Annotated in this window: 52 protein-coding genes and 2 tRNA genes (1 of these 54 running past the window's edge); 24 read left to right on the top strand and 30 right to left on the bottom strand. The window is 66.0% G+C overall.

The annotated features are described in order from the left end of the window. The 4 genes from KF785_15505 to KF785_15490 form a co-directional block, all read left to right on the top strand. Nucleotides 1-1,017: the 3' portion of an efflux RND transporter periplasmic adaptor subunit gene (locus KF785_15505; protein MBX3148169.1), read on the top strand. The gene continues 102 nt to the left of window position 1, outside the view; only the last 1,017 of its 1,119 coding nucleotides appear in the window; its start codon lies beyond the left edge, outside the window; the stop codon is at nt 1,015-1,017. Nucleotides 1,018-1,020: 3 nt separating this feature from the next. Next, a complete protein-coding gene (locus KF785_15500; protein MBX3148168.1) occupies nt 1,021-4,110 on the top strand; it encodes an efflux RND transporter permease subunit in 3,090 nt (1,029 codons plus the stop codon). Between the two features lie 79 nt (nt 4,111-4,189). Continuing rightward, nucleotides 4,190-4,819: a peroxiredoxin gene (locus tag KF785_15495; GenBank protein ID MBX3148167.1), complete on the top strand. Its 630-nt coding sequence runs from the start codon at nt 4,190-4,192 to the stop codon at nt 4,817-4,819. Nucleotides 4,820-4,942: 123 nt separating this feature from the next. Further along, complete coding sequence (locus KF785_15490) at nt 4,943-5,809, top strand: class I SAM-dependent methyltransferase (protein MBX3148166.1); 867 nt, start codon at nt 4,943-4,945, stop codon at nt 5,807-5,809. Here the strand turns inward: KF785_15490 and KF785_15485 are convergent. The 12 genes from KF785_15485 to KF785_15430 all read right to left on the bottom strand — a co-directional run bounded on the left by KF785_15485 (nt 5,754) and on the right by KF785_15430 (nt 15,876). Further along, nucleotides 5,754-7,124 carry an MFS transporter gene (locus KF785_15485; GenBank protein ID MBX3148165.1) on the bottom strand — a complete coding sequence of 457 codons (1,371 nt, stop codon included), beginning with the start codon at nt 7,122-7,124 and terminating at the stop codon, nt 5,754-5,756. The two genes, KF785_15490 and KF785_15485, sit on opposite strands and share 56 nt — an antisense overlap. Further along, nucleotides 7,100-8,224 carry an epimerase gene (locus KF785_15480; GenBank protein MBX3148164.1) on the bottom strand — a complete coding sequence of 375 codons (1,125 nt, stop codon included), beginning with the start codon at nt 8,222-8,224 and terminating at the stop codon, nt 7,100-7,102. The genes KF785_15485 and KF785_15480 overlap by 25 nt, the downstream gene beginning before the upstream one ends. 108 nt (nt 8,225-8,332) lie before the next feature. Then, the gene (locus KF785_15475) at nt 8,333-9,079 is read right to left on the bottom strand and encodes a phosphatase PAP2 family protein (protein MBX3148163.1); all 747 of its coding nucleotides are present in this window, start codon (nt 9,077-9,079) and stop codon (nt 8,333-8,335) included. Beyond that, nucleotides 9,063-9,794 carry a hypothetical protein gene (locus KF785_15470; protein MBX3148162.1) on the bottom strand — a complete coding sequence of 244 codons (732 nt, stop codon included), beginning with the start codon at nt 9,792-9,794 and terminating at the stop codon, nt 9,063-9,065. The genes KF785_15475 and KF785_15470 overlap by 17 nt, the downstream gene beginning before the upstream one ends. Before the next feature lie 34 nt (nt 9,795-9,828). Then, the gene (locus tag KF785_15465) at nt 9,829-10,299 is read right to left on the bottom strand and encodes an META domain-containing protein (GenBank protein MBX3148161.1); all 471 of its coding nucleotides are present in this window, start codon (nt 10,297-10,299) and stop codon (nt 9,829-9,831) included. A 54-nt stretch (nt 10,300-10,353) separates the two neighbouring features. Next, nucleotides 10,354-10,767, bottom strand: coding sequence for a hypothetical protein (locus tag KF785_15460; GenBank protein ID MBX3148160.1), 414 nt, complete (start codon nt 10,765-10,767; stop codon nt 10,354-10,356). Nucleotides 10,768-10,777: 10 nt separating this feature from the next. Next, nucleotides 10,778-11,095 carry a multidrug efflux SMR transporter gene (locus KF785_15455; protein ID MBX3148159.1) on the bottom strand — a complete coding sequence of 106 codons (318 nt, stop codon included), beginning with the start codon at nt 11,093-11,095 and terminating at the stop codon, nt 10,778-10,780. Nucleotides 11,096-11,173: 78 nt separating this feature from the next. After that, nucleotides 11,174-11,797, bottom strand: a complete 624-nt coding sequence (locus KF785_15450) for a hypothetical protein (GenBank protein MBX3148158.1) — start codon at nt 11,795-11,797, stop codon at nt 11,174-11,176. Nucleotides 11,798-11,812: 15 nt separating this feature from the next. Then, entirely contained in the window at nt 11,813-12,286 is a 474-nt protein-coding gene (locus tag KF785_15445) for a hypothetical protein (GenBank protein ID MBX3148157.1), read from the bottom strand. Further along, the gene (locus KF785_15440; protein MBX3148156.1) at nt 12,283-12,600 is read right to left on the bottom strand and encodes an antibiotic biosynthesis monooxygenase; all 318 of its coding nucleotides are present in this window, start codon (nt 12,598-12,600) and stop codon (nt 12,283-12,285) included. Before KF785_15440 ends, KF785_15445 begins: the two co-directional genes overlap by 4 nt. Nucleotides 12,601-12,658: 58 nt before the next feature. Then, nucleotides 12,659-13,837, bottom strand: a complete 1,179-nt coding sequence (locus KF785_15435; protein MBX3148155.1) for a 6-bladed beta-propeller — start codon at nt 13,835-13,837, stop codon at nt 12,659-12,661. After that, a complete protein-coding gene (locus KF785_15430; protein MBX3148154.1) occupies nt 13,834-15,876 on the bottom strand; it encodes a S9 family peptidase in 2,043 nt (680 codons plus the stop codon). The genes KF785_15435 and KF785_15430 overlap by 4 nt, the downstream gene beginning before the upstream one ends. A gap of 168 nt (nt 15,877-16,044) precedes the next feature. Here KF785_15430 and KF785_15425 point away from each other — a divergent pair, with 168 nt between their 5' ends. From KF785_15425 to KF785_15395, 7 genes are all read left to right on the top strand, one after another. Continuing rightward, the gene (locus KF785_15425) at nt 16,045-16,926 is read left to right on the top strand and encodes a MurR/RpiR family transcriptional regulator (GenBank protein MBX3148153.1); all 882 of its coding nucleotides are present in this window, start codon (nt 16,045-16,047) and stop codon (nt 16,924-16,926) included. A 3-nt stretch (nt 16,927-16,929) separates the two neighbouring features. Next, entirely contained in the window at nt 16,930-17,595 is a 666-nt protein-coding gene (locus KF785_15420; protein MBX3148152.1) for a cysteine hydrolase, read from the top strand. A gap of 27 nt (nt 17,596-17,622) precedes the next feature. Beyond that, nucleotides 17,623-18,978 (top strand): glutamine synthetase, encoded by a 1,356-nt coding sequence (locus KF785_15415; protein ID MBX3148151.1) that lies wholly within the window; start codon nt 17,623-17,625, stop codon nt 18,976-18,978. Between the two features lie 78 nt (nt 18,979-19,056). Next, nucleotides 19,057-19,767: an N-formylglutamate amidohydrolase gene (locus KF785_15410; GenBank protein MBX3148150.1), complete on the top strand. Its 711-nt coding sequence runs from the start codon at nt 19,057-19,059 to the stop codon at nt 19,765-19,767. Beyond that, complete coding sequence (locus tag KF785_15405) at nt 19,757-21,109, top strand: APC family permease (GenBank protein MBX3148149.1); 1,353 nt, start codon at nt 19,757-19,759, stop codon at nt 21,107-21,109. The genes KF785_15410 and KF785_15405 overlap by 11 nt, the downstream gene beginning before the upstream one ends. Next, nucleotides 21,102-22,394, top strand: a complete 1,293-nt coding sequence (locus tag KF785_15400; protein ID MBX3148148.1) for an aminotransferase class III-fold pyridoxal phosphate-dependent enzyme — start codon at nt 21,102-21,104, stop codon at nt 22,392-22,394. Before KF785_15405 ends, KF785_15400 begins: the two co-directional genes overlap by 8 nt. Before the next feature lie 66 nt (nt 22,395-22,460). Next, on the top strand, nt 22,461-23,918 hold the full coding sequence (locus KF785_15395) for an amidohydrolase family protein (GenBank protein ID MBX3148147.1): 1,458 nt from the start codon (nt 22,461-22,463) through the stop codon (nt 23,916-23,918). Nucleotides 23,919-23,923: 5 nt separating this feature from the next. Here the strand turns inward: KF785_15395 and KF785_15390 are convergent, their stop codons facing one another. The 12 genes from KF785_15390 to KF785_15335 all read right to left on the bottom strand — a co-directional run bounded on the left by KF785_15390 (nt 23,924) and on the right by KF785_15335 (nt 36,223). Next, on the bottom strand, nt 23,924-24,970 hold the full coding sequence (locus KF785_15390; GenBank protein ID MBX3148146.1) for a Fic family protein: 1,047 nt from the start codon (nt 24,968-24,970) through the stop codon (nt 23,924-23,926). A 187-nt stretch (nt 24,971-25,157) separates the two neighbouring features. Continuing rightward, complete coding sequence (gene speB, locus KF785_15385; GenBank protein ID MBX3148145.1) at nt 25,158-25,967, bottom strand: agmatinase; 810 nt, start codon at nt 25,965-25,967, stop codon at nt 25,158-25,160. Between the two features lie 64 nt (nt 25,968-26,031). Then, a complete protein-coding gene (gene ychF / locus KF785_15380) occupies nt 26,032-27,129 on the bottom strand; it encodes a redox-regulated ATPase YchF (GenBank protein ID MBX3148144.1) in 1,098 nt (365 codons plus the stop codon). Between the two features lie 21 nt (nt 27,130-27,150). Then, nucleotides 27,151-29,205, bottom strand: a complete 2,055-nt coding sequence (locus tag KF785_15375; protein MBX3148143.1) for a sodium-translocating pyrophosphatase — start codon at nt 29,203-29,205, stop codon at nt 27,151-27,153. A 69-nt stretch (nt 29,206-29,274) separates the two neighbouring features. Next, entirely contained in the window at nt 29,275-29,862 is a 588-nt protein-coding gene (pth, locus tag KF785_15370; protein MBX3148142.1) for an aminoacyl-tRNA hydrolase, read from the bottom strand. 3 nt (nt 29,863-29,865) lie between these two features. Next, nucleotides 29,866-30,519 (bottom strand): 50S ribosomal protein L25, encoded by a 654-nt coding sequence (locus tag KF785_15365; GenBank protein ID MBX3148141.1) that lies wholly within the window; start codon nt 30,517-30,519, stop codon nt 29,866-29,868. Nucleotides 30,520-30,540: 21 nt separating this feature from the next. Next, nucleotides 30,541-31,500, bottom strand: a complete 960-nt coding sequence (locus KF785_15360) for a ribose-phosphate pyrophosphokinase (GenBank protein ID MBX3148140.1) — start codon at nt 31,498-31,500, stop codon at nt 30,541-30,543. A gap of 124 nt (nt 31,501-31,624) precedes the next feature. Continuing rightward, nucleotides 31,625-31,695, bottom strand: a tRNA-Gln gene (locus KF785_15355). A 186-nt stretch (nt 31,696-31,881) separates the two neighbouring features. Then, on the bottom strand, nt 31,882-32,745 hold the full coding sequence (gene ispE, locus KF785_15350; protein MBX3148139.1) for a 4-(cytidine 5'-diphospho)-2-C-methyl-D-erythritol kinase: 864 nt from the start codon (nt 32,743-32,745) through the stop codon (nt 31,882-31,884). After that, entirely contained in the window at nt 32,729-33,769 is a 1,041-nt protein-coding gene (locus KF785_15345; protein ID MBX3148138.1) for a flippase-like domain-containing protein, read from the bottom strand. Before KF785_15345 ends, ispE begins: the two co-directional genes overlap by 17 nt. Continuing rightward, complete coding sequence (locus tag KF785_15340; GenBank protein ID MBX3148137.1) at nt 33,759-35,453, bottom strand: Hpt domain-containing protein; 1,695 nt, start codon at nt 35,451-35,453, stop codon at nt 33,759-33,761. The genes KF785_15345 and KF785_15340 overlap by 11 nt, the downstream gene beginning before the upstream one ends. A gap of 32 nt (nt 35,454-35,485) precedes the next feature. Continuing rightward, nucleotides 35,486-36,223 (bottom strand): pyridoxine 5'-phosphate synthase, encoded by a 738-nt coding sequence (locus tag KF785_15335; GenBank protein ID MBX3148136.1) that lies wholly within the window; start codon nt 36,221-36,223, stop codon nt 35,486-35,488. Nucleotides 36,224-36,277: 54 nt separating this feature from the next. Here KF785_15335 and KF785_15330 point away from each other — a divergent pair, with 54 nt between their 5' ends. Beyond that, entirely contained in the window at nt 36,278-36,742 is a 465-nt protein-coding gene (locus KF785_15330; GenBank protein MBX3148135.1) for a hypothetical protein, read from the top strand. Here KF785_15330 and mce read toward each other — a convergent pair. Continuing rightward, the gene (mce, locus tag KF785_15325) at nt 36,732-37,145 is read right to left on the bottom strand and encodes a methylmalonyl-CoA epimerase (GenBank protein MBX3148134.1); all 414 of its coding nucleotides are present in this window, start codon (nt 37,143-37,145) and stop codon (nt 36,732-36,734) included. The genes KF785_15330 and mce overlap by 11 nt on opposite strands. Nucleotides 37,146-37,197: 52 nt before the next feature. Between mce and trxA the strand changes: the two genes are divergently transcribed. From trxA to KF785_15270, 11 genes are all read left to right on the top strand, one after another. After that, nucleotides 37,198-37,536: a thioredoxin gene (trxA, locus tag KF785_15320; GenBank protein ID MBX3148133.1), complete on the top strand. Its 339-nt coding sequence runs from the start codon at nt 37,198-37,200 to the stop codon at nt 37,534-37,536. A gap of 75 nt (nt 37,537-37,611) precedes the next feature. Then, on the top strand, nt 37,612-38,445 hold the full coding sequence (gene rsmI, locus KF785_15315) for a 16S rRNA (cytidine(1402)-2'-O)-methyltransferase (GenBank protein MBX3148132.1): 834 nt from the start codon (nt 37,612-37,614) through the stop codon (nt 38,443-38,445). 35 nt (nt 38,446-38,480) lie between these two features. Beyond that, on the top strand, nt 38,481-39,095 hold the full coding sequence (locus KF785_15310) for a DUF4159 domain-containing protein (GenBank protein ID MBX3148131.1): 615 nt from the start codon (nt 38,481-38,483) through the stop codon (nt 39,093-39,095). Nucleotide 39,096: 1 nt separating this feature from the next. Beyond that, entirely contained in the window at nt 39,097-42,366 is a 3,270-nt protein-coding gene (locus KF785_15305; protein ID MBX3148130.1) for a hypothetical protein, read from the top strand. Continuing rightward, nucleotides 42,363-44,084, top strand: coding sequence for a hypothetical protein (locus tag KF785_15300; protein MBX3148129.1), 1,722 nt, complete (start codon nt 42,363-42,365; stop codon nt 44,082-44,084). Before KF785_15305 ends, KF785_15300 begins: the two co-directional genes overlap by 4 nt. Beyond that, the gene (locus KF785_15295; protein MBX3148128.1) at nt 44,081-45,370 is read left to right on the top strand and encodes a hypothetical protein; all 1,290 of its coding nucleotides are present in this window, start codon (nt 44,081-44,083) and stop codon (nt 45,368-45,370) included. The genes KF785_15300 and KF785_15295 overlap by 4 nt, the downstream gene beginning before the upstream one ends. 63 nt (nt 45,371-45,433) lie before the next feature. Next, entirely contained in the window at nt 45,434-47,947 is a 2,514-nt protein-coding gene (locus KF785_15290; protein MBX3148127.1) for a hypothetical protein, read from the top strand. Nucleotides 47,948-48,121: 174 nt separating this feature from the next. Further along, on the top strand, nt 48,122-48,673 hold the full coding sequence (locus tag KF785_15285) for a fumarylacetoacetate hydrolase family protein (GenBank protein MBX3148126.1): 552 nt from the start codon (nt 48,122-48,124) through the stop codon (nt 48,671-48,673). Continuing rightward, entirely contained in the window at nt 48,670-49,866 is a 1,197-nt protein-coding gene (locus KF785_15280; GenBank protein ID MBX3148125.1) for an aminotransferase class I/II-fold pyridoxal phosphate-dependent enzyme, read from the top strand. Before KF785_15285 ends, KF785_15280 begins: the two co-directional genes overlap by 4 nt. Beyond that, complete coding sequence (locus tag KF785_15275) at nt 49,835-50,758, top strand: hypothetical protein (GenBank protein ID MBX3148124.1); 924 nt, start codon at nt 49,835-49,837, stop codon at nt 50,756-50,758. Before KF785_15280 ends, KF785_15275 begins: the two co-directional genes overlap by 32 nt. Then, complete coding sequence (locus KF785_15270) at nt 50,755-51,192, top strand: hypothetical protein (protein MBX3148123.1); 438 nt, start codon at nt 50,755-50,757, stop codon at nt 51,190-51,192. The genes KF785_15275 and KF785_15270 overlap by 4 nt, the downstream gene beginning before the upstream one ends. An 18-nt stretch (nt 51,193-51,210) precedes the next feature. Here KF785_15270 and KF785_15265 read toward each other — a convergent pair whose 3' ends face one another. The 3 genes from KF785_15265 to KF785_15255 form a co-directional block, all read right to left on the bottom strand. Next, entirely contained in the window at nt 51,211-51,630 is a 420-nt protein-coding gene (locus tag KF785_15265; GenBank protein ID MBX3148122.1) for a hypothetical protein, read from the bottom strand. 18 nt (nt 51,631-51,648) lie between these two features. Next, nucleotides 51,649-53,091, bottom strand: coding sequence for a glutamate--tRNA ligase (locus tag KF785_15260; GenBank protein MBX3148121.1), 1,443 nt, complete (start codon nt 53,089-53,091; stop codon nt 51,649-51,651). 105 nt (nt 53,092-53,196) lie between these two features. After that, nucleotides 53,197-53,287: transfer RNA gene (locus KF785_15255), tRNA-Ser, on the bottom strand. Between the two features lie 361 nt (nt 53,288-53,648). On the opposite strand from KF785_15255, the gene KF785_15250 reads away from it, so the two are divergent. Then, nucleotides 53,649-55,541, top strand: a complete 1,893-nt coding sequence (locus KF785_15250) for a hypothetical protein (GenBank protein MBX3148120.1) — start codon at nt 53,649-53,651, stop codon at nt 55,539-55,541. A gap of 60 nt (nt 55,542-55,601) precedes the next feature. On the opposite strand, the gene KF785_15245 is transcribed toward KF785_15250, so the two are convergent. Then, on the bottom strand, nt 55,602-56,042 hold the full coding sequence (locus tag KF785_15245; GenBank protein ID MBX3148119.1) for a hypothetical protein: 441 nt from the start codon (nt 56,040-56,042) through the stop codon (nt 55,602-55,604). A 211-nt stretch (nt 56,043-56,253) separates the two neighbouring features. Further along, the gene (locus tag KF785_15240; protein MBX3148118.1) at nt 56,254-57,474 is read right to left on the bottom strand and encodes an HDOD domain-containing protein; all 1,221 of its coding nucleotides are present in this window, start codon (nt 57,472-57,474) and stop codon (nt 56,254-56,256) included. Between the last annotated feature and the right edge of the window lie 197 nt (nt 57,475-57,671).

Raw genomic sequence — 57,671 nt, 5'->3', positions numbered from 1 at the left:
CTGCCGCGTGGCGTGGTGGAATTGACGGCGGCGCAAATGGAGGCGACCCGGATCGTCGTCGACACGACCGTGCTGCGACGCGTGACGATTCCCCTGGTGGTCCCGGGCACCGTCACGACCCCGGACACCCGGACCTCACATGTCGGCTCGATTGTCGAGGGCCGTATCGATGACGTCCTGGTACTGCCCGGGGATTGGGTGGCTGCCGGCGCCCCGCTGTTTCACATCCACTCCCACGAAATGGCCGTGGCGCACCGGGACGTGGTCACGGCGCAGGCCGAACTGACCATGGCACGGGCGGCCTATGAGCGATCTCGCACCCTGCTGGAGGCGGAGGCGGTGTCGAAGGAGGAAGTCGAGCGGCGACGGGCGCAGTTCGAGGCGGCCCAGGCCGAGCAGGTCCGCAGCGAGGAGATCATGCGCCACCTGTCGCCCTCGGCGACCGGGGAGGTGGTGGTGCGTGCTCCCCGGGCGGGCACGGTGATCGATGTCAAGGTGAGGCCGGGCGAGGCCGTGCTGGTAGGGTCGCCGCTGGCCACGCTGGGCGATGCCAGCAGACTGTGGGTCATCGGATTCGTTCCGGAGCATGCCGCATTGCAGCTTCGGCCGCGTGACTCGGTTGCGGTGCGGATCGATGCGCTGCCTGACAGTCTGATTCCAGGGCGGGTGGTCCGGGTGTCGGGGGTCGTCGATTCCCTTCGCCGTGCGGTCGATGTGCGGGTCGAGTTGCTCGTCATTCCGACCGGCGTCAGGCCCGGGATGTTCGCTTCGATCCTGCTTCCATCGGCAGATCCGGTCGACCGGGTCGTGCTCCCAGCCCCGGCTGTGCAGCGTACAAGCGAAGGAGATGTCGTCTTCATTGCCGACGGCAACAACCGGTTCCGACAGCGCGTGGTACAGGCTGTTGCGCTGGGCAATGGGCAGATGGCGATTGCGGGGCTTCCGGCTGGGATTCCCGTGGTCACCGTTGGCGCGTTCAGGCTCAAGTCGGCGCTCGAAAACGTCTGGGACGAGTAGTCCGTGCTGTCACTCCTGCTGCGGTTCTCGCTCAATCATCGCTGGCTGGTTGCCGGCGCCACGACCCTCGTGGTCGGCCTGGGACTCTGGGCCTTTCGCACCATTCCTTTCGAGCCGTTCCCCGATATCACGGCCAACGCAGTCAGTGTGATTGCAGAGGTTCCCGGCATCGCGCCGCAGGAAGTCGAGCAACTGGTCACCTTTCCGATCGAGCGGGCATTGCTCGGTCTCCCCGGCGCCACGGCAGTCCGTTCGACCACGAAGTTCGGGCTGGCCCTCACCCAGGTCATCTTCGAGGATCGGGTCGACGGCTACTTTGCGCGGCAGTTGGTTGCGCAGCGGCTCGGTGATGTCGCTGCGGACTTACCTGCCGGGGTGATTCCGGTGCTTGGTCCTGTGTCGACGGCCATGGGCGAGGTCTATCAGTACGTGCTCACCAGCCGGACCAGGGAGTGGGGGCTCGGTCAGCTCAAGGCGCTTCAGGACTACACGCTGGCGCCGATGCTGCGCACGGTGCCGGGCGTGGCGGAGGTCAACAGTTGGGGCGGTGAAACCGAACAATACCACGTGGTCGTCGACCCGCATCGCTTGGCGCTGGCCGGATTGTCGCTCTCGCAAATCGAGGCTGCGCTCGCAGCCAATAACGCCAACTTTGGCGGGGCGCACACCGAGGACCGTGGTGAACGCTTCATTGTGTACGGCCGTGGTCGGCTCACCGGGCCCGCCGACATCGAGCGAGTGCCGGTCGCGACGCGTAGCGGCGCGCCGATCCTGATCCGTGACATCGCACAGGTGACGACCGGCGCGCTGCCTCGGCAGGGTGCGATTACCTGGGATGGCAAGGGCGAGGTCGTGTCGGGCATGGTGATCATGCGCAAGGGCGAGAACGCCCAGCGGGTCATTGCCGGAATCAGAGCTCGGGTGGCGGAGATCGTTCCGAACCTGCCGCCGGGCGTCGAGCTGGTAGCATTCTACGACCAGACCGAACTGGTGGGGCAGACCACGGCCACGATCGGCAAGAACCTGGTCATGGGGGGCATGCTGGTCGTGGTGCTGCTCTGGGTCTTTCTGCGGAACGTCAGGGCGAGTCTGATCGTTGCCGCGGTGATCCCGCTGTCGATGCTCTGGGCATTCGTCGCGATGAAGTGGTTCGGATTCTCCGCCAACCTGATGAGCCTGGGCGCGCTCGACTTCGGACTGCTGGTCGACGGGTCAGTCGTGATGATCGAGAACATGCTGCGCCGGTCGGCGACGGGGCCGGAGTCTGTCGAGGACACGACCAACCGAATGCATCGCGCGGCCCGTGAGGTCGGGCGACCGGTCCTTTTTGGCATTACCATCATCATCGCGGTGTATCTGCCGCTCTTTGCCCTTCAGGGTACCGAACGCAAGATGTTCGTGCCCATGGCGTTTACCGTGGTGGTCGCGGTGCTGGGGTCGCTGGTACTCGCGCTCACGGTGGTCCCGGCAGCTGCGCGCACCTGGCTGGCCAACGTCCACGAACCTCACTCAGCATGGTTCGAACGCCTCAGGCTTCGCTACCGTCGCATGCTCGAGGGCACCCTGGTTCGCCAGACGCCGGTGTTCGCCGCTGCCCTGGTCCTGATCACGCTGGCGGTGATCGGGATCGGCGGCCTGGGACGGGAGTTCATGCCTCGGCTCGATGAAGGGAGCGTCCTGGTTCAGGTTCGTCGTCTGCCGTCGACAGCGCTGGGTGAAGGCGTCGAGTATTCGCTGGCTATCGAGCGTGCGCTCCAGAGCTTACCAGAGGTGCGCACGGTCGTGTCCAAGCTTGGTCGCCCCGATCTGGCCACTGAAGCGATGGGCACCTACGAGTCCGATACCTACATCATCCTCGAACCGCGCAAGACCTGGCGTCGCGGCGGTAAGGATGCGCTGCTCGTCGCCATGGACAGTACGCTGCGAGAGGTGCCTGGCATCAGCTATGCTTTCACGCAGCCGATTCAGATGCGGCTCGATGAGGCGGAGAGCGGCATCACAACCGATGTCGGCGTCAAGATCATCGGCGCTGATCCGAATCGGCTTGCGGCCCTCGCCGCCCGGGTGGAATCGGTGCTGCATGAGGTTCGCGGGGCGGCAGACGTCAAAGCAACCGCAGCGGCACGGGTCCACCAGGTACAGCTCGACCTGGATCGGAATGCGCTGGCGCGGTACGGTATCGGGACCGCGGAGGTTGGCCGCGAGGTCGAACTGGCGCTCGGTGCCTCGGTGGCCACGACGGTGATCGACGGGCCACGCCGAATCGGTGTGGCCGTACGAATGGCCGGGGCGTCGACCCTGAGTCCGGAAGGCTTCACGGAGCTGCCGATTCCGACCCCGGTCGGCGGCCGGGTGCCGCTCGGTACGGTGGCCCGACTTCAGGTCGTCGAGACGCCCGAGGCGTTTGCCCATGAAGGGGCCGAGCGCATGGTCGTGGTGGGTGCCAACATTCGCGGTCGGGATGTTGGCAGCTTCGTTGACGATGCGGCTGCGGCGCTGGCCAAGGCGGTGCCGCTACCGGAAGGCTATCGCTTCGAATGGGGGGGACAGTATCAGCACCAGCAGAGCGCTATGAAGCGGCTCGCGGTCCTGGTGCCGCTGGCCATCCTGGGAATCTTTCTGCTGCTCAGTTGGGCATTTGGCACCGGACGACACGCGGCGCTCATCATGACCAATGTGCCGTTTGCGCTGGTCGGCGGGGTGGCGTCGCTCTGGATTGCCGGCCTCAACTTGAGCATTTCGGCCGCCATCGGCTTCATTGCGCTTTTTGGCATCGCAGTGCTCAACGGCGTCGTGATGGTGAGCTATATCAACGAGCTGCGCGCCGCGGGCTCGACCCTGGAAGAGGCAGTGCTCAACGGCGCCGCGACCCGGCTCCGGCCGGTGCTGATGACGGCGCTGGTGGCAGGGTTCGGCTTCGTGCCGATGGCGCTCTCGACCTCGCCCGGTGCGGAGTTGCAGCGTCCGCTGGCTACGGTCGTCATTGGTGGTCTGGTGACGGCAACCGCCCTGACGCTCGTGGTTCTGCCGACGCTGTACGTCGTGGTGGAACGGTGGGTGGCTCGTCGTGCGGGCGCCGCGGGAGGTGTCTGACTCGGATCTTGCCGGACTGGGGCCACCGACTAGTTTGGAGGTCTGTTTACCCTCTCGCGAAGGATGGTTCGGCATGGCTCTGCAGCTCGGCGACCTGGCCCCGGATTTCACGGCGGATACGACCGCAGGTCCGCTGCGGTTCTATCAGTGGAAGGGCGCCAGTTGGGCGGTGCTCTTTTCCCACCCGAAGGACTTTACGCCAGTTTGTACCACCGAATTGGGCGTCGTAGCCAAGCTCAAGCCGGAGTTCGAGCGGCGGAACACCAAGGTGATCGGTTTGAGCGTCGATCCGGTTGCTTCGCACGTGCAGTGGGAGGGCGACATCGCCGAGGTGACCGGCAATACGGTCAACTTCCCGATGATCGGCGATCCCGACCGCACCGTGGCTGGGCTGTACGGCATGATCCACCCCAATGCCTCCGATACCACGACGGTTCGTTCCGTGTTCGTGATCGGTCCCGACAACAAGATCAAGCTGACGCTGACCTATCCGGCCAGCACGGGGCGGAATTTCGAAGAGATTCTGCGCGTCATCGACTCGCTCCAGCTGACAGCCGATTTCCAGGTGTCGACACCTGCGGACTGGAAGGATGGGGAGGACGTCATCATCGTGCCCGCCGTCTCCGACGAGGACGCCAAGGCCAAATTCCCGAAGGGGTGGGTTGCCAAGAAGCCGTATCTCAGGGTCACGCCCCAGCCTAACCGCTGACCGACTTTCGGCCTCGGCGCCAGTCAACTGGTGCCGGGGCCACTTGCCCCCTCGCCAAACGGACTGACAAACGGTATTCTGTCATTTGGCCATCGTAGTACAACGCCTGACAATCGAATCGCCATGCTGACTGCTTTGCCCGATCGGGCCGCCGAGCTGGCGGCAGCGTTCCGTGCAGCGCATTACCGGGACGAGCGACCCCTCATCTTTGCCGATCCTTTTGCGCTCCGGCTCGCGAGTCCGGGGTGGCGAGCGATCTGCCGCTACGGCCCGGTCCGGCACTTTGTGTTCGAGCGGCTGTACGGAAAGTACCGGCCGCTTCGGGGGCACTTGCTGTACCAGGCCCGGATCGCAGAAGACTGGCTCGAGCAGTTTGTCGATGCCGGGGGACGGCAGTACGTCCTGGTCGGTGCCGGGCTCGATTCGTTTGCGCTCAGACGAACCGACCTGGCAAGCCAGCTCCGGGTCTTCGAGGTCGATCGGCAGGCGGCGCAGCGTGCCAAGCGAGATCGCGTCAGCAGTCTCGGGCTCGAGCCCGAAAATGTCGAATGGATCCCGTTGGACGACGCGCGCGAGTCCCTGCATGACGCCCTCCGCCGCTCCACCTTTCGCTTCCACCGGCCGGCCTTCGTTTCCTGGCTGGGATTCTCGCGCTGCCTCGACGAGCAGCCGCTGGTCGATGTTCTGTACGGTCTGGCGGAGGTTGCTGTGCCCGGCACCCGGGTGGCGGTCGGGTATCTCGTTGCCGAGCAACTGGACGGTGCCGGCGGCAATCGAGTGCTCGATGCCATGACCCGAGAGGGGTACGGAGCGCACCGGGCGCAGCCGACCGAGGCCGCGTTCGTGGAGGCGGTCGAGGCGACCGGATTTCGGGTGTTGGAAACCGTTGGGCCGGCCGAGCAGGACTCCTACTTTGCCGCTCGGACCGACGGGCTCACGGGAATCGCGGCGAGCCGGATGGCGCTGCTGGAGCTCGAGCCGCCTCGCTGACACGTGCCAGCACCGCATGACGTCGTCCCAGCCACAAGGCAATGCCTAACCACACCACAGCGAACGGCGCGGCCAGATAGGACGCGCCGGCAAAACCCACCCCCAGCGCGGTCAGGCCGCGCATGCTCCAGGCGCCAACCTGATCGCCGCCACGATAGACGAACGTATCGATGAAGTGCTTGGCCTTATACTTGTCCTCGCGGTCCAGCACGGTGTAGAGCACTTCGCGAGTTGGTCGGGCAACCGCGTACTCGCCTGCGCGCCGCAGGACCTGAAACACCACGAACACGGCCAGGATCGGAAAGCTGCCCAGCGCCAGGAACCCGATGACGGTGAGGGCCGGCAGCAACGCCAGGGTAACCGAGACCCCCAGCGCCTTGATCAGTCGGCCGGTCAGAAAGGCTTGTGTCAGCAGAGTCAGGATGTTGACGGCAAGGTCGATTCGCGCAAAGAACGCCGTCTGCGCCGCGCGGTCAGAGTACGCCTGCACCACGATCTGCGCCTGCTGGAAGTACAGCACCGTCGAGCCGATGGTGAACAGCAGCATGTACACGCAGATATTGAGCAGGTACGGCGACCGAATCACGTGCTTGATGCCCGCAAGGGTCTGACCCCCGATCAGCGCCTCCCCTGCGGGTGCCCCTGGCCGCGCGGCCGCCGTCGACGCGCTCAACCGGCGCACGCACTGCACCGCAAGCTCGAGCAGCACCGCAGACACGAGAAAGAGGTAAACCGGGCCGATCCTGGGTGCGAGCGTGGCCGTCACGGCGGCGCCGGTGACGCTGCCTAACGTCCCCCCGAACCCGATAAACCCGAAGAGCCGCTTGGCCTGATCGGTTCGGAAGACATCGACCATGAAGGACCAGAACACCGACGTCACGAACAAGCTGAAGACACTGGTCCAGACGAAGAAGACGCGGCCCAGCCAGACCAGTTGGGCCTCCGGCAGCGTTTGGAACAACCCGAAGAAAATCAGGATGTTGGCGAGGAAGAACCGGTTGGCGATGGTGACGAAGGTTCGCCGCGGCAGCCGCGCAACCATCGCGGCGAAGGGTGGATGAACCACCAGGGTCGCGATCAGCGTGCCGGTATAGAGCCAGGGCAGGTTACTGATTCCACCCGCAACGCCGGTCTGCTCCCGAATCGGCCGCATGATGAACCAGGCCGACAGAATGCAGAAAAAGTACCCGCAGGAAAGCAGGAGCGCCCGGACTTCATCCGGGCGCACTTCGACGACACGTTGCAGCAGGCGAGTGACCGGGTCGGTCGACTCGGCCGAGGCGGTAGAGCTCAGGATTTCTTCCTGGCGTGCCATGCCTTGAGAATTTCCGCTTCACGCTCCGGCGTTAGACCGGAGCGCAGCTTGGCCTGGTTTTCAGCGGGACGCGTCAGGTGCCAGGAAAGCGTATCCTGCACCGTCGTGGCAAACGGCCGGAAGGTCAGACCGGCTGCGATCGCCTTCGACACGATGCACTTGTTCCAGTACAGGGTCTCGCCTTCATTGGGCATCCAGACCGGCAGTTCGGCCCAGGGTCGGACCTTGTGTTCCCTGAGGAATGCGAGGTCCGGCGAGGTCAGCGTGATCGTCCGCTGCGTCTCGCTCGGGAGCACCGAACGGATCCCGTTCAGCATCTCACGGTGGGTCGTGGAAAGTCCGGTGGCGTTGTAGATCCCATAGGTTCGTGCCTCGCACATCCGCACCGTCCACTCGGCGAGGTCGCGGCCGTCGATGATCTGGGCGGCGTGATCGAGGGGCGCGGTCAAGACCTCGCCGCCGCGGGCCATTCGGATCGGCCAATAGCTGAACCGATCGGTCTCATCCCGCGGTCCGGAGATGAGCCCGGGCCGGATCACGGTGACCTTGCCGGGGTAGTACTTCTCCGACTCCTGTTCGGAGAGCGCCTTCATCGCGCCATAGTACTGCATACTCTCGACGGTGGGGTCGGGCATGGTCGCGAGCGGCGCGTTCTCGTCCATGTTCGGCTGATCCCACTTGTCGAAAACCGAGATGGTCGAGATGAAGACGTACTGATCGGTCCGCCCCTTGAGAACCTCGCCCGCGCTGCGCACCCACCGGGGAAAGGTCGTCGGGTTGTCGATGATGACGTCCCAGGTCTTGCTGCCCTTCAACGCCTCGAGGTTGTCGTTCCGGTCGCCGATCAGGTGCTCGACACCACTGGGCAGCTCGGTCTGGCGCCGGCCCCGGTTGAACACCGTCACCTTGTGCCCGCGGGCCACGGCGTAGTGAATCTGGAACGGTCCTGTTTGGCCGGTTCCGCCGAGTACCAGGATGTTGAGCGGCTTGCCTTGGCGCGGAAACGCTTCGGCTCTTTCCCAGAGTCCCTTCGGCAGGCCGAAGGACAGCGCACCGCTGGTGGCGGCCAGGGAACGGACGAAGGTGCGACGTGACGTCATGAGCTCTCTCGAGGAGGAGATTGCGGTTGGAACTGCCATGAATCTAACTACGGATCGGCAGGCCGAGTTACGTCAACCCCGGGTGGCCCGTCGGCGGTCAGGCTCCCCTCAGAAGGCGACCGACAAGCCGGCGAACCCAGGCCCAACCAAGGGTCGGGTGTCCTTGAGGCCGGCATTGACCTGCCGGCCCACCAGGTATCCAAGAGCGGCACCCGCCACAACGTCGGAAAACCAGTGCTTGTTGTCGTTGATCCGGGCAAACCCGGTCAGGGCTGCGGTACCGTACAACAGCACGTCAGCCCGCTTGTCCGCCGTCGAATGCGCCAGACTCGTGGCAATGGCGACGGCGAGGGTGGTGTGTCCGGAAGGAAACGCGCTGTGGTCGCTGAACGGCGCGAAACGCTCCGACGAGCCCTGATTGGGCCGCAGCCGTCCGAACCCCCGCTTGAGCACGGTCGCGATGCCGCCCGCAATCAGGCCTGCACCGGTTGCCTGCGCCGCTGCGTCGGAAAGGTGGGATCGTCCGCTGAGCTGGCCAACCACCCACCCGGCGGCCAGGACCGGCCCCGCATACCGCAGGTGACCGGCCGCGTTACCCCACTCCGCAACCTGATTGCTTCCGGCTCCGCGTACCGCCTGGGCCCGGCGCTGCACCGTTCCGTCAAAGGTGGCCGCCAGCAACACCAGGCCCGCGAGCTTGAGCCCCTCCTCGCGGTCGATGATCGGGACTCGACTGAATTCCAAGGTTGGCAGGTCGGGAACGGTGAAGAGCTGCTGCTGTTGTGCGGACAGTGAACCAGGGAGGTGCGATCCGACCAGGGAGAGACCAATGGCGAGCCTAGCGGCCTTCGACATGGAGCACCTTGGTGTACCGTTGGAGTGTGCGCAACAGGCCTGCGACACCGCCAGTGACGACCAGGAGCCCAATCCAGGGACGAGAGAGCGCCAGGCGGCCGGTGTCGACGAACCGGATTCCCACTTCGAGAAGCACGAAGAGTGCCACCGTCGAGAACCACGCGTAGTACTCTTGCCGAAGCACCGTCCGCAGCGAGAATCGCAGCGCCGCAGGCTGCCAGCACGACAGACGGGGTATGAATGCAGGTGTCTGAGCGGCCCAATCGAGGTACTGGGGCCCGAAGGTTCGTCGGAGGAACTCTTCCTCGACGAACATGATACGCTCGTAGTATAGCGCGAACAGGAGCGAAATGAGAACCGGAGCCCACCACACGCCCAGCGCCAGCGCCGGGCCCAGCCAGAGGAGATAGTTGCCCAGGTAGAGCGGGTGGCGCACCAGCGAGTAGGGACCGGTGGTGCTGAGCGAGGCAGCGACCTGCAGTGCCCGGTTCTTGCCCGAGGTTCCCGACGGCGCATGGCCAATGACCCAGGCGCGGAACAGCAGCCCGAGGGCCGCGACCGACAGCCCGACGGCAGTACCGGCCCGCGACAACCCAGCCGGTTCGGACCGGCCCGCCCCGGCAAACACCAGGAGGACGAGGACGACGGGCGGGATCCAGCTCCGATACCGGAACAGCCAGGCTCCGCTTCGCTCCAACTCTTCGCGCAGTGCCATCGGTGCTATCGGCGCACCCGAACACCTGCCCCGCTCAAGGCGCCCGGAACCGCGCCAGCGGACCCGCCGGGCCGGTCAGCGTCAGCGTCGAGTCAGTTGCTGTGTAGGACTGAACTTGCTCGAGCATTTTGAGATAGGCGTCTTCCACATCCATACCGCGATCGCAGGCCATCCTGGTCGAGATCGGAGCCAGGAAGCGAAGGCTGTCGCCGACGAGCGCATATCCGCCGGAGTAACGGTTGCAGCCCGCGAAGCCGGATGCGCGGCCGGCGGCGCCGTCGAATCGCAGTGTCACCGGCTGGTCGCCCGCGCCGCGAGGGTTGACCAGGCTGCCGACCGACGTCAGGTGCCAGTCACGGTCGACGATGCCATGCCCGGAGCCATGGTCCGCATGCGCAGCGGCCGCCTGCGCCGGCGCGGCGTCGTGGTCGGCCGCGGGCTTGGAGCCGCAGCCGGCAAGCGCCGGCAGCAACCAGAGAACGAGGGCAGGGCGAGCGTGCTTCATCAGGGGCCTCCCGGGCAGCAGGTAATGCTCAATGGTTCAGGGCGACAGCGCTACCTACTGCGGAACGTTGCGCCGTTTGAGCAGCGGACGGCCGACCGCGCCGATCAGCAGGAGGAGCAGAATCACCCAGGGCGGAATCGTCCGACCGGTCATCGCGGTCCAGGCGCACAGTCCGGCCGCGGCAAAGAGAATACACCCCATCAGCACATCGCCGCGCGGGTTCGCGCCAGGCAGGTGGGCCGCCTGCTGCGCCAGCCAGAGGTAGATCAGACCGGCAATCCCGAGAATCGCGGCCAGTCCCCAGATGCCAAGCTCGAGCGCGAGCGGCAGCAGGAGCAGCAGCGCCCCCATGGCGTACAGCATCTGTACATGGTCCCGGCGCACCTGTGGATTCTTGCCTAGCTTCCGAGCGTTGACGAGCGCAAAGGTGCCCATGACGAGCGGAATGATGATCAGCGAGAATCGCACCGGACCTCCCTTACTTGACTGAGAACTTGAGGCCCACGATACCGATCACGATCATCAGCAGAAAGACCACCTGGGTGGCGGAGAGAAGCTCCTTGAACAAGATCACGCCCAGCGTGGCCGCGCCCACGGTGCCAATGCCGGTCCAGATCGGGTAGGCAATGCTGACCGGCAGCGTCTTGAGGCTGACGGCCAGCAGCCCCATGCTCGCGATGATGGACAGTATGGTGAGCAGGCTCGGCCCCGGACGACTGAAGCCGTCGGTGTACTTGAGGCCGATGGCCCAGCCTACTTCAAAGAGGCCGGCCACGACCAGAACGACCCATGCCATCACGCGCTCCCTGGTGCTCGGGGGTCGTCCCCCGGGGTGTCACGGTGACCTCGCCCGGTCGTCCGAGCCGGCCATAATCTAGCGTTGCCCGCCGAGCTCCGACAGCGCGGCTGCGAGGTTGCTGCGGGCCCGGGCCTCGAGCTCCTGATGCAGCAGAGCAGTGTGATACAAGGCGGGTCGATCGAGAAATCCGCGGAGGATCATGGCGCGGCGACGCCGGAAGACGAGCCCGGGAACCCAACGGTACTCCGCTCGAATCTGGGCTTCGTACTCCGCGAAGCGAGCGGGAGGCGCGCCGAGTATCGCGAGGTCGATGTCGACCAGCAGGGTCGGGTCGCCGGGTGAGGGCAGCGCGCTGTGGCGGGTGGCCAGGATTAGCTCGGTGACCCGCGCCAGGACAGTCGCGTCCGCACCGGCATGACGGAGCGACGCGACCGCAAGGTCCGCACTCGCCGCTTCGTTGTCGGAGCGATGCGGATCGTAAATGGCATCGTGATACCAGAGCGCCAGCGATACCAGATGGGGCTCGACCGCGTCATGCCGAACCCGGTCGAGCCAGGCAAAACACTCATCCAGGTGCTGGACGGTGTGGTAGGCGCGGTGGGGTTCCCGATACCGGTTCAGAAGCGGCGCGACAGCGTCCGGCGGCTCGAGCTTGGCGTCTGCCCAGTCTCGCCGCCATCGCTCTTGATGGGTCGACATCCGTCCGGTTCGGCCTCAACCGGCCGGCTGGCAGGCGCCGCCGGTGCTTCGGCCGCCAAAGGTGGCGATGGTCCAAATCCGCGCGGAACTGTCCGCTGGGGCAGAGTCGGGCGCGCGGAGAATCAGGTGCAGTACATCGGTACCGATCAACCAGGACAAGTGCTGATTGGCGCAAGGCGTGCCCGGTCCCAGATCGGCCTCGATCCGGCTGCGTGCCGAGTCATAGGCCGACGCTGCCGTTGCGCCAGGCAGGTCCTCATACCGAAGGAAGGTCTCGATGCCGGAGTTAGGGTCGTACATCATCCAGAGACGATGGTGGGTGCGGGTGTATCGGCACTCGAATGCGCCCTGCGCAAACGAATCCCGGCAGATCCGCACCCCGCTCGCCTCGCCGGCAAACTCGATGGCGTGAGTCGGCGTGTGCTTGCATCCCAATCCGAACAGCAGGGCCACACCGGCAATGGCCAGGCGACCCGACCCGTCGATCATCGCGTTACGTCCGAATGCTGGGTCCAGAACGACAGCGCCGGCGGGCCGGTGAAGAGCTCCGGAGCGCGCTCCCGGAATGCCGTGAGATGCGGTGTCTCCAGATGCGGTCCCGTAAACGCGGCCTGATCGGTCCATGCTTCCCAAAGCAGGATGCGGGCGGGGTCCTCGACGTGCTGATGCAGCCGGATCCCGAAACAGTTGGGCTCTTCGCGAACCACGATCTCGATCAGGTCCTGCAGGGCCGCTCGGGCCGCATCGACCCGATCAGCGCGCGCGTGATACTCGATGACGACGATGACGCCGGGTGCCGGCATGCGACAACTCCTTTGGGGACGGCTGATTGTAACCGGTCCCGGGGTCGGCCGCTATCCGCTACCGCACTGCTGCCGTCCACGAGTAGCGGCCAAGGGCAGGCACGTCGAGCGAGTCGAGCACCCACGCCCAGTAGCTCGACCCGTCGGGGCGGACGACGCGGTGCTCGCTTGGTACGAGTACCGTGCCCGCCTGTCGACCGTCCGGGTCGACGATGAGCCATCGCAAGGCCGTGCGCTCGAGTCCCGGCGGATCGAGCGCGAGCCACAGACTGCCGTCATTGTCGGCGAGTGCCCACGATACGGCAGGGAGTCGTCGCGGTCTGTGGATGGCCCCTCCCTCGGCGGACGCGACGTGCGGTGCCATCCGGGTCAGGATCGAATCTGCGACCGAGCGGGTGAGCTCTTCTCCGCGTATCGCCAGGTGCGTCTGGTACCGGACCCGCCCGTCGCTGCCGAACATGGTGATGCTGACCCCCGTATCGCCGGGTTCCACGAAGGCGAAGCGATCGCCTCGTGGCGCGGGCACCAGCGAGGGTCGCGGCGTGAACGGCTGGATCCCGACGATGCTCGTGCCGTTGGGCTGGACGAGTTGAAAGCTCGTCCCAGCCAGGTCTAGCGTACCAATGGGTGTGTATCGACCGGATGAGCTCACGACGCCGAATGGAATGACGCTTGGCCCCGAAGCATCGCCAAGCCGCGAGTGCCCCTGAACCAGCATGCCCCCGCCTTCGAGCAGGGCCGCGATTCGGATCGGACCGCTCCAGCCGGGAAGGGACGGGGACGTTGCGAGCGAGCTTGCGACGCGCCCGGTGGCGAGCGAGAACGTTGTGACGCGCCGAGCGACGTAATCGAAAACCCAGAGCGAGTCGGCTCGGATGCCGAACGACGCCACTGACCGGAACTCGCCCGGGCCTTGACCACGTCTGCCGATTGTGTGCAGCAATCGTCCGCTCTGGTCGAAAACGAGGAGCTGCCCGGCATCTCCCGCATCGACGATGACCTGGGAATCCGGGGTGACGATAGCGCTGCCGGTTCGGGAAAAGAAGACGTTGCCCGTATCGGGCGACTGGATGATCAGCAGGGGCTCGAGTGCCTCTGCTGCAGCTGCCGTATCGGCCGGCGTATCAGGCGCGCAGCCCGGCAGGCCGGTCAGGATGCCCAGCAGCCCAATGTCCCTGCCGATCCGGCGCCAGCCGCGGAGACGGACAGGCGCCAGGTCGGCAGCGGGAGGAGTCACTGCGTGGTCCGCTGCTCTCCTCGAGCGTACTTCTTGAACCACTCGCGGAGGTAGAGCTGTGTCCGCAGGAAGTTCGACGGCTTGGAGCTGGTGCCGTGCCATTCGTCGTTGAAGCGAATCATCGCGGTCGGCACCTTGAGCATCCGGAGCGCCTGGTAGTACTCCTCCGTCTGCGGCATCGGGGTCCTCAGGTCATTGACACCAGTCATCAGCATGGTGGGCGTCTTGACGTTGCCAACGTACATCAGCGGCGACCGGCGGAGATGCTCGCTCGGATCCTCCCAGGGGAACTTTTCGAAGTTCCGGTACCAGGTGGCGCCGTCGGTGGTGCCGACGAAGCTGAGCCAGTTCGTGACCGGACAGTTGGCCGAGGCAGCGGCGAAACGATCGGTCTTGCCGACGATCCAGGAGGTCAGGACTCCGCCGCCGCTGCAGCCGTAGACGAACATGTTCTGCTCGTCGATGTAGCCTTTGGCAATGGTGACGTCGACACCGCGCATCAGATCGTCGTAGTCCTTGCCCGGGTAGGCATTCTTGATCGCATTGCCGAAGGCGCTGCCATAGCCGGTACTGCCCCGCGGGTTGGTGTAGAGCACGACGTAGCCGTTGGCCGCATGCTCCTGCCAGCCGAAGTTGAAAGCCACGCTGTACATCGAATGCGGGCCACCATGGATGACCAGCATCATCGGATACTTGCGTGACGGATCGAAGTCGGGCGGCTTGATGATCCAGCCCTGCACCCGGAAGTCGTCGACCGAGGTGTACCAGATCTCTTCGACCTGGCCGAGGCGCTTGCCGGCCAGGATATCGGCGTTGACGTCCGTCAGCTTCGTGATCGCGTCGGGTGCGCGCAGGTTGAATCGCACGACATCGCCCGGTTCGTGGAACGAACTCAGGGTGCCCAGCACGGTGCCGTCGCGGGCGATGTCCGAGATTGCGAGCATCTGGACGCCCTTGGTGACCTGGCGTGCCGAGCCCCGCAACGGCGCGAACCAGAGATTCTGACTGCCCTCGCTCTGGGCAGTGAAGTAGACGCCACTGCCGTCATGGGCCCAGGTCAGGTTGGCGGGACTGCGATCGATGTCGGCCAGCACGCGCGAACCGCTGCCGTCGGCGTTCATCACGTAGAGCTTCGAGTCGACCCAGGTGTCGGTCGACCAGTCGTAGCCGGTATAGGCGATCTGCTTGCCGTCAGGGGAGGGAACCGGATTGTTGTCCGGGCCCTTGCGCGTCGTCAGCTGCTTGATGGCGCCGGTCTCGACATCGATCGAGAACACGTCCGACTCGCGCCAGGCATACTCGGCGTCCTCGGTTCGAGGACCGGAGGAGAAGGTGATGGTGCGGCCGTCGGGCAGCCAGGCCGGAGCACCGACGCTCCAGGCGCCGCTGCTCACCTGACGCGGTGTGCCGCCATCGGCCGGGACGACGAAGAGCTGCTGGGTGCCGGACCGGATGAAGCCCTGACCATCGCGGCGATAGGAGAGCTGCTCGACCACCCGCGGGGCCTGGGTCCAGGTGGCGCCCCGTGGTCGGAGTGCGCTGACCTGACCTTCGATCTTCCATCCTTCGGTCTCGGGCACCAGCATCCGGAAGGCAATCCATTTGCCATCCGGCGACCACGCCAGGTCCGTTGGGGCCTCGAGCAGGCGGGTGATCTGCGTCGTTGCTCCCTCCGCGTCCATCCAGCGCACCCAGATCTGGCTGCCGCTCGGTTCGCCCCGCGCCACATAGGCAATCCGGGAACCATCCGGCGACCAGCGCGGCGAGCCGCCCGTCACCAGCGCCCGGGGTCGGGATCCATCACTGTTCATCAGGAAGATCGACGACTCCCAGCGGTCGTTCAGCTTGTCCACCCAGCGGCGCCCGTAGATGACCTGGCGGCCGTCGGGCGAAAGCTGAGGCGACTGGACCTGCTCGAAGTCGAGATAGTCGGCGAGCTGCAGACGGTCGGTGCGCGGTGCCTGGGCCGTGAGCAGACCGGTGCCGGCAACGGTCAGCCCGAGCACGAGGCCAAGCCTGAGCGTCGGAATGGGGAGCATACGGTCCTCCTCGGGGGAGCGGGCGATGCCTATGATCTTGGGGACAAGTTTCAAGCTTACCTGACAAAGGGCCGCCCGGCAACGGAAAGAACGACTGTTGATTGGCCTACATTTTTGTTGCCAGGTACGATATTGTTGATACTGCAACATCGATCGAGGCAGTTCCCGATGGCCCGAGCTCGCCAGACCATTCGCCAACTGCTCCGCCAACCGGCCCACGTCTACACCCGGTCCGAGCGGAAGGTGGTTCGGACCCTGTTGGCCGACTACCCGGCTTCGGGGCTCGGGACGGTAGCCTCCCTGGCCGAGCGGGCCGGCGTGAGCGACCCCACCGTGCTGCGGCTGGTCCAGAAGCTTGGTTTCCGGCAGTTCGGAGAGTTTCAGCAGGCGGTGCTGGCCGAGGTGAGCGAGCGAATGAGCTCGCCGCTGACACTGCTTGCCTCGCGGCGGAAGGCCCTGGCCCAGGACGACCTCTATGGGGCGTTTCTCGCCTCGGCGGCGCATGGTCTGGCGGGCGCCCGCGACCTGATTGCGGAGCCGGAATGGGACCGGGCGGTCGAACTGGCCGCCGATCGGCGCCAGCGGATTCACTGTCTGGGCGGCCGGTTCAGTCGCTTCCTGGCGGGATATCTCTGGGAGCACCTGCGGTTGCTGCGGCGTGACTGTGCCTGGCTCGACGGCAGCGGCGCCGTGCTGATCGACAGCCTGATCGACATGACCGCCCGCGATGTGATTGTGGTGTTCGACTATCGACGCTATCAGCCGGATGTGATTGCCTTTGCCGAGCAGGCGGTTGGCTCTGGCGCGCAATTGCTGCTCTTTACCGATGGCTCGGGGTCGCCGCTTGCGCGGCTGGCTGATGCGGTCATTGCAGCGCCGGTCGAAACGATCTCGCCGTTCGACTCACTGGTGCCGGCCTTGGCCCAGGTCGAGGCGTTCGTTGCGGCGGTCACGGCCCGTCTGGGTGACAAGGCGCGCGGCCGGTTGAGCCGGCTCGAGGCGCTTCGTGCCGAGATGACCAACCACGTACTCGTTGAGAAAGCGGATTGATCAATGGGCCGTCGCGTCGAGATTGTTCGGGCTGGCAGCATCATTGCTCGCGATATGCCGTATGCCCCGCACCATGTCACGCTGCTCCTCGTCGACATGCAGCGGATCTGGGTGGAACCTGGTCTCGATCCCGACTATCCCGACGCCTCACCCGACGACTATCTCTATCGCGAACTCCGAGAGCGCGTCATCCCGAATCAACGTCGGTTGCTGGCGGCCGCGCGGGCGGGCGGGGCCCAGGTGGTTCACACGGTCATCGAAAGCCTGACCGAGGACGGGCGGGACCGCTCGCTCGATCACAAGCTCTCGCCGATTCATGTGCCCAAGGGTTCCCCGCTGGGGCGGGTGATTCCGGAACTCGAGCCGATCACCAACGAGATCGTGCTGCCCAAGACCTCGTCCGGGGTCTTCAACTCGACCGCGATCGACTACGTGCTCACCAATCTCGAGACACGATTCCTGATCGTCGCCGGAATGGTCACGGATCAGTGCGTCGACATGGCCGTCCGGGATGCCGCCGATCGCGGCTATCTCGTCACCCTGGTGCACGACGCCTGCGCAGCGGCATCGGTGGAGCGCCATGAATCGGCACTGCGCGCGCTCAGCGGCTACTGCTGGACTGCCGATACCGCCACGGTCGTCGGCCGCCTCGCAGGGCTTGTTCAGTGAGGCCGCGACTCGGCCTGAGCCCTAACCATGGGAGACGGGGTACGGATGGGTAACGCGCGGGATATCGATCCGGGCTGGGGCTCGGAACTCGTCAGCTTCGTGACGACCGACTGGGCAGGCATCACGCGCGGCAGGGCGGTGCCATACGCCGACCTCGACCGCTGGCTTGCCAAGGGCTGCGGTTGGGTGCCCGCCAATGCTGCCATCACTGCATTCGATCCGATCGGTGCCGACAATCCCTGGGGCTCGAGTGGCGACCTGCGACTGCTGCCCGATCCGCAGGCCGGCTTCTCGGTGACGGATCTTCCTGGCGCCACGCCGTTGCACGTCTATCAGTGCGACATCGTCGACACGGACGGGGTGCCGTGGGGTTGCTGCCCGCGCAGCTTCCTCCGCGGGGCGATTCGCGACTTGGAGGCGCTTGGTTTCGGGATCGTCGCGGCCTTCGAACATGAGTTCCAGTTGCTGGGCGAGGGCCCGGTGGCGCCCGCATTCTCGCTCCAGGGTCAGCGGATTGCCGATCCGCTGGGCCCGCTGCTCGTTCGCGCGCTCGATGACGCGGGGGCAGAACCGGAAATGTTCTTTCCCGAGTACGGCCGGCGTCAGTTCGAGGTGACCTGTCGTCCTGCGGGCGCGCTGGCGGCGGCAGATCGCGCCGTGGTAGTTCGGGAGGTTACCCGGGAGGTCGCTCGTCTGCTGGGAAGCCGGGCGAGCTTTGCTCCGCGGACCGCAGCCGAGGGCGTCGGGAACGGCGTCCATGTGCACCTCAGTCTGACCGATCTTGCCGGTCAGCCGGTCGGCTTCGATGCCGCGCGCCCGGGGCGAGTCTCGGAAGTGTCCGGTCGCTTCGCGGCGGGGATCGTCCGGCATCTCCCGGCGTTGTGTGCTTTGACCGCGCCGAGCGTGATCTCGTATGCGCGGCTGGTGCCGCACCACTGGAGTGCCGCCTGGACCTGCTTTGGCGATCGCAATCGGGAGGCGACGCTCCGGATCTGTCCCACGACCACCCTCGCCGGCGGCGACCCCGCTCGCCAGCTGCACTACGAGTACCGGGCCCTCGATGGGTCGGCGTGTCCCCACCTCGCGCTCGGTGCCATCATTCGGGCAGGTATCGAAGGGTTGCGGGCCAACCTGCCGGCCCCGCCGCTGGTCGACGTCGACCCCGGCTTCCTGAGCGACGGCGAGCGTCAGGCGCTGGGAGTGCGGCGCTTGCCCGGGTCGCAGCTCGAGGCGCTGGCAGCGCTGGAAACTGATCCTGTGGTGTCGGGGTGGTTCAGCGAGGAGATGCTGGCCGGGTATCGCGCCATGCGGGCCAAGGAGCGCGAGATCGTCGAGCGGCTTTCGTCGGCAGACCTCGCCGCCAAGTACGCATCGGTGTATTGAGCGGTGTCGCGCGGAGGGAGTGATCGGCCGGACCCACCGGTCGTCGAGAGGGTCAACGAGCAGGGACGCTCGCCTGTAGTGCTGCTCTGCGAGCACGCCTCGCGCTTCATCCCGATCCGTTACGGCAACCTCGGCCTCGCGGAGCCCGAGCTGTCTCGGCATATCGCCTGGGACATTGGCGCGGCCGCCTTGGCGCGGGACCTCGCTGCCCGGCTCGATGCGCCGCTCTTTCTGCACGGCTACTCACGGCTTCTGATCGATCCGAACCGACCGCTTGCCGCGCTGGACAGCATTCCAACCAGCAGCGAGAGCACCATCATTCCGGGCAATGCCGGCATCGATCGGCGGGAGCGGCAGCTTCGGGCGGAGCGCTACTTCACGCCCTATCACGACGCCGTCGCGACTCATCTCGACCATCGGCAGGCGAGCGGACGGCCCACGGTCGTCGTCGGCGTCCACACCTTTACCCCGGTGTTTCGAGGCGTCCGGCGCCCCTGGCATGCTGGCGTGCTGTTCGGCGCGGCTTCCCGCTACGGTCGTGCGCTCGTCGCCGCGCTGGGGGCGCCGGGACTCATCATTGGCGCCAACCAACCCTATTCGATCCACCCCGATGGCGACTACACGGTGCCCGTGCATGGCGATGGCCGAAGGCTGCCCGCAGTGCTGTTCGAAGTCCGGAACGACCTGCTCGATAGCGCAGCCGACGTCGGGGCGTGGGCTGACCGTCTCGCCGCCGTGCTCGAGGCAACGATCCATTACGCCACGGAGGCCACCGTCGATGGCGGATGATAGCACGCTGCAGGACCTGGGATATCAGGAGGAGCTGCACCGGGGACTCTCGACCTGGGACCTGGTGGTCTACGGCCTGGTGTTCATCATGCCGATTGCTCCGATGGGTATCTACGGATACGTGGCAACCGAGTCGCATGGCTTGCCGGTGCTCACCTATTTGATCTGCGCTGTCGGAATTTTCTTTACCGCACTGGCCTACAGCGAAATGGCCAAGGCGGTGCCGACGGCAGGTTCCGTCTATGGTTACGCCTCGCGAGCATTCGGCAGTCGGTTCGGCTTCCTCGCGGGCTGGATGATCCTGATCGACTATCTGCTGATTCCGAGCCTCTGCTACGTTTTTGCCTCGATTGCCCTGGCTGGCATGATTCCAGCCGTGCCGCTCTGGGGCTGGCTGGTTCTCTTTGCGCTGGCCAACACGGGTATCAACTACCGTGGAGTCGTGGTGAGCGCACGGTTCAACCGGGTCGTCCTGGCGCTTCAGATCGTGACGCTGGCCGTCTTCCTCGGTTTCGGCATCCTCGCTGTCAGCACCGGAAGCGCCGGGGAAGGGTGGACCATCAAACCAGTCTTCGACGCCACCAATCTCGACTTTCGGGCCCTGATGACCGCTGCAAGTATTGCCGTGCTCAGCTTTCTCGGGTTCGACGCAATCTCGACGCTTGCCGAGGAAGCACGCGGCGGGGGGCGCAGTGCCGGCCGAGCCACCCTCACGGTGCTGTTTCTGGTGGCCGGATTCTTCATGCTCCTGACCTTCGTTGCGGGAAATCTGCAGCCCGACTGGCAGGCGCTCGCGGCCGATCCGGACAATGGCTTCTACAACGTTGCGGCCATTGCGGGCGGCAAGTGGCTCTATACCCTCTGTGCTGGCATGACGGCGTTCTCCTGGGGCATCACTGCAGCACAGGCTTCCCAGAGCGCCGTTTCGCGGATTCTCTTCAGCATGGCACGCGATCGCCTCCTGCCAGCGCCGCTGGCGCAGGTGCATCCCAGGTTCCGGACGCCGTATGTTGCCCTGCTGGCGGTGGCGGTCATTTCACTCGTCGTCGGCCTGATCTATCAGCGCGACCCGAGCGGGATAACGTACATTGTCAACTTCGGTGCGCTGACCGGGTTTCTCTGTCTTCACGCGAGCGTGGTGGCCCACTATATGATCCGTCACCGCAGCCGGAACTACCTGGTCCATCTGATCTGTCCCCTCCTTGGCGCGATCGTGATCGGCTATGTCTGGTGGGGCCTCGATTCGCAGGCCAAGCTGCTGGGCCTGGGATGGGTTGCCGTTGGCGGGGTGGTCCTTGCAGTGAATTCGGCCCGCGGCATCAGGACCAGGCTCGATGTCTGATCAGAGCCGCGACATCTGGCTGTCCCGCGACCGGGCCGCCATCGGCGAACCCGGTAAGCTGCGTTTTCATCCCATGGTTGCGCTGCGCGGCGAAGGTCCCTATCTGATCGAACCAAGCGGTCGTCGGATCCTCGACTTCTCGGCCGGCTGGGGCGCGGCGTCCTTGGGATATGCCCATCATGCCGTGGTCGATGCCGTCAGTCACAGTGTCCGCACCACGGCAGGGGTAGGCTCGCTCTCGCTCGTCAGTCCGCCAGCCGTGCTGCTCGCCGAGGCGCTGCTCGACAGCATTGCCGACGGGGTTGATCGTCGCGTCTGGTTCGGACACTCGGGCACTGACGCGTGTGACATGGCGCTGCGGTTGGCAACCCGTGCATCGAGAAAGGGTGTCATCAGCTTCAAAGGATCCTATCACGGCGGCTTCGGCGGAGGGATGGACATCTCCGGACACGCTGCGCTTGCCGGGGCGGGCAGCCATGCCAGTCTGACCCAACTCGACTACCCCCGCGATGCCGCCGCCGCCGCTGCGGTGCTCGATAGTCTGGATCAGGTGCTGGCTGCCGGGACGTTCGCGGCCCTCTTTGTCGAGCCGATTCTGTCGGATGGCGGCCTGATCGTTCCGCCGGAAGGATTTCTGGCTGGAGTTGCCGAGCGGTGCAGTAAGCACGGCACGCTGCTGGTTGCCGACGAGGTCAAGGTCGGGATGGGGCGCACCGGTAAGAAGTATGCGCACCAATGGGATGGCATCGTTCCGGACCTGCTCGTGCTGGGCAAGGGGCTCGGCGGTGGGCTCCCGATCTCGGCCGTGATCGGGCCGGCCGACTTGATGGATACGATGCCCTCCGGGGCGATGCTGACCACGCTGGGCAATCCGGTCGCAGCATCCGCCGCGCTGGCCGTCGTAACGGCCATCCGGTCCGACGAAGTTGCCCGGCATGTCGAGCGCGTCGGCGGGGTTCTGCGCCAGCGCCTCGACGAGATGGCGGCGCGGTGTCCGCTCGTTCGTGAGGTGCGGGGGCGTGGTATGATCCTGGGCGTCGAGCTCGGTGCCTCAGAGAGGCACTCTTCTGCCGATCATGCCCGGCTGATCTGCTATCGTGCCTGGGAGCTTGGCCTCTTGTTCTACTATGTCGGGGCAGAGAGCAAGGTGCTCGAGCTGACCCCACCGCTGGTGCTGTCCGAGGGCGAAGCGGAGCGCGGCGTGTCGCTCCTCGAACAGGCGATTGCCGATGTGGCTGCCGGTCGGGTCGACGCGGCCGCTGCGGCGGCATGGAGCGGCTGGTAAGCCCCGGTTATCGTGGCCCGCTGGGCGGGATAAGTATCCGCCTCTCCTTCTCCGCGAAGAGTGCTCATGACGGTCACACCAAGTCGTCGGCAGGTGATTCAACTCGCGGCCGCGAGCTCCCTGGGCTACGCAGCCGGGGGGTATCGTCCGCTGTTTGCGCAGACCCCGGACCTGCTGATCCAGGGCGGGCGAGTCGTCAACGCCGATGGGGTACGCCAGGTCGACGTTCGGATCCGAGGTGAGAAGATCGCGGAGGTTGGTCCGGGGCTCCGCTCGACGGGTGCCACGCGCGTCGTCGACGCCCGGGGCAAGCTCGTCATGCCGGGTGGGGTCGATCCGCATACGCATATCGACGGGTCGTTTGCCGACGACCTGGAAAGCGGCTCCCGCGCCGCCCTCGCCGGCGGCATTACCAGTGTGGGCACCTTTGCCTTTGCGCGCTCGGGCGAAACCGTGCTGGACGCGATTGGTCGGATGCAAGCGCAGGCCGTGACGCAGACTATCGCAGACCTCTTCCTCCACGGCATTGCCTGGCCGCCGACCGCCGAGTTCAGGTCGGGGCTCGACGGGATGGCAGCGGCGGGGCATCCCAGCTCGAAACTCTTCATGCCGATGCCGGATTTCCATGCGCAGCTGAGCGACGTGATCGGCATGCTGGAAGCAGCCAGCGCGGCGGGCGTCGTCTGCATGGCGCATTGCGAAGATCCGGCGTTGCTGGCCGCCGCGGTGCGGAGGCTGACCGCTGCAGGAAGGACCTCGTTGGCGCATTACGCCGAGAGCCGTCCGGAAATCGCGGAGGTGGCCGCAACGGAGCTGGCGGTGGCGCTCTGCGAAAGTACCGGAGCGCCGATTTACGTGGTGCACCTCTCCTCGGCCCGGGCACTTGCCGTCTGCCATGCAGCCCGCCGCCGAGGACTGCCGTTCTATGTCGAGACGCGTCCGCTCTATCTCCACTACACCGCAGACAAGCTGGCGGGACCGGATGGCCCACTCTTCGTCGGGCAGCCGCCGCTCCGGGCCCGGGAGGATTCTGACGCGCTGTGGGCCGGACTTGCCGACGGCACGATCGACGTCCTGGCGACCGATCACGCCCCGTGGACGCGGGCACAGAAGCTCGATCCGGCGCTCTCGATCAGCAACCTGCGACCGGGCATGAGCGACCTCCAGGCCATGCTGCCGATTTACTACTCGGAGGGCGTTCGCAAACGGGGCTTGTCGCTCGAACGATTCGTCGCGACGACCTCGACCAATCCCGCCCGGATATTCGGGCTGTATCCGCAGAAGGGCGTCATTCGCGAGGGCTCCGATGCGGACCTGGCTATCTGGGATCCCGAGGCGCGCTGGACCGTCCGCGCAGCCGACGACCACTCCCGTGCGGACTACTCGGTATACGAAGGCTGGGAGGTTACCGGCAGGCCGGTCATGACGATCCGCCGTGGAGAGGTGGTGGCCGAGGCTGGGCGCGTCGGTGCTGTACCAGGCAGCGGTCGGGTGATCACGCGTCCTCGGTGGCGCAGGAGCTGATAAGGCTATGGCAGCTGGTACCAGACGCCCCGTCCGCGGCCATGACGGAGGAGGCGCGCCTGTTCGACCAGTGTTCGCAAGTGCGATTTGATCGTATCGCGCTTTCCTCCGGTGAGGGTGATGATCTCGCCCATCGTAGCGCGACGTCGCGCCTCGAGCACATCCACGATCTGCAGCGACATCGTCGGTAGCGAGTCGAGCCGTTGTTCCTGCTCGAGCCTTTGACCGAGCCGCCGAGTTTGCTCCGCGAGCGCCTTAAGAAAGAAGTGGAGCCACGGCTGCCAGTCCGGGGTGTCGCTCCATGCGGCGCGCTGAGTGCGCCGCACCACCAGATTGTAGGCGTCTTTGTGATGCTCGACTACGCGTTCCAATGAGCTGTACGGCACATAGCTGTACCCCGCCTGGAGCAGGAGCAACGCCGCCAGAACGCGGCTGACCCTGCCGTTGCCATCCTGAAAGGGATGGATGGCCAGAAACATGCCCAGCCAGAGTCCGATGCGCAGGGGCGGATGCAGCTGTCCGCCTCCCTGGGCATCGGTCAGCCACGCCGTTAGCTCCGTCATGCGCCGAGGGATCTCGAACGGCGGGGCGGTCTCGAACGGGACGTCCAGCCGCTGGCCCTCCGTGTCGAAAGCCGCGATACCGTTCGGCACGGTCCTGTACCGCCCCCGATACCGGGCATCCTGGTCGCTGTGCCGGAGCAGGTCGCGATGCAGCTGCCTGATGTGGTTCTCGGTCAGCGGCATGGCGCTCCAAGAGGAGAACACGAGCTCCAGTACGGCCGCATACCCGGCCACCTCCCGCTGATCGCGGGAGGCAAAAGAGGTCGCTTGGCGGTTGGAGAGAAGGGCTTCGACCTCTCGGTCAGTCAGCGTGGCACCCTCGAGCCGGGTCGACGAAGCGATGCTCTCGATCGTTGCGATGCGCTTGAGCGCAGAGAGCCGCTCGGGAGTCAGCCGTCCCATCACATTCCATGCGCCCTTGAACTCCTCGATCTCGGCGACGAGCCGGATGATTTCAGGGCCAACCTGGACCGATTGCGGTGCGATCATACCCAATGATACGGCAGTTCAACCTATTTGTAACCATTTACAACCAATTCAAACCATTCTACACGACAATATGAATGGATATCAATCCTGAGCGGGTGAATCTTGAAGGATGGACGTGACGGTTGACGGTGGGGGGGTGGTCCTGTTCACACGTCCTGCCGGGCCGGGCTCCGCCGGATCCGGCGGGCTAAGACTGGGGTGAGGCCTCGGACATGATCCGCCCGGCCAGCTCCTTGACGAGCTTGGCGGCGACGACTGCCGTCATACCTCCAAGGTCCTCGCGCGGGTTGTACTCGACGACGTCGGCCCCTACCATCGTGCCCCCGAGCTCGTGAATCAGGGTGATGACCTCGCGAACCGAGAGTCCACCCGGCTCCCGATGTGAGACGCCGGGCGCTGCACCGGGGTCGATACCATCGAGGTCGATCGACCAGTACACCGCACCCTCCGGCCGGGGCCGGACCCCCTCGACCCACCGGTCCATCGTGATGACTTCCACCCCGAATCGCTCGGCCTGCTGCCGCAGGTGCCCCGTCTGGGTTCGGATCCCGATCTGAATCAACCGGCTCGCCAGGCCGGCTTCCATGATCCGGGCGAACGGGCAGGCGTGCGAATACCGGTCGCCCTCGAAATCCTCGTAGAGGTCAGTGTGGGCGTCGATATGCACGATGGTCAGGCCCGGATGGTGCGCGGCTACTGCGCGTACCGCAGGGTAGGTCACGGCATGGTCGCCGCCCAGAGCAATCGGTCGGTTGCCCGCCTCCAGGACGGAGCGGACTCCCGCTTCGATCAGGGCGCGGGCCCGTTCGTCGGGCGGCAGGACGAGGTCACCGGCGTCGGTGAGACCGGTCGGCGCGCTCAGGTCGTGATTCGTCTCGGTCCAGCTGTTGCCGGCGGGGCTGTTGAGTGCGGCGCGGATCAGGGGCGGCGCCTCGGCGGGGCCGCGCAGGAAGGAGGAACTCGCGTCGTAAGGAAGGCCGATCAGGCAGGGGCGCATGGTGTCACCCTTCCAGCAGTCCGTGCGGCGCTGGAGCTCGTGCCCCAGCGCTCGTGCCGGCCGTTCAGACGTTGAAGCGGAACAGAATCACGTCGCCGTCCTGCACGACGTACTCTTTGCCTTCGGAGCGCACCAGGCCCTGTTCGCGCGCGGCCTTCCAGCCGCTGACCCGGACGAAGTCGTCGTAGGCAACCGTTTCCGCGCGGATGAAGCCCTTTTCGAAATCCGTGTGGATGACCGCCGCTGCCTGCGGAGCCTTGTCACCGACCCGAATCGTCCAGGCGCGAACTTCCTTCTCGCCGGCGGTGAAGTAGCTCCGCAGGCCGAGCAGGCTGTAGGCGGCCCGGGCAAGCCGATCGAGACCGGATTCGGTGAGGCCCAGTGCATCGAGGAAGTCCTTTCGGTCCTCCACCGGCAACTCGGCCAACTCCGCCTCGACCTTGGCCGAGAAGAGTATCAGGCCGGCGTCTTCTCCTGACGCCTCGATGGCGTCGGCCAAAGCCCGGGTGTGGGCATTGCCGCTGTCGAGTTCGGTTTCGCTGACATTGGCTGCGTAGAGCACCGGCTTGGACGTCAGTAAGTTGAACTGCCGATAGGTCGGCAACTCTTCGGCCGTGGGGACGACTGCCCGGGCAGGCTTGCCTTCCGAGAGGACGGCCTTGAGCTGCTCCAGCAGGCGCGCCTCGAGCTTGGCCTGCGGATCACCGGATTTGGCGAGACGCACCGTCTTGTCGAGACGCTTCTCAACCGCCGCCAGGTCGGCCAGACCGAGTTCGATGTTGATGATGTCGCGGTCACGGGCCGGGTCGACCGAACCCATCACGTGCTGGATGTCATCGTCTTCGAAACAGCGCACCACCTGCACCACCGCATCGACTTCGCGGATGTTGGCCAGGAACTGGTTGCCCAGTCCTTCGCCCTGGCTGGCGCCTTTGACGAGGCCGGCAATATCGAGGAACTCGACCGTGGCCGGCAGGATGCGCTGCGGATTGACGAAGGCGGCAATGGCCTGGAGCCGAGCGTCCGGGACTTCGACGACCCCGGTGTTGGGCTCGATGGTCGCGAACGGGTAGTTCGCGACCAGGGCCTTGGCAGAGGTCAGAGCGTTGAAGAGCGTGGACTTCCCGACATTGGGAAGTCCCACGATACCGAGTCGGAGCATGGCGCTACCTGCGGATCGAGCTTATGAGTGCAGCTTGGCCAGCCACGGGGCCAGCACCAGCGCGACCACGCAGGTCACCTTGATCAGAATGCTGATCGCGGGGCCGGACGTGTCTTTGTACGGATCGCCGACGGTGTCGCCGACCACGGCAGCCTTGTGCGGCTCGGAGCGCTTGCCGCCATGATTGCCTTTCTCGATGTACTTCTTGGCATTGTCCCAGGCGCCACCGGCGTTGGCCATCATCAGGGCGAGCAGGGCGCCGCACACGGTCACGCCAGCGAGCAGGCCGCCCAGCGATTCGACCCCGAAGACGACCCCCACCAGGAACGGCGTGAAGACGGCCAGGAGCCCGGGCAACAGCATCTCGCGGAGTGCTGCCTTGGTGGCGATATCGACGCACTGAGTGCTGTCGGCTTCCGCCGTGCCAGCGAGGATACCGGGAATCTCGCGGAACTGGCGCCGGACCTCGTGCACGACTTTCTGGGCCGCGCGTCCGACGGCCGTCATGGTCAGTGAGGCCACGAGATACGCCAGCGTCGCGCCGAGGAAGACGCCAATGATGACTTTGGGATCGACCAGGTTGAGGGTGATCGGCTCGGCATTCGGGGCGACCGCGGCGGTGTACGCCGTGAAGAGCGCCAGCGCGGTGAGTACCGCCGAACCGATGGCAAAGCCTTTTCCGATGGCTGCTGTGGTGTTGCCCAGCGCGTCGAGTTCGTCCGTTACGGCGCGAACCTCGGGCCCCATGTGACTCATCTCGGCGATGCCGCCGGCGTTGTCCGCAATCGGGCCGTAGGCATCGACCGTCATCGTCACGCCGACCGTGCCCAGCATGCTGACGGCGGCCAGCGCGATGCCGTAGAACCCGGTCGACTGATAGGCAATCCAGGTGGTGACGCAGATGATCAGAATCGGGATGGCGACCGACTGCTTACCAACCGCGAGGCCGGCGATGATGTTGGTGCCGGGGCCCGAAAGCGATGCCTCGGCAATATCCCGGACCGGCTTGCCTGCAGTGTAGTATTCGGTGATCAGCCCGATTAGAACGCCGGCGAGCGTGCCCGTGACCACGGCGGTGAACGGATTCATCGGTCCGGTCGACTCGATCGGAAGCGCCTGGCAGAGGAAGTACGCCACGGCGAGGAATGCGCCGGCCGCGATGAAGGACACCAGCCGGAGTGCCACAGCCGGGCTGCCCTTCGACAGCGCCCGGATCGCGGCCATCCCGAGCACCGACGCCCCAAAGCCGGCGACGGCGAGCAGCAGAGGCAGCGCCAGCGCGTTGACGCGCGACGCCTGTACGATGGCCGGGCCGACGGCAGCCAGCGCAATCGCGGCGACCACGGCATCGACATAGCTCTCGAAAATGTCCGCCCCCATACCGGCCACGTCGCCGACGTTGTCGCCGACGTTGTCGGCGATGGTGGCGGGATTCCGCGGATCGTCCTCGGGAATCCCGGCCTCGACTTTACCGACGAGGTCGGCGCCGACGTCGGCGGCCTTGGTGTAAATGCCGCCGCCGACCCTCGCAAAGAGGGCAATCGACGAGGCGCCCATGGCAAATCCGGCGGTCACTTCACTGAAGAGCCAGAGCTGATAGGGACTCAACGACGCTTGATCGTTGAAGTTGATCATCACATTGGCAATCAGACCCAGCCCGAGGAGGCCGAGCGCCGCGACCGCGAGCCCCATTACGGAGCCGCCGCCGAAGGCGATGATCAGCGCCTGCTGGCGTCCGGAAACCCGGGCGGCCTCGGCTGTCCGCACGTTGGTCTTGGTGGCGGCCTTCATGCCGAGGTAGCCCGCGACGACCGAAGAGATGCCGCCGAAGACGAAAGCCGCAGCGATCTTCCAGCCGACGGTGGCGCTGAGCGCCGCGGCAACCAGGATGATGACCGGCAGGAGGACGATGTACTGACGGCGGAGGAACGCCATGGCGCCGCGTTCGATCAACGAGCCGATCGCTACCGTCCGGGCTTCACCGGGGGGAGCCTGCGTGATGCGCCAGTAGACGAACAGCGCCATGAGAAGACCGGCCGCGCCGATATATGGGGCGTATTGGACCAAGGAAAGCATGCAGAGACTCTCGTTGCGGGCGTCGGCCGCGGCCGGCCGGCGCTCGGTACAGGGTTAGTGACGTACTGTTCAGGGCTCAGCGCTACCGGTGCTCCGGTTGTGCCTGGTCATTGCCAGTTCGATGCCATCGGCTATCCAGCACTCTACGGCGTCAGCCATCGGGTCGAGCAGGCTCCGCAGGACGTCCGCTTCGTCGCGGGTGAATCCATCGAGAACGTAGTCCGCGAGGTCGTCATAACCAGGCGGAACAGGACCAACCCCAATGCGGAGTCGGGCGTACTCCTGGCTTCGCAGGGCCCCTTCGATGCTCTTGAGCCCGTTGTGCCCGCCAGCGGACCCCTTGGCGCGCAACCGGAACCGACCGATCGGCAGCGCAGTTTCGTCGACCACGATCAGGAGGTCGCGGGCATGATCGAACTCGGGGGAACCTTTGAGTTCGGCCAGCGCCGCGCCACTCCGGTTCATGTAGGTCTGCGGCTTGAGCAACTGTACCGCGACCCCATCGACTGTGCCCCGGGTGCTGCGGGCCGGGCCGTCGCGGCGGAAGGAGGGAAACCCCCAGCGCGCCGCGAGATGATCTACCAGAATGAACCCGGCGTTGTGCCGGGTGCCTTCGTACTCCGCGCCGGGATTGCCCAGCCCGACGATGGTACGCAGGGGTCAGCCCTTTGCGTTGGCCTCGTCCTCGGCGGGCTTCGGCTTCCGGATCAGTTCCGGCTCGGCGCCGCCCTCCGCTCCCTCGGTCGTGGCCTCGGTCTTCGGAGCCACCACGGTGCAGAGGGTCACACCACCGTCGGTCAGAAACTCGCCCTTGGCAAGCGTGAGGTCGCTGACGTGAATCGACTGACCCAGGCCGAGCGGGCTCACATCGACTTCGATATGGTCCGGGATGTCGCCGGGGAGCACGCGAATCTGCAACTGGTGCAGCACAGCCTCGAAGACGCCACCGGCGTTCTTCACTCCGTCGGCCGTTCCGACGAACTTGATCGGCACGTCCACCGCGATTTCCTCGTCGGCATGAACCTCGTAGAGGTCGACATGGAGGATGTCGATCGGGCGAAGCGGATTCCGCTGTACTTCGCGGATCAGCGCTTTGACCGGCTGACGATCGTCGACTGAGACGTCGAGCAGCGTGGTGGCCCGGGTCTTGGCCAGCAGGCGCTCGAGCGCCACGGCGTCGAGCGTCAGGGACTCCGGGGCCCGGCCCCGACCATAGACAACCGCGGGAACCTTGCCGTCGCGCCGGAGCGCCCGGGCGGCGCCTTTGCCGTTCTGGTTCCGAACCGATGCGCTGAGAACTGCCGTCTTTGACATGATACCGTTTCCTCTACCGAATCAATCGAACAGCGAACTTACCGACTGATCGCTGTGGGTGTACCCGATCGCCTTTGCGAGAAGGCCAGCGATCGACAGAACTTTGAGCTTCTCGAAGCGCTTCGAATCGGGCAGCGCAATCGAATTGGTAACCGCAATCTCTGTCACCGGCGCCTGGGAGAGCCGCTCGACCGCAGGCCCGCTCAGCAAGGCGTGGGTGGCGCAGACGTAGATATCCTCCGCGCCCAGACGCTTGAGCGCCATGACGGCCTCCGTCATGGTACCACCAGTGTCAATCATGTCATCGGGGAGCAGGCAGTCCTTGCCCGCCACATCGCCGACGACATTGACGACCTCGGCCACGTTGGCCGCAGTTCGCCGCTTGTCGATGATGGCAAAGCTGGCGTTGAGCTTCTTGGCAAAACTGCGCGCCATCTTGGCGCCACCCGCATCCGAGGCCACCACCACCAGGTCCCGGAGGGTCTTCTGCCGGTAATGATTGACGAAGACCGGCGCCGCATAGAGATGGTCGACCGGCAGGTCGAAAAACCCCTGCATCTGGTGCTGGTGGAAATCGATCGAGAGCACCCGATCGGCGCCGGCCGTCGACACCATGTTGGCCATCAGCTTGGCGCTGATCGCGACCCGCGGCTGATCCTTGCGGTCCTGGCGGGCGTAGCCGAAGTATGGAATCACCGCCGTGATCCGCGCGGCGCTGGCTCGGCGCGCTGCGTCCATCAGGAGGAGGAGTTCGAGCAGGTTGTCGCCCGGCGGGTTGGTGGGCTGGATGATATAGACATCCCGGCCCCGCACGTTCTCGTCGATCTTGACGAAGATCTCACCGTCAGCGAACCGGCGGATCGTCGCCTTACAGAGCGCCTGGTCGAGCTCCTTCGCGACTTCTTCCGAGAGGGGCCGATTGGCTGTGCCCGAGAGCAGCAGCATCGGGCTCAAAACCTGGGACTGATTCGGAAGGGCCATAGCCCCTAAATATAGCTCTGAATTGGGTTTGGCGGCAAGCAAGCCGGCCAGGACGCAGGTCAGGGGATCCTGGTCGAAAGCGGTTCAGCGCGGAGCTGGCCCGAGTGACCCTGGGGATTCGGAGTTGGCCCTGGTGGATTCGAACCACCATTCTCAGAGTCAAAGTCTGATGTCCTGCCATTGGACGAAGGGCCAAAGCGTTTATTTACAGCTAGTTACGACTCGGCGCTCTGTTGCCTGGCGAGGTCGGCGCTGCAGTCCCGGCCGCCGCGCCGATTGCGCGGGTTCCAATATATAAGCCCGGTACCTGGTGCGAAGCCTGGTCTCGGCGAGGAGGCTCGGAAGCCTTTCCGGCCCGTGGCTGGCACATCGAAAGGGGGCTCAGCCGCTGGTGCGGGTGGCGATGACGGCTCCGTGTTTCTTGCCCATCATCATCCGGGCGTCATCGCGGTCGCGATCGGTCCGGTAGACGGCAAAGAGCGTCGAGCCAGAGCCGGTCATCCGGCAGAGCGTCGGATTGGTGCGGGCCAGCGCGTCGAAGGCGTCACGGATCCGAGGCTCGCGGCCGAAGACGACCGACTCGAAATCGTTACCGGCCATTCGGGCTACATCACTCCAGCGGCTGACGCTGTCGAGGTCGAGGGCCAGCGCCCCGCGAGACCCCACATTGCCGCGGGCCGCGTCGACCCACTGGTATGCATCCGGGGTCCGAATCGGAATCGGCGGCATGATCAGCAGCACCGGCGCCGCCGGAAGGCTCGGCAGGCGCAGCAAGCGATCGCCGTGGCCCCAGCCGAGTGCCAGCGACGCGCCGGACAGGAGGAACGGGACGTCGGCCCCCAGCCGGCTGGCGAAATGAAACAGCTCGGACCTCGGGACCGCGTTACCCGCCAGCTGATTGACCAGCTCGAGCGCCGCGGCAGCGTTGGCCGAACCGCCGCCCAGTCCGGCGCCGGCGGGAATCCGCTTGGCGAGCGTCAGGTGAACCCCGAACCGCGCACCGGTGGCCGTCAGAACCCGTTCGGCCGCAAGGTAGGCAAGATTGCGTTCCGGCGGACCGAGGTCGACGCCTTGGGTGTCGAGGGTGATGCGCCCGGGCTCATCACGTTGTTCGACGACGAGTTCGTCGGCCAAGTCGAGGCGGCAGAACAGGGTTTCGATGCCATGGTATCCCGAGGTCTCGCGACCGAGGACCCGCAGCAGCAGGTTGAGCTTGGCGTGGGCGGGGCTACGAAGCGTGGTCACGGTTCTGCGGGGCTGATGGGGTCGGGCCGGTGCCGATCGGTGCGGTCCCGAGCCGGGTCGGCGTACGGGCTGCCGACCAGAGGCCCAGCAGCGTGATCGGAACGAAGGTCGTAAAGTGGTAGGTCACGGCATAGGCAACTGCCGTCGTGGCTGAGACCCCGAGCACGACGAGCACGGACTTGATGGCGGCCTCGAAGACCCCAAAGTATCCGGGGGTCGACGGTACCGCGATCAGCACGACGAGCACGCTCTGCATCAGGATGGCCCCGCCCAGTCCCACCTCGATTCCGAACGCCTTGAAGCCGAGGTAGAACGAGAATGCATTGTTGAGCCAGTGCAGGATCGACCAGAACGCCGTCACAACCACCCGCGATGGCGATCGGAAGACGCTGAGCCCCGCCGTGATTCCGTCGATGAAGCCGCAAAGCCAATCGGCCAGGCGCGGCGACGGCACCACGCTCCGGATGATGCGCTGCATCAGCGCCGGAAAGAAGAGGGCAATCAGGCACGCCGCCAACAGGAGCGCAGGCGCCACGGCCAGCTGACGGGCAATCCGGTGAATCGCAAAGCCGCCGATCTCCGCGTCGGCGGGGATTCCGGCGGTCAGGAGTCCAAGGAAGAGCAGGGCCAGAACCGTGAGCGCATCGAAGAGCCGCTCGGCAACGAGAGATGAGAGTGCCGTCGGTACGCTGACGCGTTCGAGGCGGTGGATCGCTGCGGCGCGCAAGAACTCGCCGGCACGAAAGGGAATCAGGTTGTTGGCCATGAAGCCGATGGCAATACTGTGCCAGAGCGACCGGGCGGGCAGGATCCGATCCTCCTCGCCGCGGAGCAGGATCTGCCAGCGGGGAATCCGGAGCACGAATCCAAAAGTGGCCACGACGACGGCGGCGAGCAGGTACCCCCAGTGCGCAGCAAGGGCGCTTTGCCAGACCTCGGCAAACACGACGTCGCGGAGCACCCAGGCGAGCAGCCCGACCGTGATGGCCGCGCCGACGACGAGGCCGATGACTTTATTCCGCAAGGGCCAAGGGAACCAGGTCGATGAGTTCGCTCACCAGCGGTTCGATCTCGCTGAAGGGCCGCTCGGCCTTGAGCGCACCGCTCAGCTCGAGGCGAACGATATCGGCGCGTTCGAGGGCTCGGCGGCCTTGGAAGAGCAGGGTCCCGATGTCGACGACATCGGCGTCGTCGTCGGGGCTCGTGATGGCAGCCGCCGGCGGGGTGATTCCGAGGTTGCCGGCAGCGGGAGCGGCGCCGACCAGACGGTGGTAGGTGGAAAAGCTCTGCTCGAACGCGCCCGGCACGGCGGGGTCGGGCAGGTCAGGCGCAAGGGCCTGGATCGGCACCACGTCGCCCGGATCGGGCGTCGCCAGGTCTGGCGATGTCTGCGGAGCCGGGTCCGGAGCGAGCGATTCGATCGGCACCACATCGGATTCATCGGCCGCGGGGGGGGCTGTGGCTTCGCTGCCGAGCTGCCTCACCATGGTGACGACTGGTTCGAGCTCGTCGCCCAGGAAGATGGCATTGCGTGCGCTTGCTGCGCTCCCGATTGCGGTTGCCGCTTCGCGAAGAGAGGAGGCGAAGGCCAGTGGGTCGCGCGCGGCCCGACCCTGGCCGATGGCGGCGGCGATGCTGCCCAGCAAGGGTGCCAGGTGGGGCCGCTGCCGGGGGGCCGCGGCGGTCAGCGGGCGCAGTTGCACCACCAGGCCATAGAGATACAGCGTGCGACCGGTTATCGATGCGGGCTGCGTCAGTTGGTCGCCCGCCTGGCGGAGGCGGTCGGCCAAACTGACCAGTTCGAGCATCGAATCGCTGCTGTCGTCGGCCGATGGTGCGTTGCCATGGGCCAGGATCGGATTGGCGTCGTCGTCCCGGAACAGGGTCGCGATGTCCACCACGTCGTCGTCCCGCCCGAAGGACTCCAGCAGGCTGGCGGCGCCGAGCAGCACGTCCGGGGTCTCGCTGCCCGTCGCCGAGCCCGCGGCAACGCCCCGTGCCAGCTGCGCCACGGCGGTGGCCGCATGGCGCAGTGCCCGGGCGCCGCCCGGTGGTGCCGAGGCGTCACGGAGGTTCCGGATGGTGAGTTCGACCGCGTCGAGAAACTCCGGCAGGGGCGAGAGCGAGGGCAGCGTGGCGAGCCCCCGGAGTGGCTGCAGGCGCGCCAGTACGGCGTCGGTAGCACCGGCCAGCCGGCCCTGGTCGAGTGCGGCCGCCGCGTCCTCCAGCGTTGCCGCGATATGCGCACCTTCCCGGCCAATGAAGGCACGGACGCTGGGCTGCAGCTCTTCGCCTTGCCCTGCGGCCCGCCGCGGTGCGGCGGGCGTGCCGTCCGGATCGGTCTCGAGTCCCGCCGCGAGCGAATCGGCAAGCGCGGCGGCGGCATCGGAGTCGGCATCGGTCCAATCGACGCCTCTGGAGGCGAGCCGACGAAGCTCGTCGACCGCATCGGCCAGCGAGGCCGCACGGTCCGGCGTCCACGACCCCGGCGCACTCCGGTGCGCCTTGGCCAGGAGTTCGAGGGCACCGGCGGCGCGGGCGTATGGTGCGAGTCCCGCCATCAGCGCCGCCCCGCGCAGTGCCCGGGTCAAACGGACGAGTTCGCCGGGGTCGGGCGGCACCGGCCGTCCGACCACGAGGGCAAGTCGCTCGAGGTAGTCCGACGCCTCGAGGACGAAGAATTGCAGTCGGCCGGAGGGCACGCTCATGGGTGAAGAGTACGGACGGAGCGGCGGTTGGGTCAACGCGACCCGCGGGCATCGCGGATCAATCGCCCCATTTCGGTCACTGCTTCCGTCATCCCGGTCATCACGGCGCGGCTCACCACGCTGTGGCCGATGTTGAGCTCTTCGATGACTTCGATGGCGGCAACCGGCTGCACGTTGAGATAGGTCAGTCCATGCCCCGCGTGCACAGCAAGGCCGAGTGTGGCGGCAAAATCGGCGGCGTCGGCGAGCTGGCTCAGGGCGTCGGGCCCTTCGCGCCAGCTGTGCGCGTAACGCCCAGTGTGGAGCTCGATGGCGGGGACGCCGAGATCGCGGGAGCGCCGGATAGCGTCGTGGTCGGGGTCGATAAAGAGGCTGACCCGGCTGCCGGCAGCTCCCAGCGTCTCGATGACCTGGGCAAGGCGGGTCGTGTCGCGGGACAGGTCGAGGCCGCCTTCCGTGGTCACTTCCTCGCGTCGTTCGGGCACGAGCGTCACCTGGTAGGGGGCCAGGCGTTCGGTCAGGGCCACCACATCCGGGGCCAGCGCGAGCTCGAGGTTGAGCACCGTCGTGACGGTGGTGGCCAGGCGCTCGACGTCGTCGTCCTGGATATGGCGACGATCTTCGCGAAGGTGGGCCGTAATGCCGTGCGCACCTGCCGCTTCTGCCAACGCTGCGGCGCGAACCGGGTCGGGTTCATCGGTCCGCCGCGCCTGTCGGACGGTGGCCACATGATCGATGTTGATGTAGAGTCGCATATGCCGCATTTGCAGAGCGCCTCCGGGTCGGTTTACTTTCGCGCACGAAGGCCACCCGAGAGGACCCTCATGCGTACTTGGTTGCTAATCAGTACCGTCGCGACGCTGGCGTGCACGACCAAGGCGATCCAGCCTGCTCAGGTTTCGACGTCCGGTGCGCCTGCCGTCGTGGCCAGCGCATTCATGCAGGCGGTGGCCGACAGCAATCTGACCCAGATGGGCTTGCTGTGGGGCACCGACCGCGGCCCGGCGGCAACGACGAACCGCCCTCCAGACTGGCTCCAGCGACTTTCGGTCGTTCATGCGTACCTCAAGGGCGGAACCTCCAAAGTGGTCGGCGAGAATCCCGGAGCCGGCGGGGCGGGCCGCCGACAGCTGGTGGTCGAGCTGACCCGAGCAGGCTGCGTCAAGAACGTTCCGTTCACCATGGTCCAGACCCGCGATGGTTCCTGGCTCGTCTCGGCCGTCGACCTCGCGGCCGCCGGGGTCCCGGGCCGACCCTGCGGGCCTTCCAGCACCAGTCCTACTCGGTAAGCTCGAGCAGGATGCCGGTCGCGGCTTTGGGGTGCACGAAAGCAATCCGCTTTCCGGCTGCCCCGATTCGCGGAGTCTCGTCGATCAGTCGGTAGCCGTGGGCTCGGCAGCGTTCGAGCGCGGCGTCCAAATCGTCCACTCGGTAGCAGATGTGATGGATACCGGGCCCGCGTTTCGCGAGAAACTTGGCAATCGGGCCATCGGGCGCGAGTGGCTCGAGCAGTTCGACCTCCGACTCCCCGAATGGCAGCGACACGATGGTTGCGCCGTCACGGACTTCCGGGTTGCCGTGGGGGACGAGGCCCAGCACATCGCGGTAAAACGCCAGGCTGGCTTCGATCTGTTCGACGGCAATTCCCACGTGGGCAATCCGGGAGTTGGGCACAGCAGGCTCTCCAAGCATATTTAGACCGTAGTAGCGGCAAAATTAACAGGTTTCCGAACAAGAGGTTTCGATGAGCGACACGATCACCCACGTCACCGACGACACGTTTGCTGCCAGTGTCGAGCAGGCCCAGGGGCTGGTACTGGTGGATTTCTGGGCGGAGTGGTGCGGTCCCTGCCGGGCCATTGCGCCGATCCTCGAGGATCTGGCCAAGAACAATGCGGGCAAGGTGAAGATCACCAAACTGGACGTCGACGCCAACCAGCGCACCTCGATGCGCTGGAACGTCCGGTCGATCCCGACGCTGCTGTTTTTCAAGGACGGAAAGCACGTCGATACGGTCGTCGGCCTGGTGCCGAAGACGACATTGCAGGAGCGGATCAACAAACACACGGCCAGCGCCGCCTGAGGCGTCGGCCCCGCCCGGCGGGTTTTGTCGAGTCGTCGCGGTAGCGTCGCGGCGACTCGACGTTTTCATTTCGGTATGGCTGGAGTCCTCTACGTTGTTGCGACGCCAATCGGCAACCTGGGCGACCTTTCGCCGCGCGCCGCTGACATTCTGCGGCGGGTTGCCCTCGTCGCGGCGGAGGATACCCGGGAGACCCGAAAGTTGGTCGATCATGCCGGGTCCACAGCCCGACTGATCAGTTGCCATGCGCATTCTGATCCGGCCAGGCTAGCGGAGATTCTGGCGGCGCTCGAATCCGGCCAGGATGTCGCACTGACCACGGACGCGGGAACGCCTGGCGTGAGTGATCCCGGTCCGGCCCTGGTGGCACGTGCTCGAGAAGCCGGCATTCTCGTGATTCCGATTCCCGGTCCCTCGGCGGTGGCGACCGCGCTGATGGTGTCTGGTTTTCCGGCGGATCGGTACTTCTTCGCTGGTTTCGCGCCGAGAAAGGGTCCGGAGCGCGCAGCCTGGCTCGAACGCATCAAAATCGAGACGGCAACCGTAGTGTGTTTTGAGGCCCCCGGTCGCTCGGCCGCTTTGCTTGCCGATCTGGCAGAGGCGGCCGGGGCGGATCGACGTGCGCTCCTCGGCCGCGAAATGACCAAACGGTTCGAGGAGTATCGCGCGGGAACGCTGGGCGAGTTGGCAGAAGGACTCGCCAGTGGGGGGGAACTCCGCGGTGAGGTGACGTTGGTGATAGAGGGTGTGCCGTTCGTCCCTCCGGTGCCGGAACTCGATCAGGCCGCGCGAGTCGCCACTGCGCTGGTTGCTGCCGGGCTCGAGCGGAGCCGGGTGGCAAAGGCGGTGGCCCAGGCATTCGGATTGCGGCGAAACGAGAGTTATCGCCTGGTGGCGGAGGATCGGTGAAACGCTGGATCGTGTTGGCCCTGCTGCTCGGGCCGATGGGCCTCGCGGCTCAGGAACGAATGACCATCGGTCGTCTGCACTACGATGGGGGCGGCGACTGGTACGCCAATCCGTCGAGCCTTCCCAATCTGCTCAAGGCGATTGCTCAGCGGACCCCGCTCCGGGTGGCGGAACGGGAGCGCGTGGTCCGCTTGAGCGATGACGAGTTGTGGCAGGTGCCGTACCTCCACATGACCGGGCACGGCAACGTCAAATGGAGTGATGCGGACCTGGCGACTCTCCGGCGTTACCTCGAGCAGGGCGGCTTTTTGCACATCGACGACAACTATGGTATGGATGAGTCGATCCGCCGTGAACTGGTGCGGCTCTATCCGGATCGTCCCATGGTTGAAGTGCCCTGGGACCATCCGGTCTACCGCGTGGTCTATCCGTTTCCCAAGGGGCTTCCCAAAATCCACGAGCACGACGGCAAGCCGGCGCAGGGGTTTGGAATCTTTCTCGACGGGCGACTGGTGATCTACTACAGCTACGAGTCGGATCTGGGCGACGGCTGGGAGGATATCGAAGTGCACAACAACACGCCGGAACTCCATGAGCAGGCGCTTCGGATGGGTGTCAATCTGTTCGTGTACGCGGTAGGAAGCCGCTGACGTGACGGCAGACCGGACTCCGCGCGCCCTGGCAGATCTGGCCCGCCCGCTCAGGCGGCTGGGATACGGAGCGGCCGCTGCAAGCGGTATTGGTGCGGCCCTGCTGGCGATGGCGATCGCGGCGTGGCTGGTACGGCTGGGTGCGGTTCGGTCGCCGCTCTGGGTGGTGGTGACGTGGCTGCTGGCGCTCGTCGCCGTGGTTGCGGCCGTGGTCGTCGCCTGGGGCCGGTCCCGCCGGGTTGGGATGCGGGCCGTGGCCCGGACAGTAGAAGGCGCTCCGGGGTGGCGACACGGTGTGCTGATCGGGGTGCTCGATGGAGCCTCCGCCGGGACCAGCGCCGCGCTCTTTGCGGCTGCGGACCAGGCGGCTGCCGCGGCCCTGGATCAGCGGGGCACCGAGGCGCTCGATCCGATCCGTCTGCGCTGGCGTTCGTCCGGTCGACTGGGCCTGGTGGCCGTGGGGCTCGGTGTGATTGCCTTGCTGGGCACCCGCCCCTTGTCGGGTCCGGTGGCGCTGCTGTGGTCCCCGGCCGAGGCGTGGGCCACCTTCGTCGCTCCGGTGCAAGTCACGGTCGACCGGAACGCGGTCGATCGGGGCGAGTCGATTGCGCTTGGCCTGCGGGCGGCGGGGCGGCGGGACGCGGAACTCTGGCTGCGCGGCAAGGGCGAGCAGTGGCGCCGGGAGCGGGTCGAGCTGGATTCGACCGGGCGGGCAAGCCGGACGATTGGTCCGCTCGAAGGCGACCTCTTTGCGTTCGTCGCCAGCGGAGGCCGGTCATCCGATACGGTCATGGTCCGGGTCCGCCTGCCCGTCTTTCTCGGTCGGCTGACTCTGACGGCGAGTTATCCGGCCTATCTCAAGCTGGAAGACGAGGTCTTGCCGATTGCCGGTGATACGTTGCTGCTTCCGGAAGGAACCCGCCTGACCGCGGCGGGGGAGACGACGGCGGAGCTGGCGTCCGCCGGCTGGAGTCAGGGATCACGCAGCGTGGCGATGCGGGTGGAGGGCACCACGTTCGGCGGCGCCATCACACCGACGGAGTCTGGCGTCCTGGGGCTGGAGCTCATCACCTCCGACGGGGCGCCCCTCGGAGGAGACCCGGTGCGCATCCCGGTCCTCCTGGTGCCGGATCAGGTTCCGCAGGTCGAGGTTCCGGTGCCAGGCCGTGACACCATGCCGGCCATGACGGGCGAGGTTCCGCTGGTCATCGATGTTCGCGACGACTACGGCGTGGTGGGTGTCTCGCTGCACACCAGGGTCCATCGTAACCGGCAGACGGCTGTGGTGAGCCTGCCGTTGGCGGGCGGTGTTGCGGAGCGAGCGCTCCTCGATACCCGCCTCGATCTCACCGGACTGGGCCTGGTACCTGGCGACACGCTGTCCTACTGGGTCGAGGCGCGCGACAACGCACCCCGGGCGCAGCTGGGGCGTTCCCGCAATTTCGTCCTGATCGTACCGACCCGGAGTGAAACCAGGCAGGAGCAACGGTCGGCCAGCCAGGACATCGCCAAGACGCTCGACTCGCTGGTGGCGGAAAGCCGGGCCTTGCAGCGCCAGACTGAGGATCTCAGTCGCGAGCGGCAGCGGACCAGCGAGGGCAGCCGGCGTGGTGAGCAGTCGCTCTCGTTCGACGAAGCCAAGCGCGCCGAGCAGGTCGCCCGTGATCAGCAGGATCTGATCGATCAGGCCGAGGCGCTGGGCGAACGGCTGGAGCAGCTGCAGCGCTCGGCCGAGCAGGGTGGGATTACCGACTCGTCCTTCCGACGGCAACTCGACGAGATTCGAGCCCAGCTCGACAAGGCGATTTCGCCCGAGATGCGGCAGCATCTGGAGCAGCTTCGACAGGCGCTCGAGAAACTCGACCCGCAAGCGACCAAGGACGCGCTGGCCAACCTGGCCGAGGCGCAGCAGAAACTGCGGGAGGCGCTCGAGCGCAGCAAAGAGCTATTCCGTCGCGCGGCGCTCGAGGGCGAGCTCTCGAGCCTGGAACAGGAGTCGCGCGAAGTCCGGGAGCAGCAGGAGGCATGGAATCAGAAGGTGGCCTCGAGCGACAGTGCGGGCGCGGCGGCGTCGGCGGCGGCAGAGGAGCAGCTCGCGGCGCGAACCGATTCCGTAGCGCAAGGACTCGAGCAGGCTGCCAAGCAACTCGACAGCGAGGAGCGCAAATCCGCGCTCGAGTCGAGTGCGCAGCAGGCCAAGCAGGCCGCCGACAAGATGCGTGAGGCGGCGCAGTCGGCTCAACAGGGCAAAGCGCAGGAGGCCAAGTCCAAGGGCGAGCAGGCCGCGCAGCAGATGGAGCAGGTCGAGCAGCAGGTCCAGGAGCAGCGGGAGGAGCAGCAAGACGCCTGGCGCCAGGAGGTCGTGGATGCGCTCGATCGGGCGCTGGCGGAAACGGCCCGCCTGAGTCAGCGTCAGCTTGCCCTCAGCACGGCCATCGGTCGCGGGATGCCGGTGAGTCAGACGCGCCAGGAGCAGGCGGTCATCGAAGAAGGGGTTCAGAAGATTGTCGAGCAGGTGCTGGCCGTGAGCGGCAAGAACGCGCTGATCTCTCCGCAGATCGGCACGGCGTTGCTGCAGGCCCGGTTGCAGATGGCCCGAGCTCGGGATGCGGTCTCGTCGGCGTCGGCCAATCTGCGGGAGGCGGCGCAGCAATCGGGTGAGGCGGTCGATGCGCTCAACGTCGCCGCCTTTCAGATGCTCCGGTCCCGGGACGATGTGTCCGGCTCGTCGTCGGCATCAGGCGTGGCCGAAGCGATGCAGCGGATGCAGCAGATGGCCGGCCAGCAGGGCAGCCTGAGTCAGGACGGCAACAACCTGCTGTCGATGATGATGAGTCAGCAGCAGGTCGGGGGGCAGATGCAGGCCCTGGCCGAGCGGCAGCGCAAGATGGCCGAAGAGCTGGAACGATTCCGGGCTGAGATGCAGACGCCGGGGGCGCAACAGCTGGCTGAAGAAGCGCGGGAGTTGGCCCGACGGCTCGAGGCGGGCCGACTCGATCGGGAAACGGTGGGGCGACAGGAACGTTTGTTCCGGCGGATGCTGGATGCCGGACGGACCCTGCAGGGCGAAGAGTCGGATGAGAAGAAGGAGCGACAGGGTGAGACGGCCCGGACCGATGCCGTCAGCATTCCGGCTCCGCTGCGACGATTGCAGTCCGGTGCCGGGGCGGTGCGGCTGCCGAGCTGGGAGGAGCTGCAGCGTCTGTCGCCCGAGGAGCGTCGGTTGGTCACCGAGTACTTCCGGCGTTTGTCGGCAGGGAGTCCGCCGTGATTCGTGGTCTGATCCTGTCACTCCTGCTGGTGGCACCGGTTCTGGCCCAGCCTTCGCGCCCTTCGGCGGATCCTGTCAGCCGGGGGCTCGACCTGGAGCGGCGCGGGCAGTACGACGCAGCGGTCGAGCTCTATCGCTCGGTGCTGGCGGCCCAGCCGGCCGATATCAGTGCCTTGCTCGGCCTCGAACGCAGTCTCGGGCAGAGTGGCAAGGTTGCGGACATGGTGCCTGAGGTGCGGCGGGCGGTCCAGAGTGCGCAGCCTTCGATCCCCATCTACGGTCTGGCTGTCCGGGTGTACATGGCGGCTGCGGCGCCCGACAGTGCCCGCGCCGTGGTGGAACGGTGGGCGGTGCTCGAGCCCGGTTCGGAGGCACCGTTTCAGGAGTGGGGGTCGGCGGCGCTGGGGGCCCGCGATCGCAACGCCGCCCGGGCGGCATACACCCTGGGGCGCGCCAAGCTCGGCGGCAGTGCGCTGGCCGGTGAGATTGCCCAGCTTGCGACGATCGAACGAGATCTCGATACCGCCGCCCGCGAGTGGGTCGCGGCTGTCACCGCGGTGCCGGCCTATCGACCGGCGGCGGTCTCGATGCTCGGTCAGCTGGCCACCGGGGTCCAGCCGGCGGTACTCGAGGCGCTTGGCGCACACGGCGCGGAGGGCACCCGGATCGCGTCGCTGCTGATGATTCGGTGGGGTGATCCTGTCGGCGGGGTTCGGCGGGTGGCGTCGTCGACGGACCTGGGCGGGCGGGTCACCGAGGCCATGCAGGATGCTCTGGCGGAAGTCCGTGGCATGTCCGGGCGCGATGCGTTCCTCGCCAAAGCTACCGCGCTCGAGTTCATCGGCGGCAAGGATCCCACCCAGGCCAACCGGGCCTGGATGGAAGCTGCGCAAGCGTATGCCGACGCCGGCGATCGGGAGGGGGCGCGCCGATTGCTCGCGAGGGTCGCGAGCGAAGCCAAGGCTTCCCCCGGCGCGGCAGCCTCGGCCACTGCGACCCTGGTGTCGGTGCTGATTGCCGAAGGGAAGATGGAGGAAGCGGCCGAACAGCTCGGTCAGCTTCGCGCGAGCCTCAAGGAGGAGGATCGCCAGGCCCTGACCCTGCGATTGGCCGAGGGCTGGATTCGTGCGGGTAAGCTGGATGCGGCGGCCGCGGCGGTGGCGGAGGACAGCACGGTCGAGGGTCTGGCTCTGCAGGGTTGGATCAAGCTCTATCAGGGCGATATCCGGGCAGCTGCCGAGTTGCTCCGTTTTGCCGGTCCGTTCGCGGGTGCGCGGGAAGCCTCCGTGTCTCGCACCGCGGTTCTCGCGCTGCTGCAGGTCATCGACGGCGACAGCATGCCGGCCCTGGGCCAGGCGCTGCTGGGCCTCGAGCGGCGGGACAGCCTGGAGGCGGCGAGTCAGCTCGAACGGCTCGGGGCAGGCCTGCCCGCCGAGCGGGGCGGGGCGGAGCTGCTGCTGCTGGCCGGTCGGGTGCGACTCGGCGCTGCTGATCCGCAAGGCGCCGCTCGGCTTCTGAGCCGGGTTGCCGAGCTCAAGATTCCCGCCAGCGCGGCGGCCGCCGGATTCGAACTGGCCCGGATCCAGATCGACCTCGATCGGAAGCCGGAGGCAATCGCAACGCTCGAGACGGTGCTGCTCAGCTATCCGACGAGCGCAGTGGCTCCGCAGGCTCGCCGCCTGCTCGATCAGGCCAAAGGAGTGATTCCTCCCGGATGAAGCGACGAACCTTCCTTCAGCTTGGTGCGTTTGGCGCTGGCGGCATTGCGCTCGGCGGCTGGCCTGCCGTGCCGCTCGGTGCAGCGGACTACCTCCTCGTTCCGATGGATGAGACACAGAGCAACCATCTCAAAGCCTACGGTTTGACCTTCCGGGTGCTCGAGCGGGAACTCAAGGCGGAGTGGTTCCTCAACTACCGGAACGGTTCCTTCCTGCTGCCGGCCGATGCGCTCACTGCTCGCGATGCGGCGCTCTCCGGGGTGACGGTTCACCCCGTCGACATGGCAACGGTCATGGGGATTCGGGCCGAGATCCGAGACGGCAACATGGACGCCGTGCCGCTGGAAAAGGCCCCGAAGATGGCCGTCTATGCCCCACCGAATGCAGCGCCCTGGGACGATGCGGTCACGATGGCGCTGCAGTTTGCCGGGATCAAGTTCGATCAGATCTGGGACGAGGAGGTGGTGGGAGGCAAGCTAACCACCTACGACTGGCTGCATCTCCATCACGAAGACTTCACGGGTCAGTACTCCAAGTTTTATCTCAACTACACCGGCGCCTCGTGGCTCCATGCCATGGTCGAACGGAATGAGGCCACCGCCAGAAAACTCGGCTTCCCGAACGTGCCCAGCACCAAGCGGGCGGTGGCGCAGACGATCGGCGCGTTCGTCGAGCGGGGCGGGTTCCTGTTTGCCATGTGCACGGCAACCGAGACGCTCGACCTGGCGCTGGCCAGCGACGGTGTCGACATCGCCGCCAGCTATGCCGACGGCACTCCCATGGATCCCAACGCCACGGCCAAGATGAAGTGGGATCGCGCCCTGGCGTTTCAGGGGGCCCGTCTCGAGCCGAGCCCGTCGCTGGCCGTGTTTGCGGACATCGACGGCCACCAGGTCAACGCGCCGGACCGTCGTCAGCAGCTCGGCACCTTCACGCTGTTCAACTTCAGCGCGAAGATCGATCCGGTCGCCACCATGCTGGTCCAGAATCACCGTCAGGTCATTCCGGACTTTTACGGAATCACCACCTCGTTCAGGAAGGATCGGCTCAAACCCGGTGTGACGGTTCTGGGGGATGAGCCAGGTGCCGCCTGGGCCAAGTACATCCGGGGGGAGCGAGGGCAGGGCACCTGGTGCTTCTTTGGGGGCCACGATCCGGAGGATCCGCAGCACCAGATCGGCGATGCCCCGACCGATCTGTCGCTCCACCCCCATTCGCCCGGGTACCGCCTGATCCTCAACAATGTGCTGTTCCCGGCAGCCAAGAAGAAGGAACTCAAGACCTGATCCTGCCGGCGCCGCTGCGTTTTTCCGATCCGCGTGGCGCGGGCAGGCTCACTATCTTCCAGCATGGCCGGTGCTTCTCCTCGGTGGCTCCCCTCCGTACAGAACTACCTCGCGCGTGAGATCGCCGATGCGGGCGGGCGCGAGGTCTGTTTCGTCGCGTCACTCGATGCCGAGGGTCGGATTGCCGATGCGAGGACGGTAGCGCGCGGCACCCCGGAAATGGTGCTGGCCCTGTCTGGCATTGCCCGGCGGGGCGAGATGGTGCTCCATAACCACCCCACGGGCGTGCTGGAACCCTCGTTTGCCGACCTCAACGTCGCTGCTCGCTTTCACGATGCAGGGGTCGGATTCGGCATCATCGACAACGCAGCGACCGAACTCTATGTCGTCGTCGAGGTCCCGCGGGCTCGCGTTCAGGTACCGATCGATCCGCCCGAGATCGTAGCCCAGCTGGGGGAGCATGGGCCGGTAGCCAGGCATCTCGGTCAGTACGAGGATCGCCAGAGTCAGCGCGACATGGCCGCGTACATTGCCGACGGCTACAACGACGGCGGCGTGCTGCTGCTCGAGGCGGGTACCGGCGTCGGCAAATCATTTGCGTATCTGTTGCCCGCGCTCGAGTGGGCCCGCAAGAACGACGAGCGCACGGTCATTTCCACCAACACCATCAACCTGCAGGAGCAGCTGGTAGGCAAAGACCTGCCGTTGCTCCGCGATGCGCTGGGCACCGAGGAACGGCAGCCGACCTTTGCGCTGCTCAAGGGGTGGCGGAACTACGTCTGCCTGGCCCGTCTCGAAATGGCGTCCTTCGGGCAGCAGTCCTTGCTGGACGAAGGACGGGTGGCCGAACTCGTCAGCATCGCGGAGTGGGCCACCCGAACTGCCGACGGCACCATTGGCGATCTGGCGACGCCGCCCTCGGGCGAGGTCTGGGACGAGGTCTCGGCGGAATCGGATCTCTGCCCCCGGCTCAAATGCCCCAAGTTCGACAAGTGCTTTCTCTTCCGGGCCCGACGGAAGGCCGCGGAGGCCGATGTAGTGGTGGTCAATCACCATCTGCTTGCTGCGGACCTTGCGGTCCGGCAGGCCTCCGACAATTGGGAGGATGCCGCCGTGCTGCCGCCCTACCAGCGGCTCATCCTGGATGAGGCCCACCATTTGGAGGACGTCTCGGCAACGCATCTCGGCAAGCAGATCTCGAGCGCCGGCGTACGCCGTTTACTGGGTCGGCTCGAGCGGAACGGACGTGGGTTGGTGCCGACCCTTGCCCGAGAGTTGATGCGGGACGGCGATGTGCTTTCCCGCGCCAGTCTTGCGCTGATTGCGGAGCGACTGGGCCCGGCCATCGCCGAGGCCCGCGGCGCGGCGGAGGCGATGTTTCAGCGCCTGCTGCTCCGGCTGATGGCCGATGGCGGCGGACCGATTCGCTTGGCCGATGACTTCAGCAAGGATCCGATCTGGGACGAGGGGCTCAGGCGGGAGGTCGACGCGCTGGTCGGGGCATTCAAGCGGGTTGCCGACGACGTCGAGACTGTCGCCGATCGGATGAGTCTTGGCGAAGCAAGCGAGCGGAGGACCCAGTTGCTGCAGGAAGTGAAGGGCGTGGTTCGTCGGCTCGATTCGGGCCGTGACGCTCTCAATCAGACGCTTCGGCCTGTGGGCGGAGGTCCGCCGATCGTCCGCTGGGTGCAGCGATCCGGCCTCAAAGGGCAGACGGTATCGCTCGCCGCCGTGCCGCTCGATCTGGCGCCGATTCTGAGGGAACTCGTGTTCGAGCGCAACAAGACGGTCGTGCTCACCAGCGCAACGCTTGCTGCGGGGGGCGAGTTCGACTTTCTCGAATCCCGCCTTGGGCTTGCGGCGAGTCCCTCGCCAGTCACGGTGCGGGAAATGCTGCCTTCGCCCTTCGACTATCCGTCGCAATGCCTGTTCGGCATCCCGACCGACTTGCCGGATCCACGGGAGAATGAGGCAGCCCATGACGCCGCGGTGGCTACGATCATCGAGGATCTGGCCTACGCCTCCGACGGCGGGATGTTCGCGCTCTTTACGAGTCACGGAGCCTTGCGGCGGGCGGCAGAGCGCTTGCGATCCCAGCTCGACCCACGCTGGCCGCTGCTGGTTCAGGGCCAGGGCTCGCGCGATGCCCTGCTGCGGCGGTTCCGCGAGGCAGGCAACGCCATCCTGCTCGGTACCGATTCGTTCTGGGAGGGGGTCGATGTGCCCGGGCGGGCGCTGCGAACGCTGGTGCTTGCCAAGCTGCCGTTCAAGGTGCCGTCGGAGCCGCTGACTGCGGCCCGACTCGAACGCCTGGCGGAGCAGGGGGTCGACGGCTTCTTCCAGTACCTGCTGCCGCACGCGGCGCTCAAGCTCAAGCAAGGGTTCGGGCGGCTGATTCGATCCCGGTCCGATGCCGGGGTGGTCGTGCTGCTCGACAGCCGCGTGCTGACGCGTCGGTACGGACCCTGGATCCTGAGCGGACTGCCAGCAGCCCCCCGGGTCGACGGTCCCTGGGCCCAGGTTCGGACGGCCGCTGAGGACTTTTTTGCGGGCCACGGCATCGGGGCGGAGGTCTGACCGGGGCGGCGCACCGCGACCATCCGGGCCCCGCAGGCATTATTCTTAAGATAGGCCCGGCGGGTCGGCTTTCCGGCTGCGCCCCGACTCTCACCCTCCTCGAGTGCACGAGTGAACCAGACACCCTCCAAGATCGTCTGCGTCGGCAAGAACTATTTCGAGCATGCCAAAGAGATGGGTGGCGAGATTCCGGCCGAGCCGCTCCTCTTCCTCAAACCCCCCAGTTCGCTGATCGGGTCCGGCGAGGCCATCGTCCTCCCGAAGATTGCGAGCCACGTCGAACATGAGGCCGAACTGGCCGTGGTAATCGGATCCCGACTCCGCCGCGTATCGGAGGCGGAGGCCATGCAGGGGGTCCGGGGCTATGTGTGTCTCAACGACGTGACGTCACGTGACTGGCAGAAGCGGGAATCGCAGTGGGTGCGGGCCAAGGGGCACGACACCTTCTGCCCGATCAGCAGCGAGGTCGTTGCCGATGTCGACTGGCGCAATCTCGACATCATCTGCCGGGTCAATGGACAGATCCGTCAACAGGGGCATACCAGCGCGATGCACTTCGGCGTGCCGTTCGTGCTGTCCCTGATCAGTCACATCATGACGCTGGAGCCGGGCGATATCGTGTCCACGGGCACGCCTGCCGGCGTCGGACGGCTGGCGCCCGGTGACGTCGTCGAAGTGGAGATTCCCGGCGTCGGCTTGCTCCGGAACCCGGTGGTGGCCGAGTGAGCCTCCGTCTGAGCGATCGACTGGCGCGGCTGCCGAGCTACCCGCTCGCCGAGGTGCCGGCCATCAAGCGTCGGCTGCTCGAGGCTGGCGTGGATGTGATCGATCTCGGCGCCGGTGACAACGATGCACCCCCCCCGCAGCCAGTCCGGGAGGCCATGATCGAAGCGATTCGTGACCCGGCAATGAGCAAGTACGGTTTCCAGCAGGGCCACGCCGAGTACCGGCGCGCCGCAGCGAGGTACGTCGAGCGCCGCTTCGGACATGGCTTCGACCCCAGTGCGGAGCTGCTTCCGCTGATTGGTTCCAAAGAAGGCCTTGCGCACCTGCCCTTTGCGCTGGTCAATCCCGGTGATGTCGTGATCTTGCCGGAGCCGGGGTATCAGGCCTACGTCGGGGGCGCCATCCTGACCGGCGCCGAGCCTTTCGTGGTTGGTCTGGCGGCGGACAATGGCTTTCTGCTCGACCTGGACGCGCTGCCGACCGCGGTGCTGGACCGAACTCGGCTCGTCTATCTCAACTATCCCAACAATCCGACGGCGGCCATCGCGCCATTGGAGTATCTGGCACGAACGGTGGCGATCTGCCGGTCGCGGGGCATCGTTCTGGCGTATGACAATGCGTACTGCGATCTGACCTTCGACGGATATCGGGCGCCCAGCATCTTCGATCTGCCCGGGGCCCGCGACATTGCGGTGGAGTTCTTCTCGCTGTCGAAGAGTTTCTCGATGACGGGGTGGCGGATCGGTTTTGCGGTGGGGAATCGCGAGTTGATCGGGGCACTGACCAAGATCAAGAGTTACACCGACACCGGCCCCTTTCTGGCGGTGCAGCGCGCCGGGGTGGTGGCGCTGGACCGGGCCGAGGAGTTCGTGGAGCCGATCCGTACGGAGCTGGCGGCTCGGCGGGATGCCGGGGTCGATGCGCTGCGGGCGCACGGATTTGCGGTCGATCGTCCGCAGGCAGCGATGTACTTGTGGGTCCGGCTTCCGCCGGGAACAGACTCGAGCGCCTGGAGTCGTGCGGCGCTCGAGGAGCAGGGGGTGGTCACGTTGCCAGGTCGGGCGTTCGGTCCGGCCGGCGAAGGGTACTTCCGGATTGCACTGACGGTAGGACCGGCGCGGCTCGTCGAGGCGATTGCACGGCTGGAATTGGTAGCAGGACGTGGAGTCGGGAGCAGCGCCGCCACGGCGTGAGCTGTTCCTGCCGCGCCGGCGGCGGATCTCCTGGGTGGCCATCGCGGTCAGCCTGGGGGTTCACGCCAGCCTGTTTCTGTTCCGGGTGCCGAACTGGTCGCCCAATCTTCCTTCGCGGGAGCAGATCGCCCTCATTCCGATGGGGACCGAGGGGCCGCGCGCGATCCAGATGATCTATCTGGAGCCTTCTGGGGGCGGAACGCCGCCGCGGACGCCGACGAGCGGCATCTCGGCACTACCTCGCGAAGAAACCGGTCCGCCGCCGGAAACCGAGCCGACCGAACCTGCCCTCGAGCCGGCGCCCGCAGCACCCGAACGCGAGGGCCCTCAACTGCCGCCTGGGCCGGTACAGCGTCAAGGGCAGATTCGGATTGCCCCGGCGGCCGGGGACGGCAACCTGTGGGTCCGCCCCCTTCCGCTGCCGCCACAGGACCTGGCCCGCGCCGTGGTGCGATCACACGCGGAACTGGTCGACAGCGCGGTGACTGCTATTGTGCAGGCGTACATCGACTCGGTCCTCTCGGTGGCGCCGGCCAACGAGCCGTTGCCGCGCTGGACAACCCAGGTCGGCCAGCAGCAACTCGGCCTGGATGCCCAATGGATCTATCTTGGACCAATCAAGGTTCCGACGACCCTGGTCGCCGGGCTCCTGAATGCGCTTGGTGCCCTGCCGTCCGGGGCCAGCGCGGAGATGTCAGACTATACCCGCTTCCGGTCCCTCCAGCAGATGCGCGAGGACGTCCAGCGGGCGGCGCGGCGGGCCCAAACCATGGAAGACTTCAAGCGGGCTATCCAGCAGTTGCGAGTGGAGCGAGAGCGGCAGCGCGAGTTTGCACGCAATCAACGGACCCCTCCGTCGCCGCCGGCGGATACGTCGGGGCGAACACCATGAAGCTGGTAGACCGGGAAGAAACGATCCTGATCGTCATCGGCGAAGCGACCGATGCCGGGGGAGACCGGACCGTCGCGGTCACCCTGTGCCGCGAGATCGATAGCCGCGCAGACGGCCAGGCCTATCGCCGGGCGGTCATCGTGGGCGACATCGAGTTCCTCGATCGGCCCGAGTTGCATCGACACCCGACCATCGTGATCGGGGGCCCCGGCGCCAACGTGCTGGCGCAGCGGTTCGTGCGCGAACTCCCGACGCTCTGGCAGCACGAGGACCGGTGCTTCGTGCAAGCTGAGCTGGATGAGAGCAGACGGGTCGCGCTGTGGGGGGCGGATGCGACGGCGACCAGTCGAGCGGCCGACGCCTTTCTTTCCGAAGGCTTTCTGGAGGTCCTGCTCGACCGGGTCTGGCGGACCCGGCCGACGACCCAGATGTAGGTCGTCGGCCGGTGGTGTTCAGTCCTGTCCGGTTGAGACCTCGTCCGGAATGGCGTACTCGACCCGACCCGGGTTGAGGCCTCCGGTGCGGGTGATCCCGACTCGGCTCACCACTCCTTTGTACCCTGTGATCAACGCAGAGTAGCGCCACTCCGTCGTTCCAGTCGGGCAGGTGCTGTTGCTCACGCTCTCGACCCCAATCGTCACTTCGATGACCGAGACGTTCTGCCTGGCGCTGGCCGTGAAGTTGGCGCATTCGGTCGTGGTCTGGAATCGATGATCGACCTGGACGATGTTCGGCCCTCGGATCACCCGGGGCTCTGCGGCGGGATCAGGGTCGACAATCTCGAATTGCACCCCGATGTTGAGCCGGTCGTCGTCGCTCGAGAAGAGACATCCCCCGAGGAGGACTGAGCCGGCAAGGAGCAAGGTCCGCATAGGTAACCTCCGACTGCGTTAAGAGCGCGCCGTACGCGCGCGAGTAAGCGAAGCAAGGGTCGCCGCCCGTCCCACCACCGCCAGGAGCTCGTTGGCGGGCTCGGACACCGTGTCTCCGGTAATGGCGACTCGGATCGGCTGCATCACGTCTCCGAGCTTGACCCCGCGGTTTGAAGCCGCCGAGGTCAGTGCCTCGAGCAGGCGGTCGGCCTGCCACTCGGCCTCCGGGACCTGGGTGAGCGCCTCGAGGGCCCACTCCAATCGCATGGGGTAGGCCGGCCCGAGCTTCTGTATCAGCGCCTCACCCCGGGGCTCGAGCGAGGCACGGCTCGGGTCCAGACGAACGGCGACCCGCTCAGCCATGTCGACGACGGTCCTGGCGCGGGTCTTCACGGCGTCGATGATCGGGCCGAGGTTGCGGCTGCCGGGGTCGATGCCGCGATCGTCGAGGAAACGGCGAACTTCAGGCTCGAACGTCGATGCCGGCAGGGACGAAAGGTACTGACCGTTCATCCATTCCAGCTTGGTCAGGTCGAACACTGCCGGCTTTTTCTGGATGGCTTCCAGCCTGAAGGCCGCGGCCATCTCGCTGTCGCTCATCAGCTCCCGATCATCGCCCGGCGACCAACCAAGCAGGGCCAGGAAGTTCCGCATGGCCGTCGGATAGATCCCCTTGTCCTGGTAGTCGCCCACGGCGGTCGCGCCATGTCGCTTCGACAACTTCTTGCCATCCGGCCCCAGGATCATCGGCACATGGGCAAAGACGGGAGGCACTTTCCCCAGCGCGCGATAGAGCGCGATCTGTTTCGGCGTGTTGGAGATGTGGTCATCCCCCCGAATCACGTGGGTGATCCCCATCGCGATGTCGTCGGAGACCACGGCCAGGTTGTAGATCGGGGTCCGATTGCTTCGGAGTACGACCATGTCGTCCAGGTCCCGGCCATGAAAGGCAATTCGACCATGCACCGCATCATCCCAGGCGATTTCTTCCTCCGGCATGGCGAAACGAATCACAAAGGGCATGCCTGTGTCGACCCGCCGGGCAACCTCCTCCGGTGCCAGTAGGCGGCAGCGCCGATCGTACTTGAAGGTCTCGGGTCCCCCGGGCGCCGCCGCGCGCTGAGCCTCCAAGTCCTCCCGGGTGCAGAAGCATCGATATCCCTGTCCGGTAGCCAGAATTTGCTCAGCGTCGCGCTGATGCCGTTCGATTTCTGCGCCCTGGAAGTAAGGTCCTTCGTCCCAGTCGATACCGAGCCACCGAAGCCCGTCGAGGATGACCTGCGTGTGGGCCTCGGTGCTCCGAGCCTGATCTGTGTCTTCGACACGCAGGATCAGGGTTCCCCCCGTCTTTCGGGCGAAGAGCCAGTTGAACAGCGCGGTACGGGCGCCGCCGACATGGAGGTATCCGGTCGGGGAGGGGGCGAACCGAAGCCGAGGTCGCTCGGCGGAAGGGGCAGGCATACCGGCAGCTGTGGTCAGGTCAGGTCATTCAGGTGAGCGGAAGCGCAACGTCGAGCGGCCGATCGGTCGGCACGCTCGACGCGCGAACAGCTGGGATTCAGACAACGGAGCGGGAGGGATTCGAACCCTCGATAGGGCTTTTCAACCCTATAACGGTTTAGCAAACCGCCGCCTTCAGCCTCTCGGCCACCGCTCCGGAACAGCGAAGGGCGGAAAAGTGGAGATGAAGGGCAGCTTACGCAACCCGCCAACTCGTTGCCGACGAGTTGATGGACGCTGCCCGAACTCCGGCCGGAGCTGCGTAGCGAGATTGCAAGCCGCTGGAGCGCAGCCGTTCTCTCAGTGTTTCCACCCGTTCCGGGGTGGAATTTCGGCAAGCAATCTTGTCAACAATGTCGGAATAATAAACAGCAACAGCGAGTGGTAGACCCGAGGTGTATCTATTTAAACCATTACAAAAAGGCTATTTACAGAATAGCGACTCGATGTTGATAAGTTGCATTGTCAAATTCTTGTACTTGTTGGCAATCCTGTGGATTGCTAGATTTGCCTGTACCATGCTCCGCTCGACCTCTCTGCAGGCGCTGCTGTTGGTCGGCGTTCTTGGCATCGCCGCCTGCCAGACCTCCCCCGAGCGGGATGGTCTTGGCCCGGACCCGCTTGCGTTCCGGTCACTGGTGCTTCGACCCGACTCGGCGGAACTCGGAACGGGCGACACCCTGCGTTTCACGACCAGGGCCGTTCGGGTCCGAGGCGATACCGTGCCGCAGGCTGAGGTCGTTTACGTCGCTCAGGGTGGGGTGATCTCGGCGAGCGGGCTCTATCAGGCTGGGGCGACCCCCGGGAACTACCGGGTCGACGCCACCGTTCCTGGGGCCGGACTCTCGGCATCCGCGTTCATTCAGGTCGTCGTTCCCGTGTCGCCGCCGCCACCACCTCCGCCGCCGCCACCGCCACCTCCACCACCACTACCACCTCCTCCGCCGCCGCCGCCGCCTGATTCGGTTGTCGAGCGGTTCTGGGTCGTGCCGGACTCGATCTCGGTCGGGCCGCGCGGCTTATTCGAGTTGGGCGCTTGGCTGCAGTACCAGGGTAGTGGGCCACTGTCCGTCACCGCCACCGCATCCTGGTCTGCTCTGGCAGGGTCTTTCGGTGCGCCAGGTCGGTATCAGGCCGGGCCGGCGGTCGGCATCGACCGGATCGTGGTCTCCGTTGTCGTGGCGGGCCAACTCTTTGCGGACACGGCGGTGGTCGTGGTGCGGGCCGACCCCACAGGACCGCTGCTGGTGGCTGTCGAGCTCTCTCCCGACTCGGTCAATCTGAATCCCGGCGCGGCTCTTCAGTTTGCCGTGCTCGGGCGCCGTTCTGACGGGACCGCGGTAAGTGTCACGGGTGCGTTCGAGGCGACTGGAGGCTCGGTGTCACCGAGCGGGCGGTTTACGGCCGGATCCAACCCGGGGGTCTATCTCGTCTGGTTCCGCCATGGAACCCTCGCGGATACCAGTCGGGTCGTCGTCGTGGCTTCGTCGCCACCGCCACCACCGCCGCCTCCACCACCGCCGCCTCCACCACCGCCCGCCGTCGGGCTGGGACCCAATGCGGACCTGGTGGGCCGGCGCCTCTTTCCCGCGGACAATCCGTGGAACCAGCCGGTTGATTCGGCCCAGGTGGATCCGAACTCAGACGCCATCATCACTGCGATCGGGCCGACCAAGCGGTTCCATCCCGATTTCGGGGCCAACTGGAATGGCGGACCGTTCGGGATCCCGTACGTCGTCGTGTCCGGCAGCCAGCCCAGGGTTCCGGTCACGTTTCAATATCACAGTGAGAGTGATCCGGGCCCGTATCCGATTCCCCCGAACGCGCCCATTGAAGGCGGCCCCGCATCGACGGGAGACCGCCACGTACTGGTGGTTGATCGGGACAACTGGCGGCTCTACGAGCTGTACGCTGCGTATCCGCAGCCGGACGGCTCGTGGCGGGCGGGCTCGGGGGCGATCTTCGACCTCAACTCGAATGCCCTGCGACCGGCAGGATGGACTTCAGCGGATGCGGCCGGCCTGCCGATTCTGCCCGGGCTGGTGCGCTACGACGAAGTGGCAGCGGGGGAGATTACCCACGCGCTTCGGTTTACCGTGAGTCGAACCCGCCGGGCATACGTACATCCGGCTCGTCACTGGGCCAGCAGCGACAACTCCGCCAACCGCCCTCCGATGGGCATGCGAGTTCGCCTCAAGGCGGGCTTTGACATCTCGGGCTATCCGGCCCACGCCCAGGTCGTGCTCCGGGCGCTCAAGAAGTACGGTATGATCGTGGCCGACAACGGCAGCGACTGGTACGTCAGCGGGGTTGCCGACTCCCGCTGGAACGACGCCCAGATGAACACGCTCAAGCAACTGCGTGGAAACGATTTCGAAGTAGTTCGGATGGGGCCGATCGTCACGCCCTGAGGGGTTGTAGGGCTGTTACCACAAATGTGGCCCTCGAGCAGCGGTCGTGTCACCCGAGCATCAATCGGCGTGGTGCGAATCCGCCCACGTTTCCCAGGTCAGCTTGCACCGATCGCCAAAGAACTCGCCAGGATGCCCCTCGCGATCGAGCAGATGGTGCAACATTTCGTGTCGGACAACCATCTCATGGCGGGCGTAGTTCCCGGCGATCGTGATCCGGGCAACCCCACCGGTCTTTTCCCACATGCCGACCTTGGGGCCTGCAGAGGTCTCGAAAGTTTCTACGCCAGGCACGATAAACCATTGAATTTCATTGATTTGACCGCCAATGCCACTGCACTCCTTGGTGCGGTCGAACCAGGCCTGGTACTCGGCGTCTGCCAACATCCGAATTGCTCCGACCGGAAGCTCCGGAGCCGAGGGGGCCAATGAGGAGCATCCGCCGATCATGACTGCGACGAGAGACAGTGAGCGCCGCTGCCCCTCAAAAAACAGACGCATGTTGTGGAATCGCGACAACCTTTGCACGCTCGCACCGTCGTAGAATTTGACTGTCTAATTTGCGAACCGTATGCCATTGTCCGACCGATTCCGGGACTCGTCAAGAGGTGGCGGTGGCTTGGAGGGGCTATGCAGCTGAAAAGCGAGACCCCGAGCCGGCGCCGCAGCGCTGACTCGGGGTCTCGGGGGGCGGGCGGTTTCGGCCCGGATATCAGGCGGCTTTGGAGATCTCGGTCGCCCAGTTCGAGGCGGTCTGGTAGGCTTCCTGAACGTTGGCGGTTCCGGCCCCCAACTGGTTGGCCAGCGACTCCATCCGGCTCCACTCGCCTCGTTCCTGAGCCACGACGAGGTCGAGCACGGGGCCAAACGGCGGTTCCCGCCGGAGCAGCGCTGCGGCCAGTGGCTGCGACAGGGACAGCGAGCTGACCAACTGCTCGAGCGGCTGGTCCATGACGGCGTCCATGACCGACAGGAGCCCGGCAAAGAAGAGGTCGAGATCGGAGTGGTCGAGCCCTACGGGGCCGGCCAGCAGCTCTGCCAGACGGGCTCGGAGGAGCGCTGTCGTGACCAGCTCGGGCGGCTTCCCGCTCGAAAGGCCGACGGTGGCCACCGCCGAGACCCACTTCCGGAGCTGCTTCACTCCCAGCAGTCGGAGGGCATGATCGATGGTTTCAACCTGATGCCGCCATCCGAACCCGGCCGAGTTGAGATAACGAAGCAGTCGGACCGAGAAGGCCACTTCTTCCCGAATAATGGCTTCGACCCGCTCAAACTCAATGTCCTGCTGGCCTACCTCCTTCAGCATCCGGAGGTAGTTGATCCGGCTCGGCGCCTGGGACTTGTTCTGCAGCATCTCTGGCCGGCAGAAGTAGTAGCCCTGGAACCAGTCGAAGCCCTGATCTGCGGCCGTGTCCCGTTCCTCACGAGTTTCGACCTTTTCGGCCAGCAGTTTCGCGCCGTGGCGCCTGGCCAGGGCAATGGCCTCGGGCGATCGTGCCTCGGGGTTCCGAAAGTCGATTTTGACGATGTCGGCCAATGCGAGCAGAGGGTCGGCGCTCGGGGTATAAACAAAGTCGTCGAGGGCCAGTCGGTACCCGCTGCGCTTGAGGCGCTCAGCTGCCGCAATGACCTCGGCGTCCGGCTCGACCGTTTCGAGCAGTTCGATGACCGACCGGTCGGCCGGGAGCAGGGTGTAGAGCTCGGTGAGGAGGACTCGCCGCGAGAGGTTGATGAAGGCTGGCCGTCCGTTGGTCAGCTGGTCGAACCCGAACGTCATCAGGGCTCGTTCGAGGCCTTGGCTCGATGCCAGGTCGGAGTCGCCGCCCGCAAAGCGGTTCTCGGGGCCGGATCGAAAGAGGATCTCGTAGCCGGCAACGAGGTCGTTGCGGTCGAGGATGGGTTGCCGCGCAATGAAGACGTCACCGGTTTGCATGGGGCTTATTATCGGCACAGTATGGCCGAAAGCTGAGCTCTCCGAGGGGTCGTGGCGCCGTGGTGTCTTGGGCGACAGATTGAACCGGTGCAGAGGGTACTGTTCCGGCAGAGGTCAGGGGAGGGGCAATGGCAAGGATTTCCATCACGGAGGATCCTCTCGAGCTGGGGCGCCGAGTGGCAGACCGGATCGTCGAG

The organism is Gemmatimonadales bacterium (assembly GCA_019637315.1).
Taxonomy (GTDB): Bacteria; Gemmatimonadota; Gemmatimonadetes; order Gemmatimonadales; family GWC2-71-9; genus SHZU01.
This window is presented reverse-complemented; position numbering and strand designations above follow the sequence as displayed.

Bases quoted from the DNA above. Each gene is read 5' to 3' on its own strand.
- KF785_15490 (MBX3148166.1), top strand. From the start codon at position 4,943: ATGCTGACTGCTTTGCCCGATCGGGCCGCCGAGCTGGCGGCAGCGTTC.
- KF785_15485 (MBX3148165.1), bottom strand. From the start codon at position 7,124: ATGGCACGCCAGGAAGAAATCCTGAGCTCTACCGCCTCGGCCGAGTCG.
- KF785_15480 (MBX3148164.1), bottom strand. From the start codon at position 8,224: ATGACGTCACGTCGCACCTTCGTCCGTTCCCTGGCCGCCACCAGCGGT.
- KF785_15475 (MBX3148163.1), bottom strand. From the start codon at position 9,079: ATGTCGAAGGCCGCTAGGCTCGCCATTGGTCTCTCCCTGGTCGGATCG.
- KF785_15470 (MBX3148162.1), bottom strand. From the start codon at position 9,794: ATGGCACTGCGCGAAGAGTTGGAGCGAAGCGGAGCCTGGCTGTTCCGG.
- KF785_15465 (MBX3148161.1), bottom strand. From the start codon at position 10,299: ATGAAGCACGCTCGCCCTGCCCTCGTTCTCTGGTTGCTGCCGGCGCTT.
- KF785_15455 (MBX3148159.1), bottom strand. From the start codon at position 11,095: ATGGCATGGGTCGTTCTGGTCGTGGCCGGCCTCTTTGAAGTAGGCTGG.
- KF785_15450 (MBX3148158.1), bottom strand. From the start codon at position 11,797: ATGTCGACCCATCAAGAGCGATGGCGGCGAGACTGGGCAGACGCCAAG.
- KF785_15445 (MBX3148157.1), bottom strand. From the start codon at position 12,286: ATGATCGACGGGTCGGGTCGCCTGGCCATTGCCGGTGTGGCCCTGCTG.
- KF785_15440 (MBX3148156.1), bottom strand. From the start codon at position 12,600: ATGCCGGCACCCGGCGTCATCGTCGTCATCGAGTATCACGCGCGCGCT.
- KF785_15430 (MBX3148154.1), bottom strand. From the start codon at position 15,876: ATGCTCCCCATTCCGACGCTCAGGCTTGGCCTCGTGCTCGGGCTGACC.
- KF785_15425 (MBX3148153.1), top strand. From the start codon at position 16,045: ATGGCCCGAGCTCGCCAGACCATTCGCCAACTGCTCCGCCAACCGGCC.
- KF785_15420 (MBX3148152.1), top strand. From the start codon at position 16,930: ATGGGCCGTCGCGTCGAGATTGTTCGGGCTGGCAGCATCATTGCTCGC.
- KF785_15415 (MBX3148151.1), top strand. From the start codon at position 17,623: ATGGGAGACGGGGTACGGATGGGTAACGCGCGGGATATCGATCCGGGC.
- KF785_15405 (MBX3148149.1), top strand. From the start codon at position 19,757: ATGGCGGATGATAGCACGCTGCAGGACCTGGGATATCAGGAGGAGCTG.
- KF785_15400 (MBX3148148.1), top strand. From the start codon at position 21,102: ATGTCTGATCAGAGCCGCGACATCTGGCTGTCCCGCGACCGGGCCGCC.
- KF785_15395 (MBX3148147.1), top strand. From the start codon at position 22,461: ATGACGGTCACACCAAGTCGTCGGCAGGTGATTCAACTCGCGGCCGCG.
- KF785_15390 (MBX3148146.1), bottom strand. From the start codon at position 24,970: ATGATCGCACCGCAATCGGTCCAGGTTGGCCCTGAAATCATCCGGCTC.
- speB (MBX3148145.1), bottom strand. From the start codon at position 25,967: ATGCGCCCCTGCCTGATCGGCCTTCCTTACGACGCGAGTTCCTCCTTC.
- ychF (MBX3148144.1), bottom strand. From the start codon at position 27,129: ATGCTCCGACTCGGTATCGTGGGACTTCCCAATGTCGGGAAGTCCACG.
- KF785_15375 (MBX3148143.1), bottom strand. From the start codon at position 29,205: ATGCTTTCCTTGGTCCAATACGCCCCATATATCGGCGCGGCCGGTCTT.
- KF785_15365 (MBX3148141.1), bottom strand. From the start codon at position 30,519: ATGTCAAAGACGGCAGTTCTCAGCGCATCGGTTCGGAACCAGAACGGC.
- KF785_15360 (MBX3148140.1), bottom strand. From the start codon at position 31,500: ATGGCCCTTCCGAATCAGTCCCAGGTTTTGAGCCCGATGCTGCTGCTC.
- KF785_15340 (MBX3148137.1), bottom strand. From the start codon at position 35,453: ATGAGCGTGCCCTCCGGCCGACTGCAATTCTTCGTCCTCGAGGCGTCG.
- KF785_15330 (MBX3148135.1), top strand. From the start codon at position 36,278: ATGCGTACTTGGTTGCTAATCAGTACCGTCGCGACGCTGGCGTGCACG.
- mce (MBX3148134.1), bottom strand. From the start codon at position 37,145: ATGCTTGGAGAGCCTGCTGTGCCCAACTCCCGGATTGCCCACGTGGGA.
- trxA (MBX3148133.1), top strand. From the start codon at position 37,198: ATGAGCGACACGATCACCCACGTCACCGACGACACGTTTGCTGCCAGT.
- rsmI (MBX3148132.1), top strand. From the start codon at position 37,612: ATGGCTGGAGTCCTCTACGTTGTTGCGACGCCAATCGGCAACCTGGGC.
- KF785_15310 (MBX3148131.1), top strand. From the start codon at position 38,481: ATGGGCCTCGCGGCTCAGGAACGAATGACCATCGGTCGTCTGCACTAC.
- KF785_15295 (MBX3148128.1), top strand. From the start codon at position 44,081: ATGAAGCGACGAACCTTCCTTCAGCTTGGTGCGTTTGGCGCTGGCGGC.
- KF785_15290 (MBX3148127.1), top strand. From the start codon at position 45,434: ATGGCCGGTGCTTCTCCTCGGTGGCTCCCCTCCGTACAGAACTACCTC.
- KF785_15285 (MBX3148126.1), top strand. From the start codon at position 48,122: ATGGGTGGCGAGATTCCGGCCGAGCCGCTCCTCTTCCTCAAACCCCCC.
- KF785_15270 (MBX3148123.1), top strand. From the start codon at position 50,755: ATGAAGCTGGTAGACCGGGAAGAAACGATCCTGATCGTCATCGGCGAA.
- KF785_15265 (MBX3148122.1), bottom strand. From the start codon at position 51,630: ATGCGGACCTTGCTCCTTGCCGGCTCAGTCCTCCTCGGGGGATGTCTC.
- KF785_15260 (MBX3148121.1), bottom strand. From the start codon at position 53,091: ATGCCTGCCCCTTCCGCCGAGCGACCTCGGCTTCGGTTCGCCCCCTCC.
- KF785_15250 (MBX3148120.1), top strand. From the start codon at position 53,649: ATGCTCCGCTCGACCTCTCTGCAGGCGCTGCTGTTGGTCGGCGTTCTT.
- KF785_15245 (MBX3148119.1), bottom strand. From the start codon at position 56,042: ATGCGTCTGTTTTTTGAGGGGCAGCGGCGCTCACTGTCTCTCGTCGCA.
- KF785_15240 (MBX3148118.1), bottom strand. From the start codon at position 57,474: ATGCAAACCGGTGACGTCTTCATTGCGCGGCAACCCATCCTCGACCGC.